This window comes from Deltaproteobacteria bacterium (genome assembly GCA_016709225.1).
Classification (GTDB): domain Bacteria; phylum Myxococcota_A; class Polyangia; order Nannocystales; family Nannocystaceae; genus Xiheibacterium; species Xiheibacterium phototrophicum.
The window spans coordinates 3,169,726-3,227,396 of record JADJEE010000001.1 but is presented as its reverse complement, the minus strand read 5'-3'; the positions used below and the strand labels follow the sequence as shown (position 1 = coordinate 3,227,396).

At 70.1% G+C, this 57,671-nt stretch carries 49 protein-coding genes (2 of these 49 only partly in view); 21 read left to right on the top strand and 28 right to left on the bottom strand.

Annotated elements, in window-relative coordinates; translation table 11 throughout:
- Nucleotides 1-134, bottom strand: partial view of a serine/threonine protein kinase gene (locus tag IPH07_13200; GenBank protein ID MBK6918346.1) — the 5' end (the start) only. 814 nt of this gene lie to the left of the window's left edge; the window shows 134 of its 948 coding nt (coding positions 1-134); the start codon lies at nt 132-134; its stop codon lies beyond the left edge, outside the window.
- Between the two features lie 81 nt (nt 135-215).
- On the opposite strand from IPH07_13200, the gene IPH07_13195 reads away from it, so the two are divergent.
- Genes IPH07_13195 through IPH07_13185 form a run of 3 tightly spaced genes read left to right on the top strand, consistent with a single transcriptional unit; the run spans nt 216 to nt 3,189 of the window.
- Nucleotides 216-1,559, top strand: coding sequence for an FAD-dependent oxidoreductase (locus IPH07_13195; GenBank protein MBK6918345.1), 1,344 nt, complete (start codon nt 216-218; stop codon nt 1,557-1,559).
- Nucleotides 1,556-2,299: a glycosyltransferase family 2 protein gene (locus IPH07_13190; protein MBK6918344.1), complete on the top strand. Its 744-nt coding sequence runs from the start codon at nt 1,556-1,558 to the stop codon at nt 2,297-2,299. Before IPH07_13195 ends, IPH07_13190 begins: the two co-directional genes overlap by 4 nt.
- Nucleotides 2,296-3,189: a polysaccharide deacetylase family protein gene (locus tag IPH07_13185; GenBank protein MBK6918343.1), complete on the top strand. Its 894-nt coding sequence runs from the start codon at nt 2,296-2,298 to the stop codon at nt 3,187-3,189. Before IPH07_13190 ends, IPH07_13185 begins: the two co-directional genes overlap by 4 nt.
- Before the next feature lie 11 nt (nt 3,190-3,200).
- Here IPH07_13185 and IPH07_13180 read toward each other — a convergent pair whose 3' ends face one another.
- Nucleotides 3,201-3,920, bottom strand: a complete 720-nt coding sequence (locus IPH07_13180; protein MBK6918342.1) for a ribonuclease HI — start codon at nt 3,918-3,920, stop codon at nt 3,201-3,203.
- Nucleotides 3,921-4,228: 308 nt separating this feature from the next.
- On the opposite strand from IPH07_13180, the gene IPH07_13175 reads away from it, so the two are divergent.
- From IPH07_13175 to IPH07_13160, 4 genes are all read left to right on the top strand, one after another.
- Nucleotides 4,229-5,125 (top strand): hypothetical protein, encoded by an 897-nt coding sequence (locus IPH07_13175; protein MBK6918341.1) that lies wholly within the window; start codon nt 4,229-4,231, stop codon nt 5,123-5,125.
- A 341-nt stretch (nt 5,126-5,466) separates the two neighbouring features.
- Nucleotides 5,467-5,877, top strand: coding sequence for a hypothetical protein (locus IPH07_13170; protein ID MBK6918340.1), 411 nt, complete (start codon nt 5,467-5,469; stop codon nt 5,875-5,877).
- 238 nt (nt 5,878-6,115) lie between these two features.
- Nucleotides 6,116-8,776: a lamin tail domain-containing protein gene (locus IPH07_13165; protein MBK6918339.1), complete on the top strand. Its 2,661-nt coding sequence runs from the start codon at nt 6,116-6,118 to the stop codon at nt 8,774-8,776.
- Nucleotides 8,777-8,907: 131 nt separating this feature from the next.
- Complete coding sequence (locus tag IPH07_13160; GenBank protein ID MBK6918338.1) at nt 8,908-10,659, top strand: hypothetical protein; 1,752 nt, start codon at nt 8,908-8,910, stop codon at nt 10,657-10,659.
- Nucleotides 10,660-10,723: 64 nt separating this feature from the next.
- On the opposite strand, the gene IPH07_13155 is transcribed toward IPH07_13160, so the two are convergent.
- Genes IPH07_13155 through IPH07_13145 form a run of 3 tightly spaced genes read right to left on the bottom strand, consistent with a single transcriptional unit; the run spans nt 10,724 to nt 15,355 of the window.
- The gene (locus IPH07_13155) at nt 10,724-12,955 is read right to left on the bottom strand and encodes a hypothetical protein (GenBank protein MBK6918337.1); all 2,232 of its coding nucleotides are present in this window, start codon (nt 12,953-12,955) and stop codon (nt 10,724-10,726) included.
- Nucleotides 12,952-14,859: a hypothetical protein gene (locus IPH07_13150; protein MBK6918336.1), complete on the bottom strand. Its 1,908-nt coding sequence runs from the start codon at nt 14,857-14,859 to the stop codon at nt 12,952-12,954. Before IPH07_13150 ends, IPH07_13155 begins: the two co-directional genes overlap by 4 nt.
- The gene (locus tag IPH07_13145; GenBank protein MBK6918335.1) at nt 14,846-15,355 is read right to left on the bottom strand and encodes a thioredoxin family protein; all 510 of its coding nucleotides are present in this window, start codon (nt 15,353-15,355) and stop codon (nt 14,846-14,848) included. Before IPH07_13145 ends, IPH07_13150 begins: the two co-directional genes overlap by 14 nt.
- A gap of 207 nt (nt 15,356-15,562) precedes the next feature.
- Here IPH07_13145 and IPH07_13140 point away from each other — a divergent pair, with 207 nt between their 5' ends.
- Nucleotides 15,563-16,387, top strand: coding sequence for a DNA/RNA nuclease SfsA (locus IPH07_13140; GenBank protein ID MBK6918334.1), 825 nt, complete (start codon nt 15,563-15,565; stop codon nt 16,385-16,387).
- Nucleotides 16,388-16,399: 12 nt separating this feature from the next.
- On the opposite strand, the gene IPH07_13135 is transcribed toward IPH07_13140, so the two are convergent.
- Entirely contained in the window at nt 16,400-17,023 is a 624-nt protein-coding gene (locus tag IPH07_13135; GenBank protein MBK6918333.1) for a hypothetical protein, read from the bottom strand.
- Between IPH07_13135 and IPH07_13130 the strand changes: the two genes are divergently transcribed.
- Entirely contained in the window at nt 17,022-18,074 is a 1,053-nt protein-coding gene (locus IPH07_13130; protein ID MBK6918332.1) for an RluA family pseudouridine synthase, read from the top strand. The genes IPH07_13135 and IPH07_13130 overlap by 2 nt on opposite strands.
- On the opposite strand, the gene IPH07_13125 is transcribed toward IPH07_13130, so the two are convergent.
- The 4 genes from IPH07_13125 to IPH07_13110 form a co-directional block, all read right to left on the bottom strand.
- A complete protein-coding gene (locus IPH07_13125) occupies nt 17,980-18,588 on the bottom strand; it encodes a hypothetical protein (protein ID MBK6918331.1) in 609 nt (202 codons plus the stop codon). The two genes, IPH07_13130 and IPH07_13125, sit on opposite strands and share 95 nt — an antisense overlap.
- 4 nt (nt 18,589-18,592) lie before the next feature.
- Nucleotides 18,593-19,894 carry a response regulator gene (locus tag IPH07_13120; protein ID MBK6918330.1) on the bottom strand — a complete coding sequence of 434 codons (1,302 nt, stop codon included), beginning with the start codon at nt 19,892-19,894 and terminating at the stop codon, nt 18,593-18,595.
- Between the two features lie 124 nt (nt 19,895-20,018).
- A complete protein-coding gene (locus tag IPH07_13115; GenBank protein ID MBK6918329.1) occupies nt 20,019-21,494 on the bottom strand; it encodes an FAD-dependent monooxygenase in 1,476 nt (491 codons plus the stop codon).
- A complete protein-coding gene (locus IPH07_13110) occupies nt 21,491-23,428 on the bottom strand; it encodes a hypothetical protein (GenBank protein ID MBK6918328.1) in 1,938 nt (645 codons plus the stop codon). Before IPH07_13110 ends, IPH07_13115 begins: the two co-directional genes overlap by 4 nt.
- Nucleotides 23,429-23,711: 283 nt before the next feature.
- Here IPH07_13110 and IPH07_13105 point away from each other — a divergent pair, with 283 nt between their 5' ends.
- Together IPH07_13105 and IPH07_13100 are read left to right on the top strand one after the other, a co-directional pair.
- Nucleotides 23,712-24,317 carry a hypothetical protein gene (locus IPH07_13105; GenBank protein ID MBK6918327.1) on the top strand — a complete coding sequence of 202 codons (606 nt, stop codon included), beginning with the start codon at nt 23,712-23,714 and terminating at the stop codon, nt 24,315-24,317.
- A gap of 10 nt (nt 24,318-24,327) precedes the next feature.
- On the top strand, nt 24,328-24,987 hold the full coding sequence (locus IPH07_13100) for a hypothetical protein (protein MBK6918326.1): 660 nt from the start codon (nt 24,328-24,330) through the stop codon (nt 24,985-24,987).
- 27 nt (nt 24,988-25,014) lie between these two features.
- Here IPH07_13100 and IPH07_13095 read toward each other — a convergent pair whose 3' ends face one another.
- Nucleotides 25,015-25,839, bottom strand: a complete 825-nt coding sequence (locus IPH07_13095) for a hypothetical protein (GenBank protein MBK6918325.1) — start codon at nt 25,837-25,839, stop codon at nt 25,015-25,017.
- A 248-nt stretch (nt 25,840-26,087) separates the two neighbouring features.
- On the opposite strand from IPH07_13095, the gene IPH07_13090 reads away from it, so the two are divergent.
- From IPH07_13090 to IPH07_13060, 7 genes are all read left to right on the top strand, one after another.
- Nucleotides 26,088-27,413 carry a hypothetical protein gene (locus IPH07_13090; GenBank protein MBK6918324.1) on the top strand — a complete coding sequence of 442 codons (1,326 nt, stop codon included), beginning with the start codon at nt 26,088-26,090 and terminating at the stop codon, nt 27,411-27,413.
- Between the two features lie 219 nt (nt 27,414-27,632).
- The gene (locus IPH07_13085; protein MBK6918323.1) at nt 27,633-30,032 is read left to right on the top strand and encodes an endonuclease/exonuclease/phosphatase family protein; all 2,400 of its coding nucleotides are present in this window, start codon (nt 27,633-27,635) and stop codon (nt 30,030-30,032) included.
- A gap of 92 nt (nt 30,033-30,124) precedes the next feature.
- Nucleotides 30,125-30,706 (top strand): HutD family protein, encoded by a 582-nt coding sequence (locus IPH07_13080; GenBank protein ID MBK6918322.1) that lies wholly within the window; start codon nt 30,125-30,127, stop codon nt 30,704-30,706.
- Between the two features lie 241 nt (nt 30,707-30,947).
- Complete coding sequence (locus tag IPH07_13075; protein MBK6918321.1) at nt 30,948-32,384, top strand: cytochrome P450; 1,437 nt, start codon at nt 30,948-30,950, stop codon at nt 32,382-32,384.
- Nucleotides 32,385-32,675: 291 nt separating this feature from the next.
- The gene (locus tag IPH07_13070) at nt 32,676-33,818 is read left to right on the top strand and encodes an efflux RND transporter periplasmic adaptor subunit (protein MBK6918320.1); all 1,143 of its coding nucleotides are present in this window, start codon (nt 32,676-32,678) and stop codon (nt 33,816-33,818) included.
- A gap of 52 nt (nt 33,819-33,870) precedes the next feature.
- On the top strand, nt 33,871-37,515 hold the full coding sequence (locus tag IPH07_13065; protein ID MBK6918319.1) for an efflux RND transporter permease subunit: 3,645 nt from the start codon (nt 33,871-33,873) through the stop codon (nt 37,513-37,515).
- Between the two features lie 53 nt (nt 37,516-37,568).
- Nucleotides 37,569-38,636: a universal stress protein gene (locus IPH07_13060; GenBank protein ID MBK6918318.1), complete on the top strand. Its 1,068-nt coding sequence runs from the start codon at nt 37,569-37,571 to the stop codon at nt 38,634-38,636.
- Nucleotides 38,637-38,735: 99 nt separating this feature from the next.
- Here IPH07_13060 and IPH07_13055 read toward each other — a convergent pair whose 3' ends face one another.
- Entirely contained in the window at nt 38,736-39,611 is an 876-nt protein-coding gene (locus IPH07_13055) for a UbiA family prenyltransferase (GenBank protein ID MBK6918317.1), read from the bottom strand.
- Nucleotides 39,612-39,944: 333 nt separating this feature from the next.
- Between IPH07_13055 and IPH07_13050 the strand changes: the two genes are divergently transcribed.
- Complete coding sequence (locus IPH07_13050; protein ID MBK6918316.1) at nt 39,945-40,277, top strand: hypothetical protein; 333 nt, start codon at nt 39,945-39,947, stop codon at nt 40,275-40,277.
- Nucleotides 40,278-40,559: 282 nt separating this feature from the next.
- Nucleotides 40,560-41,882 (top strand): lamin tail domain-containing protein, encoded by a 1,323-nt coding sequence (locus IPH07_13045; GenBank protein ID MBK6918315.1) that lies wholly within the window; start codon nt 40,560-40,562, stop codon nt 41,880-41,882.
- A 3-nt stretch (nt 41,883-41,885) separates the two neighbouring features.
- On the opposite strand, the gene IPH07_13040 is transcribed toward IPH07_13045, so the two are convergent.
- From IPH07_13040 to IPH07_12970, 15 genes are all read right to left on the bottom strand, one after another.
- Entirely contained in the window at nt 41,886-43,394 is a 1,509-nt protein-coding gene (locus tag IPH07_13040; GenBank protein MBK6918314.1) for a ferritin-like domain-containing protein, read from the bottom strand.
- Between the two features lie 107 nt (nt 43,395-43,501).
- Nucleotides 43,502-44,536, bottom strand: a complete 1,035-nt coding sequence (locus tag IPH07_13035; protein MBK6918313.1) for a hypothetical protein — start codon at nt 44,534-44,536, stop codon at nt 43,502-43,504.
- A 35-nt stretch (nt 44,537-44,571) separates the two neighbouring features.
- Nucleotides 44,572-45,726, bottom strand: a complete 1,155-nt coding sequence (locus IPH07_13030; protein MBK6918312.1) for a hypothetical protein — start codon at nt 45,724-45,726, stop codon at nt 44,572-44,574.
- A gap of 265 nt (nt 45,727-45,991) precedes the next feature.
- Complete coding sequence (locus IPH07_13025; GenBank protein MBK6918311.1) at nt 45,992-46,873, bottom strand: leucine-rich repeat domain-containing protein; 882 nt, start codon at nt 46,871-46,873, stop codon at nt 45,992-45,994.
- A gap of 19 nt (nt 46,874-46,892) precedes the next feature.
- Nucleotides 46,893-47,363, bottom strand: a complete 471-nt coding sequence (locus tag IPH07_13020; protein ID MBK6918310.1) for a DUF4265 domain-containing protein — start codon at nt 47,361-47,363, stop codon at nt 46,893-46,895.
- 39 nt (nt 47,364-47,402) lie between these two features.
- Nucleotides 47,403-47,759, bottom strand: a complete 357-nt coding sequence (locus IPH07_13015) for a hypothetical protein (GenBank protein ID MBK6918309.1) — start codon at nt 47,757-47,759, stop codon at nt 47,403-47,405.
- Between the two features lie 17 nt (nt 47,760-47,776).
- A complete protein-coding gene (locus IPH07_13010) occupies nt 47,777-48,181 on the bottom strand; it encodes a hypothetical protein (protein MBK6918308.1) in 405 nt (134 codons plus the stop codon).
- Between the two features lie 149 nt (nt 48,182-48,330).
- Nucleotides 48,331-48,600: a hypothetical protein gene (locus IPH07_13005; GenBank protein MBK6918307.1), complete on the bottom strand. Its 270-nt coding sequence runs from the start codon at nt 48,598-48,600 to the stop codon at nt 48,331-48,333.
- Nucleotides 48,601-48,766: 166 nt separating this feature from the next.
- Nucleotides 48,767-49,204 carry a hypothetical protein gene (locus IPH07_13000; protein MBK6918306.1) on the bottom strand — a complete coding sequence of 146 codons (438 nt, stop codon included), beginning with the start codon at nt 49,202-49,204 and terminating at the stop codon, nt 48,767-48,769.
- A gap of 36 nt (nt 49,205-49,240) precedes the next feature.
- Nucleotides 49,241-49,705: a hypothetical protein gene (locus IPH07_12995; protein MBK6918305.1), complete on the bottom strand. Its 465-nt coding sequence runs from the start codon at nt 49,703-49,705 to the stop codon at nt 49,241-49,243.
- A complete protein-coding gene (greA, locus tag IPH07_12990) occupies nt 49,702-50,190 on the bottom strand; it encodes a transcription elongation factor GreA (protein ID MBK6918304.1) in 489 nt (162 codons plus the stop codon). Before greA ends, IPH07_12995 begins: the two co-directional genes overlap by 4 nt.
- Nucleotides 50,191-50,262: 72 nt before the next feature.
- Nucleotides 50,263-53,529: a carbamoyl-phosphate synthase large subunit gene (gene carB, locus IPH07_12985; GenBank protein MBK6918303.1), complete on the bottom strand. Its 3,267-nt coding sequence runs from the start codon at nt 53,527-53,529 to the stop codon at nt 50,263-50,265.
- A gap of 162 nt (nt 53,530-53,691) precedes the next feature.
- Nucleotides 53,692-54,420, bottom strand: coding sequence for a HEAT repeat domain-containing protein (locus IPH07_12980; protein MBK6918302.1), 729 nt, complete (start codon nt 54,418-54,420; stop codon nt 53,692-53,694).
- A 160-nt stretch (nt 54,421-54,580) separates the two neighbouring features.
- Entirely contained in the window at nt 54,581-55,075 is a 495-nt protein-coding gene (locus IPH07_12975; protein MBK6918301.1) for a hypothetical protein, read from the bottom strand.
- Nucleotides 55,075-55,716: a hypothetical protein gene (locus IPH07_12970; GenBank protein MBK6918300.1), complete on the bottom strand. Its 642-nt coding sequence runs from the start codon at nt 55,714-55,716 to the stop codon at nt 55,075-55,077. Before IPH07_12970 ends, IPH07_12975 begins: the two co-directional genes overlap by 1 nt.
- A 243-nt stretch (nt 55,717-55,959) precedes the next feature.
- Here IPH07_12970 and IPH07_12965 point away from each other — a divergent pair, with 243 nt between their 5' ends.
- Nucleotides 55,960-57,168: a bifunctional 3,4-dihydroxy-2-butanone-4-phosphate synthase/GTP cyclohydrolase II gene (locus tag IPH07_12965; GenBank protein MBK6918299.1), complete on the top strand. Its 1,209-nt coding sequence runs from the start codon at nt 55,960-55,962 to the stop codon at nt 57,166-57,168.
- Between the two features lie 281 nt (nt 57,169-57,449).
- On the opposite strand, the gene IPH07_12960 is transcribed toward IPH07_12965, so the two are convergent.
- Nucleotides 57,450-57,671, bottom strand: partial view of a VCBS repeat-containing protein gene (locus IPH07_12960; protein ID MBK6918298.1) — the 3' portion only. The gene runs 1,203 nt beyond the window's last position; only the last 222 of its 1,425 coding nucleotides appear in the window; the start codon falls outside the window, past its right edge — the gene reads right to left on this strand; its stop codon occupies nt 57,450-57,452.

The window sequence follows — 57,671 nt, the reverse complement described above, 5'->3', positions numbered from 1 at the left end:
AGCAGCTTCACGAGATACGTGGCCTCGGCGGTCGCTGGCTCGTCCTCGTGGTACGCGAGGAAGACCTGGTTGCCGCGCTGCTCCACTCCCAGCGGCGCGACGAGGCGGTACCTGCCGAGGTGTTGCAGCTGCATGCGTGTACGGAGTGTGCAATGGGCGGCCGTCGGCTGTCCATCGCGTCCGGTCGACGCGCGAACTGGGGTAGGGTGGAGCCAGTGGACGATCGCGACCCGGTGGGTGGCCCGGCGCATGGCACTGCGGCAGCAGCGACGGTGACGCCGCTGGTGGTGCTCGGTGCGGGCCTCACCGGGCTCTCGACCGCCTATCACTCCCGACACCCGAGCTTCGTGCTCGAGTCGGCGTCGCGCAGCGGCGGCAAGGCCAGCAGCGATCGCCGCGACGGCTTCACGTTCGACATCACCGGGCACTGGCTGCACCTGCGTGATCCGAGGGCACGCGCGCTGGTCGAGCAGCTGTTCCCCCTGGGAGATCTCGTCGAGATCGAACGACGCACCGGCGTGCACAGCCACGGCGTGATGCTGCCGTACCCGTTCCAGGCCAACCTCTACGGCCTGCCGCTCGAGATCGTGCACGAGTGCCTGGTGGGGCTGTTCGAAGCCCATCGCGACCGCGAGCCGTTGCCACCCGGGGCCACGCTGCAGCGCTTTGCGGAGCATCGCTTCGGGGCCGGCATCGCGCGCCACTTCTTCGTGCCGTACAACACCAAGCTGTGGGGCGTGGCGCCCGATCGGCTCGATAGCGGCTGGGTCACGCGCTACATCCCCGTGCCGGAGCCCGCGCAGATCATCGCCGGTGCGATCGGGCTCGCGCAGGAGGGGCTCGGCTACAACGCGCGCTTCCTCTATCCCCGTGCCGGTGGCATCGACGCGCTGCCCTCCGCACTGCACGCCCGGCTCGAGCAGCGCGCACCGGGCTGCGTCCGCGTCGGTGCGAAGGTCGGCGCGATCGATCCGGTGCGTCGCGTGGTCGAGTGCGATGGTCGCTCGCTCGCGTACGGCAAGCTGGTCTCGACCATGCCGCTGCCGGACTTGATCGATCGCATCGACGGCGTGCCCAGCGAGGTCCGCGAGGCCCGCAGCGCGCTGCGCTCGATCGCGTGGCGCTACCTCAACGTCGCGACCCGCACGCCGACGCCGCGGCCGGAGCACTGGATCTACGTGCCTGCGCCGGAGCTGCCGTTCTTCCGCGTGGGCTCGTTCAGCAACGCGTTGGCGGCGATGGCACCGCCGGGCTGCGGATCGCTCTACGTCGAGCTGACCGATCGCCGCGCGGCGCCCGACTTGCCCGCGGTCATGCAGGCGCTGGTCGGTGTCGGCGCGCTCTCTGATCCCAGCGATGTGGTCTTCGCCGAGCAGCGCGACGTCGAGCACGCCTACGTGGTGTTCGACGACGCGCACGCCAGCGCGACTGCGACCATCCACGCTTGGCTCGCGCGCTATGACATCCGCAGCTGCGGTCGCTACGGCGCGTGGGTCTACAGCTCGATGGAAGATGCCCTGCTCGACGGCATGGAGGCGGCTGCGTGGGCGAACACGTGAACGACCAACCCGAGGTCTCGATCGTCATCCCGGTCTACAACGAGGAGAGCATCCTCGAAGCGAGCGTCGTGGGTCTGCACCGCGAGCTCCGCGAGGCTGGCGTCGTGTTCGAGATCATTCTCGCCGAGAACGGCAGCCGCGACCGCACGGTCGCGCTCGGGGCCGAGCTGCACGCCCGGCTGCCCGAGGTGTCGATGTTCAGCCACCCCGAGCCCAACTACGGCGGCGCGCTTCGACAGGCGATCTTCCGCGCGCGTGGGCGCTTCGTGATCTGCGAGGAGATCGATCTCTGCGACGTCGATTTCCACACCCGTGCGCTGGCGCTGCTGCGCGCCGGCGAGGCCGACATGGTCGTCGGCAGCAAGGCCATGCGCGGCGCCCACGACCACCGGCCGTGGCGTCGCCGCGTCGCCACCCGCGTGTACAACGGCATGCTGCGGCTGACGGTCGGCTTCCGCGGCACCGACACCCACGGACTCAAGGCGTTCGTGCGCGAGGTCGTGACACCCGTCGCGGCGTCGTGCGTGGTCGAGCACGATGTGTTCGCCAGCGAGCTGGTCGTGCGAGCCCATCGCGTGGGCCTGCGCGTGCTCGAGGTGCCGGTGCACGTCGAAGAGAAGCGCGCGCCATCGATCCGGCTGCTGCATCGCGTACCGAAGGTGCTGCGACACGTCGGCCGCTTGATGGTCGCGATCCACGGCCCCGCCGGTCGCGGTGACGACGGGGGCGGACGGCGGTGAGCCGCCGTCGCACGCTGGTGAGCGTCGACCTCGACGGCATCGGCTGCTACCACGCGATCCATGGCCTGCCGCCGCCATCGCCGGGTGAGGCCGGCATGGTGCTCGAGCGGTGCCTGCCGCGGTTCCTCGCGCTGTTCGACGAGCTCGACGTCCGTGCGACGTTCTTCGTGATCGGTCACGAGCTCGAGGCGTCGCCGCAGGGGGCCGCGGTGCTGCGGGCCGCGCTCGCGGCTGGCCACGAGCTCGGCAACCACAGCCACGCGCACGCCTACGACCTCTCGCGTTGGTCGGCGCACGCGCAGCTCGAGGATCTCGCGCGTTGCGACGCGGCCCTGCGCGCGATCGGGGCCGATCCGATCGGCTTCCGCGCGCCGGGCTACAGCCACGACGCGCGGCTGCTCGCGAGCGTCGATGCGCTGGGCTATCGCTACGACACCTCCGCGCTGCCGTCGCCCACGTACTACCTCGCCAAGCTCGGCGCGATGGCGCTGCACGCCCTCGCGGGGCGGCGCTCCCACTCGCTGGCCCGCGGTGCGGGGTCGTTCCTGGGCCCGCGCGAGGATCATGACATCGCCGGCACCGCGCTGCGCGAGCTACCGATCAGCGCAATGGGTCCGCTGCGGCTGCCGCTGGTGGGGACCTTCCTCCTCGCCGGTCCGCGGTGGCCGCGACAGGCGCTGCGCGAGGCGTCGCTGGCGAGCGCGCGCGTGCACCTGGAGCTGCACGGTCTCGACCTCGCCGACGAGCGCGACGACGCACTCTCGCCGACGCTACGGCGCGTGCAGCCGGAGCTACGGACGCCGCTGGCGATCCGGCGCGAGCGGCTGGCGAGCTGGTTGCGGGCCCGCGGTGGCGCGGTGGCGCTGCGCGATGCGATCGAGCGGGTGTGATCCGCCCGCGTTCACTCGACGTCCCCCTGGGCCTCGGCGACGCGGTTGCGCTTGCGCGTCCGCGTCATCGAGCTCTCGCGGCGCACCGCCATGGTCGCGAGGCGGTCGGCGTCCTCGTTGCCGGCGAGCCCGGCGTGGCCCTTGATCTTCAGCATCTCGAGACGGGGGAACTTGCCCAGGACCTCTTTGATCTCCGCGATGAGCTCGAGGTTGGTCTTGGCCTTCCAGCCCTGCACGAGCACGCCGAGGCTCCAACCGCTGTCGGTGTAGAGATGGATCTGGCGATCGGCCTCGTCGTCGCGCAGGTGCTGCAGGCCGCGGAGGATCGCCGTCAGCTCTGCGATGTTGTTGGTGCCGCTGCCGATGAACTCCGACAGCTCGAGCACCTCGTCGGGCCGTTGCAGCAACACGCCGACGCCTGCAGGGCCCGGGTTTCCCGAGCACGCGCCGTCGGTGTAGATGATGATCGCGTCGTCCTCGGGCGGGGCAGCGGGGGTTTCGCGGAGCACGGCGTTGGCTCCAGTGGTTTCCCGCGCGTTGCCACCCATCTCTTCGTCGGACACGATCTCGCCGCCGGCCTCGACGAGGTTCTCCGGACTCGCGCGGTAGGACTTCGCGGTCCCGAGGCGGTAACGCAGCTCGACGCGTCCGCGGTGGACGATCGGCTTGCCGCTCGCGAGCACGCGGACGTACACCGCCTGTCCCTTGAAGTCGTACTTCTTCCACGGCATGGCGGAGTCAGGCTACCAAGGCTGGCGCGCCCACGGTGCAGGGAGGCCGCGATCGGGAACACCGTTTCGCACGCGGGCGGGTCGGCCGCGAACCGAGGTCCCTCGCGCGGATGCGCCAACAGGGGTCGAAAACGTCCGCCGGAGCGCATTTCGAGCGTCGGCGCACGAACCTACGGTGGACCGCCCGAGACGGTCTTTGATCACGCCGGTTGCAGCCTTCTCGGGTGCCGGCGGATCGAGGAAACGCGCGCCGGGGGCCCACGCTTTCCAGTTGCACGGCCCAACCCCCTCGATTAGAACGGTCCCCCATGAAGCGGACGTTCGTCACCACCACCTTCACGCTGGCCCTCCTGGGCGTCGCTGCCTGCAAGGGCGGCGGTGCCGACTCGGCCAAGCTCATCCCCGACGCCGCGACCATGGTCGGCGGCATCGATGTCAAGGCACTCGTGGGCTCCAAGGCCTACGCGGACAACAAGGAAAAGATCGAGACCGGCGAGTTCAAGGAGATGGTCGACGCGGCCACCGCTTGCAACCTCGGCACCGACAAGTGGAAGAGCATCGCCTTTGGTGCGGATCCCACCAAGAAGCAGTTCGCCGTGATCATCTCGGCCGACGGCATCGGCAAGGACGAGAACCTCACCTGCATCCAAGGCAAGATCAAGGAGAAGCAGGGCAAGGATCCTTGGACGGTCGAGGAGAAGGACGGCAAGAAGACCCTCACGATGGACGACGGCGTCGGCTACATCGTGAACGAGGGCTCGCTCGTCGTCGCCAGCAAGGACTGGGCGGGCGCCGTGAAGGACCTGATCGACGGCAAGGGCAAGTCCGTGTTCGACGGCTCGCTCAAGGAGACCATCGGTCGCGCCAACACCGGCAAGCACATCTGGTTCGCCGGCACCCTGCCCGCGGACATGATCAAGGGCAGCCCCGCCGACGGTGCGAAGGACGTCGCCGGTAGCCTCGACCTGTCGGGTGGCATCGCCATCGACGCGTCGGTCGGCTTCGCCAGCGCCGACGAGGCCACCAAGAAGAAGGATGAGCTGCAGAAGCAGTTCGAGGGCGTCAAGGGCATGGCCGGCACCGTGGGCGTGCCGCAGTCGGTCGTCGACAGCGTCAAGATCGACGCCAGCGGCAACGCGGTCACCGTCTCGGCCAAGGCCAGCGACGACGACCTGAAGAAGATCAGCGAGACGGTCGGCAAGTAGTCCGCGTCTGCTCGCACGCTCGCTGGCCCCGCTTCCGGCAGGGTGCGCGGGCAGAACGCCGGGGGTAGCGCCCCCGGACCCACGAAGGGCCCCCGCAACGGGGCCCTTTCGTCGTTTCTCGCGTCGGGGATTCCGCGGGTGCGTGGCGCGCTAGGGCGACCTCCGCCGCCGATCCACGGGGCTTCCCAAGCGCGCCGGGGTGGGCCACACTCCGCGCCCGGCCGAACGGTTCGGCCGAACTTCGAACCAACCCCACGCGGCGTCGCGCGAGCGACCCCGCACCTTCCTCGTAGCTGCGGGCTCCAGCGTGGGCCCGATGGCGGCGACGACCGAGGTCGACCATGCGAAAGTCTCCCCAACAGATCGTGAACGAGCGCTACGGCGACAAGGCCAAGCTCATCGACGCCGTCATCGGCCTGATCGAGGCCCGCGGTGGTGAAGAGGCCGACGCGCACAAGCGCCGCCTTCGCAACGTGTCCAACGCCAAGCTGCTGCACCTCGTCGCGCTCGGTGAGCGCGTGAAGGAACTCGGCGGGCGCGACGCCATCGTGAAGAAGATCGTCGAGCTCAAGGGCCAGCCGAAGGACCACGAGTACGCCGACAAGCTGCGCCGCCTCTCGCTCGGGCGCATCGTCGACATGCTCGGCAGCCTGCAGCGTGCGGCGAAGCGCGACGGCGCCAAGGCTGCGCCGCCGGCGAAGAAGCCGGCCGCCAAGAAGGCGGCCGCCAAGGCGCAGGCCAAGGGCGCCTGAAGCCGTCGCAGGGGGCGCACGCATCGACGCGTGCGCCGCCGTCGACGGAGGACATCGGCGTCACGACGCGTCGCACGCTGCGTGACACCTGGGCGTGCTCGCCGTGTGAAGACGCAGCCTCGCGAGCGTGTGGCGCCGTCGCGTCGACACACCACGGAGACGTCGTGGTTGATAGGCTGCGCCGCGGACCCGCAAGGGTGGCACTACCCCGCATCGCGGGTCCGCGAAGGACTTTGCCATGACCCGACTCGTCTCGATCCGATTGCATTGGCTGGCCCTCCTGGCGCTGTCGACCGCCTGCGGCGACGACGACGCGAGCGCGAGCTCGAACTCCGGCACCGACTCCGAGAGCGAGACGGACGCGAGCTCGAGCGGCGAGCCCACCACCATCACCACCGCCGACTCGTCCGGCGGTGCGTCGAGCGACTCCACCGGGTCCCAGTGTGGAAACGGTGTGATCGATGACGGTGAGGCCTGCGACGGCAGCGAGTTCGGCGGCAACACCTGCGAGAACCAGGGCTTCCTCGGCGGCGCGTTGATGTGCTCGCCCGATTGCCTCGGGTTCATGACCGATGGCTGCCAGGGTGCCATCTGTGGCAACGGCACCATCGAGCTCGACGAGCTGTGCGACGGCGACGACGTCGGCGACGGCACCTGCGAGGCCGAGGGCTTCGTGGGCGGCACGCTCGGCTGCAACGCGACCTGCGACGGCTACGACACCGCCAACTGCTCGAGCTGTGGCGACAGCGTCGTGGACGACGGCGAGGACTGCGATGGCACCGAGCTCGGCGACGCCACCTGCGTGTCGCTCGGCTACGACGAGGGCACGCTGGCGTGCGCGACGACGTGCGCCTACGACGAGAGCGGCTGCATCGCGTACAGCTGTGGCGACGGCGACATCAACGGCGAGACCGAGGAGTGCGACGGGGCCGACCTCGGCAAGGCCAACTGCGTGGGCGCGGGCTTCGGCGACGGCGAGGTGACGTGCACCGACCGCTGCCTGCTCGACTTCACCGCGTGCTGCGGCGACGGCACGCAGGGTGGCGCCGAGGTCTGCGACGGCAGCGACTTCGGCGGGCTGACCTGCGCGGATCAGGGCGCCTTCGACGGCGGCACCCTCGGCTGCGCCGAGACCTGCGACGGGATCGACATCTCGGGCTGCACGCTGTGCGGCGACGACTCCGCCCAGGGCACCGAGGCCTGCGACGGCGCGGACCTGGCCGGCAACGACTGCACCACCGTGCCGGGTGGCTTCGTCGGCGGCACGCTGACGTGCGCCAACGACTGCGGCTTCGACACCAGTGGCTGCAACTTCTGTGGCAACGACGTGCTCGATGCCGGCGAGGAGTGCGACGGTGCGGCCGCGGCCAACACCGATTGCATCGGCTTGGGTCACACCGGCGGCGTGCTGACCTGCACCGACGCCTGCACCACCGACGACTCGACCTGCACCGACTTCCCGGTGCCCAGCGCCGGCGATGTCGTGATCACCGAGATCATGCGGGACCCGACCGCGGTCGCCGATCCCAGCGGCGAGTGGTTCGAGCTGCACAACCCCAGCGCCACCGAGAGCTACCAGCTCGTCAACTGCCAGGTCTCGGACGACGGCAGCGACTCGTTCGTGATCGATCTCGACCTGGTGATCGGACCGGGCCAGTACTTCAGCTTCGCGCGCTCGCTCGGCCCGGGTTTCTCGCCCGACTTCGTCTACGACAACATGTCGCTCGGCAACGGCGACGACGAGCTGGAGCTGTTCTGCGGCGGCGTTTCGGTCGACCGGGTCGCGTGGACCGACGCAGAGTTTCCCGACGTCGCCGGGGCCTCGATGCAGGTCGACCCGAGCAGCACCGCAGCCGTCGCCAATGACGATGGCGCGAACTGGTGCGCCGGGACCTCGCAGTACTTCATGGGTGACCTCGGGACCCCGGGCCTCCCCAACGACACTTGCACGCCGCCGACCTACACCGTCGACTTCTGCAACCTGCAGTTCCCGGTCGCGATCACCGACCTCGAGGGCGCGCAGGTCGATGTCTATGGCCGCCTCTACGTCGCCGGGCTGACGGATCAGAGCAGCGTGAACGACCCCGCGGTCAACGTGATCGGCTACGTCGGCTATGGTCCTGACGGCAGCGATCCCGCGACCGACGCCACCTGGGTCTGGACGGCCGCCACGCCGAACGCCGGCTGGGTCGGGGTCGGCGACCCCGACGTGAACAACGACGAGTACGTCGCGACCATGTCGCTGCCACTGCCCGGCAGCTACGACTACGCGTTCCGCTTCACCGGTGACGGTGGCACCACGTTCACGTACTGCGACGGCGGTGCGGGCAGCTCGAACGGCTACGCGGCGGTCGACGCCGGTCAGATGACCACCACGCCGGCCGGCGACGCCGACGTGCTGTTCTTCAGCGAGTACTACGAGGGCACCAGCAACAACAAGGCGGTGGAGATCTACAACCCCAGCGCGCAGTCGGTGAACCTGGCGGCGTGCTCCGTGCTGCTGTACGCCAACGGTGGGGCCGTGCCCACCACGCTGCCGCTCTCGGGTCTGGTGCTGCCGGGCGACGCGTTCGTGGTCTGTCACGGCAGCTTCGTGCAGCAGGCGCTGTGCGACACCACCGCGAGCCTCAACTACAACGGCAATGACGCGCTCGCGCTGTCGTGCGACGGCACCACCCTCGACGTCATCGGGCAGGTCGGGTTCAACCCCGGCGCTGAGTGGGCCGGCGGCGGCACCGGCACCCTCGACGAGGACCTGCGACGCAACTGCAACGTCACCGCCGGCGACCCCAACGGCGCCGACGCCTTCGACCCCTCGGTGGAGTGGACCGGGTTGCCGATCCTGGCGGCGAACATGCAGCCCGAGAACGTCGACGATCTCGGCGTGCACTGCGACTGACGCCGTCTCGTCGAGGAACCCCGCCGCGCGCTCGCTCGCGCGCGGCGGTGCAGAGCGCCCGCCGTTGGCCGTCACCCGGCCTCGCGCGGGCGCAGTTGTCTCGCCGCCGCCAAAGCTGGTAGTTCCGAGGGATGTTGCGACGTCCGCCCCTCGTCCGCGCGCGTACTCGACCATGGCCACTGGCCACACTGGTGCTGGCGTGGGCCTGCGGCGACGACGGCGGGGTCGTGCAGGACAGCGGCGGCTCGTCGAGCACGGGCGGCGGCGAGGGCACGAGCACGGCGACGACAGCGACGACCACGACCGTGAGCGGGGCCGACTCGAGCGAGGGTGGCTCGACGTCGTCGACGACCACGACGGATGGCAGCTCGAGCGGCGAGGTCGGTTCGACGGGCAGCGGTTCCAGCAGCTCCGAGGGTGGCAGCAGCTCGAGCGGCGCGGATACGTGCGGGAACCAGGCGATCGACACCGGCGAAGACTGCGACGGCCCCGCGCTCGGTGGGCAGGACTGCGTGACCCAAGGGCAGGGCGGCGGCACGCTCGCATGCGCGGCCGACTGCACCTTCGACCTCGGTGCGTGCACCGAGGGGCCGGTGTGCGGCGACGGCCTGCTGGGCGGCGACGAGACCTGCGACGGCGCGGCGGTCGGCGATGCCACCTGCGTGTCGCTGGGCCATGGCGGCGGCGTGCTGGGCTGCAGCGACGACTGTGCGGCGTTCGACGAGAGTGGCTGCGCGCCGCCGGAGTCGTGCGCCAACCTCGTCGACGATGATCTCGACGGCGCGGTCGACTGTGCCGATGCGGACTGCTTGGCCGACGAAGCCTGCGCGCCGATCGAGTCGGTGATCGACTGCGACCCGGTGCTGTGCACCTTCACGACCGGCGGTGGTCCGCACGGGGGGGACCTCTGCAGCTGCTTGATCCCCGGTGGGCGCCATCCGACCGGCAACGATGTCGCCGACGCCAGCTGCTTCGGCGGCAGCCCAGGTCGCGATCTCGAGTGGGTCTACGACACCACGGGCTACCTCGCGTACGCGGTCAGCACCTGCGAGGCGCATACCGATGACAGCTCGATCGCCAGCTACGATGGCGATCCGGGGCTCGGTGCCACCGAGCTGGCCTGTGGCGAAGATGCGCCGAACGAGGCCGACTACTGCAGCGAAATTCTCGACAGCGGCGACGCCGGGCCCGCCCAGCTCACGTCCACGCCCGCCGGCGACGCGCTGTACCTCGTGATCGACGAGTGGAATAGCGGCAGCTACTGGGACAACCTCCACCAACGCACGATCGATCTCGAGCTGTTGCCGTTGCTGGACGCCGAGGTCTGCGACAACGGGTTCGACGACGACGGCGACGCGGCGGTCGACTGTGACGACGACGAGTGCGATGTCCCGCTGTGCTCGCCGACCGAGACGTTGATCGACTGCGATCCGACCTTCTGCACGCTGACGGCCGGCTCAGGCCCCAACGGCGGCGATCTATGCCACTGCGTGCTGCTCGGGCCCGCGCACCCGCAGCTCGACGACTTCGAGATCGGCAGCTGCTTCGGTGGGCAGCCCGGCCGCGAGCTGCTTTGGACGGTCGATCTCGGCAGCTACTCCGCGTTCACCGTCACGACCTGCAACGTCAACACGCAGGACAGCTCGATCGCGGTGTTCGACGCCGATCCGCAGGGCGCAGGGGTCGAGCTGGCGTGCAGCGAGGACGCCTCGGGCGAGGCGAACTATTGCTCCGAGATCACCAGCAGCGGCGACGGCGGTGATCCGCTGCCGACCGACGCGCCGGAGTCGGGTGAGCTGTGGCTGGTGGTCGACGAGTGGAACCCGGGAAGCTACTGGGATGGCGTGTCCCCGCGGACGATCGACCTCGAGCTGATCCCGTGAGCGGGGCGGGCCCGGACACGGAGCAGGGTGTCCGGAAGAACGCTTCGCGTTCTTCCGCACCCTGCTAGCGCTCGACCACGATCGCCGTCGTGCTGGTGTTGCCGGCGCCGTCGCGGACCTTGAGCACCACGCGGTGTGAGCCCTTGCGGAGGTCGTCCGGGAGCACGATCTGGAAGGCCTCGCTGCCGCTGTCGAAGAGGCCGTCGTCGGGGCTGGCCTGCCGCATGGCGCCGCCGTCGATCGAGAAGCTCACGTCGTGCACCCAACCGCTGGCGTCGGTGGCGATGGCCTTGATGCGGTTGCCCGCGACCGAGGGTGTGGTGACGGCCGGACGCTGGCGATCGACCAGGAATGGCGCGCTGCGCAGCTCGTCGGTGCGCGCGCGGGTGGTGCCGTTCGAGGGCTCATCGCTGGCGACCACCGCGATCTCGTAGACGCCGTCCGGCACGCTCGAGGTGTCCCACTTGAGCTCGCGCTTGGTGACCAGCTCACCCTCGGGGTTGAGTCCGATCCACGCGTCGTTGCCGGCGCCCTCGGGCCGCACCCGCACGTCGTAGACGAGGTCGTCCTCGTCGCGCGCGTCGACCTTCCACGAGATCGTCACCTTGGGCTCGGTGTCGGCGTCGTCGAGGTCCGGTCGCGCGACCTCGACCTGCGAGAGCTTCGGCGCGAGGTTCTCGGGGGCGTAGAAGGTCTCGACCGCACGCAGCTCGGCGTCGGCGGCTGCGAGCACGACCTCGAGCTGGAGGTGACGACGGTGGGGCAGGGCCGAGAGGTTGCCGCGCAGCGTGCCGGACTCGCGCGTCAGCGGGATCGATCGCCACGCGCTCCAGCGCTTGTCCGGCTCCTCGGAGGGGCCGCTGCGCGCACGCAGCTGCAGCGAGCCGCCGCCGCGCAGGCGCACGGTGCCGAAGCTCGCCGGCTGCGAGGTGTCGAGCACCTCGCTGACCCAACGGGCCTGCTTGGCCTTGGCCGCCCCGAGCTCGTACACGGCGGCGCCGTGGGCCGCGGTCGCGATGACCTCACCCTTGCCGCCGCGGCACAGCGCCGTGGCCTGGCGCTCCTCGAGGTCGGCCACCGTGGCGACGTCGCGGACGCCGCGCACGCGATAGATCTTCGCGTCGTCGGATGACGACACCAACACGGTGCCGACGTCGTCGAGCGCGAGCGCGGCGGTGAAGTACTGGTGGTCGCGCTCGAGCCAGGTCTCCCAGGTGGCCTCGATCGCGCGCGAGAGGTCCCGCTTGGCGCCGAGCTCCACGTGATGGACCTTGGCCGAGGCCTGGATCGATCGCTCGCCGTCGAGCGACCCCGCGGGCGGCTGACCGACCAGGCTGGTGCGATCGAGGTTCTTGGTCAGGGCGTCGAGGCTCGACAGCTTGCGGTCGGTGAAGGTGTTGACGACCGCGACCATGCCGGTGCGCGTGAGCGCGAGCGCCCGCACCTCGTCACCGGGGAAGTCGTAGAGCAGCTCGCCGCCGAGGTCGGCGCCGACGCGGTAGAGCTTGGCCTGCGGTGCGACGCCGACGACCACGTCCTTGCCCAGCACCGCGAGGCTCAGCAGGTCCTTCTCTTCGACGTCGAGCACGACCTTGGGGTCCTTGCCGGCGGTGGTCATCGACCACAGCTCGCCCTTGGGTCCGGTCGCGGCCAGCAGCTTGCCGTCGTGCAGCGCGAGCGCCCAGATCTGCTCGACCTCGAGGGTCGCGAACGGCGAGACCTTGCCCTTGCGATCGACCCGCACGAGCTTGCCGCCGGGCAGGGTCGCCGCGACGACGTCGCCGCCGGGCAGCTCGACCATCGCGGTCACGACCACGCCGTCGAGCTTCGCGAGCGACTCGATCACCAGGCCGGCGGTCGCCGACTTCGCGGCGTGCTTGTCCTTGTCTTTGTCCTTCGCCGCGGATGCGTCGTCGCCGTCGTCCTTGTCCTTCGCGGCGCGCTCGGGCTTGCGACCGGGCTTGGCGCGCTTGCCGGGGACGATGCGCTGGATCGAGGCCGCGTCGGCGGTGCCGACCAACACGCCCTGCTTGGTCGCCAGGCACGAGAACGCCGCGGTGCCGGGCAGCTCGCCGCGCGCGGGCTGGTAGCCGACGGTGACGCGGCCCGAGCTCTCGATGGCGGCGCCGTCGGTCTCGCCCTTGTCGAAGTCGGCGTGCTCGGTGACGTCCCACGTGCGCGTGCCGCCGGCGTGGGCGAGCGCGGGCAGTGCCGCGAGCGCGAGGGCTGCGACGCAGGCGGGTGCCGGGCGCAGGCGTGAGGGGGAGCGGAGGTCGTGGCGCATGGTCGGGGTCATCGGGTGGATTCGGGCGCCAGCACGTCGACGCGGAGGGTGTGGATGCCTTCGATGATGTGCTTGGTCGGGATGACCCGTCGCGCCAGCTGCTTGAAGCGCACGGCGTCGCGGGTCGAGCTCTGATCGGCGAGGGTCTCGAGCACGCTGTCGGGCAGCTCGTGCAGCAGCCCGTGCTTGGTCGAGAGACCCTCGTGCTCGCGGTAGATCGATGCCACCAGCGCACGCGAGGGGTAGCTCGACGCGATGGTCGTCACGAGGTCATCGAGGTCGCCGGGCAGCGGGCGATAGGGGCGGACGTAGTCGCCGCCGGCGATCTCGATCTGGATCTGCTCGCCGGCGGCGTCGTCGGGCACGCGCAGCGGCAGCACCTGGGTGCGCTCCTCGCCCTTGTACGAGCGCATGGTCAGCTCGAGCTCGATGACGTCGCCGGCGCGCACCTGGGCGTCGCGCAGGCGCAGGCTCTCGATCGACTCGAGCGGCGCACCGTAGTCGAGCGTGACCTCGTGCGAGACCTTGCGGATCGCACCGACCTCGAAGGGGTTGTCGAGCACCGCGGCCAGCAGTGCGATGCTGCGGCTGCTGGCGAGCGTGCGGCCGATGACGCCCTGCGGGAAGAACACCTCTTCGTCGAGCTGGACGTCGCGCGGGCCCGTCGAGGTCTCGATCGACAGCTGGCTCTTCACCTTGACGACCACCTCGGTGGCGTCGCGTGCGGCCTCGTCGACGCCCTCGGCCAGTACGACCGCCACCAGGTTGGGCGTCAGGTTCACGCCCACGGCGACCTGGTTGTCGTAGCGACGTGGCGGGAGGTCGCGATCGGGGCCCTGGATCAGCGCCGAGATCGGGATCATCGGCGCGCGCAGATCGGTACGCAGGGCGATCGCGGCCTGTCGGTCCTGGTACATCAGCCCCTGGATCGTCTTGGGCGACGAGAGCTTCACCGAGCGCTCGACGCTGTTGAGGATCGTGTGCACGCGCGCGTCGGCGATGGGCACGTTGGTGGGGCCGTCGTTGAACATCGAGTGACCGAACGCCAGCAGGCGGTCGCCCTTGGGGCCGACCCAGGTCACGGTGCCGTTGCCGGCGACCGAGCTGTCGCCGCGCACGAGCACCACCGAGACCGAGTCGCCGGGCTTCCACGTCTTGGGTGTCGCCGCCTTGGCGGTGTCCTCGGCGCGGCCGCCCGCACCACCGCCGCGCACCGGCTGCAGACCGAAGCTGTCGACCAGCATGCGCGTGGCGCCGTTGCCGAGCCCCGACACCGACAGCGGCACCGTCAGCGGAACCAGGCCCTCGGCGGGGTCGAGCTCCTGCGGGCGCCGTCGCGGCGGCAGCGGATCGGTGCGCAGGCCCAGCATCGCGTCCGCCCACGCGGCCGCGCCCTTGCGGGCCCCGCCGGCGGCCGGGTGCGGCAGCACGTCGGGTCGATACGGCAGCGCGCCGACCTCGAGCATGTTCGAGATCGGCGTGAGCGCGCCGACTGGATCCTTGTTGAAGCGCCAGCCGTACGACAGCGCGCCGACCAGCTTGCCCTCGATGTAGATCGGGCTGCCCGACATGCCGCCGACGATGCCGCTGTGCTCGAGCCGCGGATCGTTGGCACGGAACAGCACCGCGTCCTGGTGCGGCAGGTAGTTGTCGATGGTGTCGATGACCTCGATCTCGAAGCGATCGGTGCCGGTGCCCGAGAACACCGTCACGGCGTAGCCCTTCATGCCGGGCTTGATCGAAGACACCGGCAGCGCATCGCCGGCATCGTCCGCGGCACGCTTGCCCTTGGCGGGCTTGGCCACCGCCTCGCCGTCGCCGGTCTGGAGCGCGAGCGCCGACGCCAGCGACAGCGCGAGCGCGAGCCGCAGCGGCCAGCGCGGCGTCGCACGATTCGAACCATCAGGTCTTGCCATAGCGGGACAGCGCCTTCTTCATCGTGCCCACCAGATCGTCCTGCGGGCTGTAGTAGTAGACCGTGCGACTGCGACGCTCGTTGACGAGCTCCGCATCGGGGCGACCGTCGTCGGGCTTCACCACCAGCACCCGCGGCACGTAGGTGCCATCGGGCCCGAAGCCGTTGGCGGCGGGGACCTCGTCCTGATCGACATTCACCATCACGAAGCGCTCGCTCAGGTCGACCAGCTCCTGCTCGGAGAACTTGGGCTTGAGCTCCTTGCACTTCGGGCACCAGCTCGCGTGCACGACCAGCAGCATCGGTAGGCCCTGGGCCTTCGACTCCGCGAGGCCCTCGTCGAAGCCGCGCCATGCGATCGCGTCGCCGAAGCCGTTCGAGGGCGCGGTGGCCTGGCGCTTGGGCGTCGCGGCCGGCGGCGCATCTTCGTCGCGCGGGCGCTCGCGGCTTGCGTGCGGAGGATCGACGCAGCCCGCGACGACGGTCGCGAGGGCCAAGAGGGTGCCCGCGCAAAGCGGCACCGTGCGGGCGACGAATCGGTGCAATCGGCGAAATCTGGCCATCACGGCGAGGGCGTTCACGATATCACTTGCGGGCCGCCCATGCCCGCCCGCCGCCGCGGTCCCGAGCCACCCACCCGAGCACCGCGCCCGTCGCTGCAGGCCGCGCGAGCGGTCGCACGGGGGGGCGTGCCGCCTGCCGCCGTGGGCGTGTGCGGTCGCGGCGTGCTCGGCGTGCTGCAGGCGCGCCGCAAGCGGTTCTTCGCCGACGTCGCGACAGCCGAAGGTGCGCACGTGGTCGCCCACTGCCCGAATACGGGACGCCTGGCCGGGCTGCTGCAGCCGGGCGCGACGGTGGTGCTGCAGGACCGCGCCGCGCCGCGCCGGGCGTTGCGCTACACCTGGGTGCTGGTGCAGTCGCGGCCGGACCCGCAAGCCGAGCCCGCCTGGGTGGCGATCGAGAGTGGCATCGCACCGACGCTGGTGGAGCAGGCGATCGTCGCCGGCGTGCTGCCGGGCCTCGCCGGCTTCGCGTACCAGCATCGCGAGCTCGCCTACGGTCCGCCCAGCTGGGGCCGCGATCCGCGGGCCAGTCGCAGCCGCATCGATCTCGTCGGGAGTGACGACGATCGCGGATGCACCGCGGGGCTGCTGCACACAGGGGGCGGCGACGCGCGCTCGGTGTGGACCGAGGTGAAGGCCACCACGTTGCGGGTCGATCGCGCGGGGGTCCGCGTGGGCGCCTTCCCGGACGCGCCGACCGTCCGCGGACAGCGACAGCTCGAGGACCTCGAGGGCGTCGTGGATCGAGGACAGCGCGCCGCGGTGGTGTTCGCGGTGATGCGGGAGGACGTCGATGCCTTCGCGCCGGCCGACGACGTCGATCCGGCCTATGGGCGGGCGCTGCGGCGCGCCCAAGCCCGCGGTGTCGAGCTCCACGCCGTCGCCGCCCGCATCACCACGACGGCCGAACGAGGCGGGCTCGCGTTCGCGATCGCGTTGACGCGTCCGCTGCCGCTATGGCTGTGACGCGCAGCGGCGTCAGGCGCCGCGCAGCTCGGCGAGCTTGCGCTCGAGCGCCAGCACGTCGGCCTGTGCCTTGGCGTAGTTCTCCTCGACGATCTTCTTGCGGCCCTCGAAGGTCTGCAGGTTGCGCGCGGGATCGGGGCCCTTCTCGATGCGCTCGCGCATCCCCGGCAGGCGGTCGTAGAAGGTCTTGCGATCCTCGAGGGCCTTCTCGGCCTGCTCGAGCTTCTTCTCGTACCAGGCGATTTCCTCGGCGGTCGACTTGAAGGTCGGCGGGCCCTCGTCGCGCGGCGTGGTGTCGGGCGCCATACCCAGGCTCGGCAGGCGCACCGCCGGGTTGATCCGCCCCGAGCGCGACGGCGGTGTGGCCTCGTCGTAGGCTCGCGGCGCGACCCCGCCGGCAGGGCCCTTGGCGGCTGCGACCGTGCCCTTGTCGTCGTCGGCGCGGCTGGCCGCGTTGCCCTTGCGCTTGGCCCCCGTCTGGCTGTCATCCGAGCGCGGCCAGGCGATGATCGCGACGACGATTGCAATCACCACCGCGGCACCGGCGATGATGGGCCCCGTGCGGCGGCTCGACTCGTTGGCCGCAGGGCCCGCAGACGACACCGACTTCGACGATTCCAACCCGTTCGAATCCATGACCCAGGCAGTATACCGCAGCGAGCAAGCCGACGCGCCGCCGGCCTTCATCGACATCCCGCTGGTGGTCGATGCGAACTGCGATGGCTTCCGGCTCGATCGGTTTCTCACCGCGCGGATCCGGCGGCTCTCGCGTACACGCATTGCGTCGATCATTGCCGCCGGTGCGGTGTCGTCGCCCGATCGCCCCGGGACCAGTCTGCGGGCTGGGACACGGGTGCGCCTCGGTCAGTTGGTGGTGTTACGTCGGCCTGCGCCGGTGGAACCACCGGCGCCGATGCACGCCGACGTGCTGCACCGCGACGACGATCTGCTGGTGCTCGACAAGCCCGCGGGCCTCACGGTGCACCCCAGCGCGCGCTACCACCGACACACGCTGACCGCGGTGCTGCGCGCGGCGCTCGGCCCCGACCACGGCTGGGAGATGGCCCATCGCCTCGATCGCGAGACCTCGGGCGTGATCGTGTTCGGTCGCCACGGTCGCAGCGCGAGCGCGCTCAAGCGCGCGTTCCAGGGCCGGCAGGTCGACAAGCAGTACCTCGCACTCGTGCGCGGCGAACTCACCGCAGCGGCGCGCATCGACGTGCCGCTCGGCCCCGCGATCGACTCGCGCGTGCGCATCAAGATGGGTCCGCGCGCGCTGGCCCAGGGCGGCATGATCGCGCGGACCGACGTCGAACCGATCGCGGCCGGTCGCTTCCGCGACGAGCCCATCACACTGGTGCGCGCACGGCCACGCACCGGACGCCAGCACCAGATCCGCGTGCATCTGGCGGAGCTCGGCCACCCCGTGCTCGGCGACAAGCTCTACGGCATCGACGAGCAGGCCTTCCTCGATGTCGTCGATCACGGACGACTGATGGACGACCTCGCCGGCGATCTCGGGCTCGCGCGCCAGGCCCTGCACGCGTGGTCGCTGGCGCTGCCGCACCCCGAGCACGGCGGCACGGTGAGCTTCACGGCGCCGTGGCCGTCGGAGCTGGCGGCGATCCTGCCGCTGCCTCCTCGGGCAGCGGCGGCAGCTGAACCACCTCGCCCACCAACACCTTGAGCGCGACGGTGGCTCCGTCCTTCACCTCGAGCTTGACCTGCGCGATGTCGTGGCCGGGCGCGAGCACGAGTCGACGATCGGGCAGCACGATCTCCTCCACGCCGGGCTCCTGCCGCGACAGGCCCAGCCGCGCCGGCCCCTCGGACCACACCAGTCGCCGTGCGCGGGCGCTGGGATCGACCTCGGGCAACAACGTGTAGCTCGGCATCGTGGGCGCGGCGTCGACGGCGTCGCGCTGCTTGCGATCGTCGACGAGCCACCACGCGGTCGCGAGCACGCCGGTCACGATGACGCTGATCATGCCCAGGCGCAGCCAGCGGCCCGCGCGGTAACCATCGAGCCCTCCCGGGGGCGCGCCGGGTGGGGGCGCGTCGAGCAGCTCGTCGAGCCCGCCGGTCGTCGGTGGCTTGCGGGCCGGGGCCGCGCGTAGCTGGTCGTCGTCGGGTGCGGCGGGTGCAGCGTCGAGCTGGTCGATCGCGCGTCGCGTGGCGTCGCTGTCGTCGGGCGCGGGCATCGGTCTAGAACGCGCCGCCGCGGTTGGCCTCGTCGATCAGACGCGCGCCTTCCATCAGCAGGTGGGTGGTGGTGGCCTGCACGGTGTCTTCCATGTCGACCTCCATCGCATTGAAGGAGAACGCGCCGGCGCGCCACGTCAGCATCGTGTAGACCGACGCGCGTCCATCGAGCTCACCGCGCGCGTCGACCCGCGCGCTCACGACCTGGCCGGTACGCAGGAAGATGCGACCGATCTCGCCGGACTCGAGCTCCTTGAGGGTGATGACGCCGTCCTTGCGCTCCATCTCCATCATCACGAGCAGGCTCGACAGACCCAGCTGCTCGAGCCGACCACTCATCGCGGTGGTGCGACGCTGCGCGGGGAACGAGCCCGAGGGCGTGAGATGGCCGGGCTGCTCGATCGCCGGTGGCCCGAGGCGTGGACCCGCCGGCGCAATGCCGGGCTGTGGCCCGGTCGGCGCGGCCTGGGTCTGCGCGTGACTGCCGGGGTGTTGCGGCACGGGGGTGGCACGCGGTTGGGGGGCCACAGGTGGTGGCGCCGCGGCGGGTGCCTGCGGTTGCGGAGGCGCAGCGGCGGGCGCAGGCGCCTGCGGCGGGTAGTACGGCGGCACGGGCGGGGGATAGCCGGGGGCCGCCTGCGGCGGGGGATAGCCCGGCGGCGGTGCGGGGTAGCCCGGCGGATACGGGTACCCGGCGCCCTGCGGGAATCCGGGGTAGGGCGGATACGGCTGCGGCGGATAGCCCGGCGGTGGCTGTGGTGCGGGATAGCCCTGCGGCGGCGGATACGGATACGGCGGGTAGGGGGCCGCGCCCTCGCGTGGTGGCGCGCCGCCGACCGGCGCGTGGGGCTGCGGCGTCAGCTCGTGGCCGCCGTTGGTGGGCGGCACGCTGGGGTAGGTGCCGCTGCCGGTCGCCGGGTAGCTGCCGTTGCCTTGATGGTTGGCGAGCGCCGAAGCGACGCGCTTCTCGAGATCGGAGAAGCGAAACGGCTTCGCGAGGTAGTCGTCGGGTGAGAGCCCGAGCTCGCGCAGACGCGCCTCGTCCTTGCCGAGCGCGGTCAAGAAGATCACGGGCACGGTCGCGAGCGCGGGGATCGTGCGCAGCTGCTGCACGAAGGTCCAACCGTCCATCACCGGCATCATCACGTCGGAGATGATCACGTCGGGTCGAACCGCGCGGGCGCGCTCGAGCGCCTGTCGACCCTCGCGCGCCGTGTCGACGACGTAGCTCTTCTTCTCCAGGGTGGCGCTGACCATCCGGAGGATCCACGGATCGTCATCGACGACCAGCACGCGCGCGCCCACAGTTGGGCAAGCCTAGCAGTCCCGCTCGCCGCTGACCAAGGGGGCGTCGGGGCGGGCGCTGGCGGGGGCCGGCGCGGCCTGGGCGCGTCGGCGACGGCCCTTCGTCGCCCGCGGTCGCGGGGCGCTACGGCCCGCTGCGCACGACCTCGCGGATCCAGCCGCGCTGGTACCAGCCGGGGCGAACCTGTGCCCACACGACGTTGGCGACCAGGCCGAGCTTGTCGCGCGCGAGCAGGGCCGCGCCGCGGGCCTGTCGCAGGCGATCCGCGACCGGATAGTGCGAGGCGTGCTTGGGCGAGAGGCTCACACCGAGCGCATGGCCGGCGGCGCGCAGGTACTCGGAGAGGAACACCGACGGCCGTCGCTCGGCGCACGACAGCAGCGCCATCGAACGTCGACGCGCGGTCTCGCCGGAGTGCCAGTAGTCGAACAGCGCCAGACGGATCGCGCGTGCGCCCGCGGTCTCGCCGCGAAACGCCTCGTAGATCGCGTTGGCCAGGGCCTGCCGCGTGGGCACGTAGCGATCGTGCTCGCTGCGGTAGCGTCGCAGCGCAGCGTCGTCGAGCCAGGCCTCGCCGAGCGGTGCGTGCTCGCGCCGCTTGGCCTGCTCGCCGAGCGTCTCGGCGTCACGCAGGCACATCGTCATGCCGCTGGCGGTGATCGGGTGCGAGCAACCGGCGGCGTCACCGACCAGGGCGAGTCCCGGCATGACCGCGCGCGGGGCCGGCAGATCGACGGTCGGCGCCATCTCGAGCGGGCCCTTGCGCGCGAGGATCGCCTGCGCGACCTGGCCCGACAGCGGCGCGGGGATGAACGGCACGAACGCGCGCAGCAGGTACTGCTTGATGGCCTCGCCCTTGACCGGCAGCTCGCGCGGCAGGTCGAAGGTCAACCGCGTCACCACGGTGCCGTCGGCCTCGCGGAGGATCGGATAGGCCAGCACCGGTCCCCACGCGCCGAGCATCACGTGCGCGTAGTTGGGCGCGGGGAGCTTGGCGCCGCGCACCTCGACACCGGCGGTGAAGCCGATGGTCTCGCGCGCATCGGCGATGCCGGCGAGCTTGCGCGTGGAGCTGCCCTTGCCGTCGGCGGCGACGACGAGGTCGCACGCGACCTCGCAGGTCTGCCCGCCGTTGTCCTCGAACACCACGCCACAGATGCGGCCTTCGCCGTCGCGCCGCAGCTCGCACGCAGTCAGGCCCTCGATGAACTCGATGGGGTCCTTCGCGATCTCCTTGCGGAGCGTCCGCACCAGCACCTTGTGGTGCACCGAGAGGCCCTGCGGGCGCTCGTGGGTGACGTTGGCGTAGGCGAGATCGACGTAGCTGGCGTCGGCGTGCTCGAACACCGCGAAGCCGTCGACCTCGATCGCGCCGGCCGCGACCAGCGGCGCGTGCAGGCCGAGATCGTCGAGCACCTGCGCGCCGCGGGGATGGATCCACTCGCCGGAGAAGCGCGGGTGCACGCCCGGGTAGCGATCGACCAGGAGGATGCGGCGACGATGGGCACCGTCGGCGCGCACGAGTGCACGGGCGGTGGCACAGCCGGCGAGGCCGGCACCGATGATCACGACGTCGTAGTGGGCACAGGCGGGTTTCATGCGCGGAGCTCCGTGACCTGGGATTGCAGCGCTGCGAAGCGACGCAGCGCGGCGAGGGATTCCCGCGCCGGGGCGCTGGGATCGATGGTGTGGGGCGACAGCCCGAAGCCGCCGCCGTCGCCGTGGATGGTGGCCGCGCTGCCCTGCGCGAGCTCGGGGTGCTCGGCCTCGATCGCGGCGATGAGGTAGCGGGCGGCGCGTTGCGCTTGCACGCACACGTGGCCGAGCTCGAGCAACGCCCGCAGCGCCAACGCGGTGTCGAGCAGCGAGCCGAACGAGCCGTCCTCGCGCTGACGATTGCGGATGCGACGCTCGGTCTCGTGGCGCAGCGGATCGTCCTCGGGCAGCAGCGCCGCCGCGGCGCGGGCGATGGCGCAGCTGGTCGCCAGCGGCGGGGGGTCGCGCCACGACAGCGACTGCCGCAGGAACGCGATGCCGCGGGCGATGCGGTCGTCGCTGGCGCCGAAGCCGGTCGCGGCCAGGCGCACCAACGCGTCGGCGGAGAGATGCACGTGCACGCCGTCGCCGGCACGGCCGTACGCCAGCAGATCGCCGTCGGTCCACGGCAGCTGCTGCATGAGCACCTCGGTCTCGCCGCGTTCGAAGCGAGCGAAGCCGCCGTTGCCCTCCTGCATCGCGAGCACGATCGCGGTCGCTCGACGGGCTGCCGACCACGCCGCGGGCGCGCCGGGATCCTCGGGCCGCACCGCCGAGAGTGTGTCGAGCACCGCCAGCGTCGCGCCGAGATCGAGGTGCGCACGGGCGCCGGGCTCCATCGGCCAGCCGCCCGCGGGTGCGTCGGCGCGGGCCTTCCACGGGCCGTCGTCCTGCAGCTGCTCGCGCACCAGCCACGCGAGATCGGCGGGCTCGAGCTTGGTGCCGAGCACCGACGCCGCCACGCCCATCGGCGCGGCGAGCAGACCCTGTGCGAGCCCGACCTCGCCGCCGGCGATCGTCACCTGTCCACGGGCGCGGCGCAGGTAGGCGAGGCCGCGGGCGATGCGGGGATCATCGGAGCGTGCACCCATCACCCGCAGTGCGATCAACGACAGCAGCGTCGGGCGGGTCGAGAACCACCCGCCGTGCTCCTGCTGCGCGGCGTCGATCCACGCCTGTGCGCGGTGCTGGGCCCACTTGGGCAGCGGTCCGCGTGGCAGCTTGCGCGAGAGCTTCACGGTGCGATCGAAGGCCTGCAGGAGATCGCCGGCGAAGCCCGGTCGGGTCAGACGCGGTGCCACGAGTGCCTCGCCGGCGCGTCGCAGCAGCAGCTCCGAGGCATCGGCGAGGTGCAGCCGCGCGGGCGCCCGCGCGATCAAGAGGTAGGGCGTGAGCACGCCGCGGGCCCACGGCGAGAAGCGGGCCGGCGACAGCGGCACGCCTGGCGGCAGCAAGAACAGCTCGCTGGGGATCGCCGGCAGCCAGCTCCACTCGATCTGCCCGGCCATCGCCAGCCACAGCCGCACCTCGAAGTTGGCCCGCTGCGCGCCACCCAGGGCCTGCACCACGCGCACGGCCTTGACCATCGCGTCGGTGTTGCGGTCGTCACCCGCGTCGGCGAGCGCCCAGTAAGCCAGCGCGGTCAACGAGAGATCGGGGCGGCCGTGCACGTCGAGCCATGCGCCCGAGTCGTGTTGGCTGGCGCGGATCCATCGCGTGAGTCCGTCGCGCTCCCCGGCGGTGAGTCCGTGCAGCAGCCGGTCGGCCAGCAGCACCTCGCAGCTGGGGCCGACGTCCGGCACCTGCAGGGCCCAGCGTGGCTCGGGTCCGCCGTCGTCACCTCGCGTGATCGCCCGACGCACGCGGGCGCGCCATGGCGCGAGCCAGGCGTCGAGCTGCGCGAGCGCCTCGGCGAGTGCGGGTCCCCGCAGATCGACGGCGGAGCTCTTCACGGCGGGGGACGGCGGCGTGGCGGCGGGCGGAACGGCGGTGAGCATGGTGGCAGGCGTCAGGGGTCGACGGTGCCGCGCGGCAGCCGCGGCGCGGCAAGCTATCACGTGGTCTAGCGGCGGTCGGCGCAACGTCGGCGGCGATTGTGATCCCCGTCACAGCATCGCGAAAGCCACCGCAGCATGCGAATCGCCGCCGGCCGCGAAGGCCGGCAACCCCGCCCCGGCCGGACCTGCGATCCACGCACCGGCACTGCGCAAGGCCCTGCGCACGATCGGGCGGTGAAAGTGGAGGGGCGTTCCCGCATCTGCGATGCTGTGCTCACCGAAGATGACTGCCCTCCGCCTTGCCCTGTCCGTCGTCGCGCTGTCCCTCTTCGCCGGGTGCGCCGAGGACGAACGCATCTTCACCAACGGGTACGTGAAGCTCCGCTTCGTCCGCGGTGAGTCGCAGACCACAAACCCGTATGTCTCGACGACGCGCGTGACGGTGTCGATGGACTACCAGACGTGCCTGCAGGACTACTACGACGCCGATCCCGACCAGCGGCAGGACGGTCGCGATGGCGAGCTGGTGTTCGGCCCCGCGGATCTCGGCGGCGAGGGCTGGCAGGATCGGCTGTGCGAAGACCTCGAGTCGTCGCAGGCCGCGTGCTCGATCAACAAGATCACGCAGGAGCTCGAGATGGGCATCCCGCACATCACCGTCGAGTACGACCTGACCGCGCCGGAGCTCGAGGGACGCGTGCTGCTGTTCGGCCCCCTGCCGACCTCCGAGACCGCCGACTGCGCCGACCCCGAGGTGCGGGTCTCGTCGTCGCTGCCGAGCGGCTACAACGGCCCCGGCGATCAGATCTGGATCGCGGAGAACATCTCGCCGACCAAGGCCTACACGAACCAGGGCGGCGACATCGTGATCAAGTCGAAGGTCAACTAATCGTGTGCCCGTGACCCGGTACGCGTGGTGGCTGCTCGGGCTGGTGATGGCGTGCGAGAAGCCGCCGGAGCCGGTCGCCAGCACGCCGCCACCGGTGGTGCCGGTGCTGCCGCAGCCGCAGTGTGACGGCTCGATTGCGCCGGCCGCCGCGGTGGCCGAGTGGCGTGCCGCCGATGGCTGCCCGATGTGGCTGTCGGCGCAGGGGGAGCGGCTCCATCTGGCCGGCAGCTCGCGGACGCCGGTGCCGGTGGTCGAGGGCGAACCGCCGCTGTGTCGCGTGGCGGCGTGCCGCTATGAAGGGGTTCAGACCGCGCTCGGGCCGATGATCGTCGCGACCGAGCCGGGCGCGCAGAGCGAGGTGCCGGTCGCGGTGCACGTGGGCTTCGTGCTCGGGATGCGAACGCTGGTGTTCGTCGATCTCTGGGCGGCGGCCGGCGACAGCGTGGTCGAAGACATGACGATGTTGGGGCCCGCGCACGCGCTGTCGCCGATGCGGTGCGGCGCGAAGCTGGGCTTGTTCGCGCGCGCGCGCCTGCCCGACGGTGAGCGGATCGAGCCGCCGCCAGAGCTGCTCGCACGCCAAGGCGTGGTCGACCTCGGCAAGCCCGCGCTCGCGCTCGAGCCCGGCAGCCCGGCCGGCTGCGAGGCCATCGCGCTGCCGCTGCCGTGATCGCCTCGCCGCGGGCGAAGGGCGGGCTCAGCTGGGCACGAAGCACGCGCCGATGAACTCGGAGCCCGGCGCGGGCGCCTCGAACAGCGTGTTGCAGGTCGCCGGCGCCACGCAGCTGTCGGCGTCGAGATCGCAGACCGACGTGCAGCAGTTGTCGGCCACGCACTCCGGCACCAGCGCGCCCGGCAGGCACACGTAGCCCTGTCCGCAGCCGGCGTCGCCCTTGCTCGTGCACGGCTCGGCCTGGCCACCGACGTCGTCGGCGTGGGGGAAGCTGCACGCGAAGCGATCCTCGGTGCGTCGGCACGACAGCGGCGGGATGCAGTCGCCGTTGAACGGCGAGCACTCCTGGGCGCAGTACTGGATCGCGTGCTGGTCCTCGGCCAGGCACACGCCCGATGGGCAGTCGCTCGACTTCAGGCACAGCGGCGTGCAGATGCCGTCGCCGTCCTCCGGCGACAGGCACGCGTAGCCGGCGGGACAGCCGTCGACGCCGGTGCCGAGCGCGGGCGTGCAGCTGCCGAAGGGATCGAGGTCCTCGTCGTCGATCACACAGGTGTATGTGGGGTCCCCGGCCTGCAGCACGACGGTGCACTTCTGATCTTCGCTGCATCCGCTCTGCAGCACGGGATCGCAGTCGAGCTCCGTCATGCCGCCGTCGCCGCTGGTGTCGGCATCGGACGCGGACGCGGACGCGTCGCTGTCGGTGTTCGGACCGGTCTCGCCGCCGCTGCTGCTGGCGTCGCCGGCGGTCACGCTGACGCTACCCTCGCCGCCCTCGACATCGAGGCGCTGGCAGGCCGTGGCCGCGATCATGCCGAGCGAGAGTGCGAGGCGTGCGGGGAGTTGCATCGATGAAGCCATGAATGCGGGGCAGGCTAGCGCGTGCGGCCCTGACGGGCCACCCACGCAGGTAGCAGTCAATGCTCGAGCCCGGCCCCGGCTTACACCCGCCGAGCCGGGCGCGCTGGAGCGCGACCAGAGGCGGAGGGGGCGACCCCCCGCCACGCCGTCGCCTGTGGCCCCCGACCTCGCGTCGCGCCGCTCTGCGATTCCGTAGCGCGTTGCGGCGGCCGCAGGCTTGCACGATGGTGCAGCGCATGTGGTTCTCGCGTCCCATCCCGCTCGTCTTCGTCCTCGTTGCGTGCGCCGGTGAGCCCGGCGATGGCGATGACCCGACCGGGGCCGCGGATGCGTCGGGCCCGTCGACGGCGACGTCCACCGCCGCCGACGCGAGTGCGAGCGCGAGTGCGACCGCCGCTGCGAGCACCAGCGCGGGCGCCACCACCGACGGCGGTAGCAGTGGGCCCGGCACCGACGACGCCAGCGGTGGCACCGGAGGTCCGTTCGAGCCCAACCCACTGTTCGCCGATCTCGCCGACGAGACCGTCATCGATCTGGGGCCCTTCGCCTGCGAGCCAGTGCCCGGCGAAGAACCCACGCTGTGCATCCGCACCACCGACTACAGCGGGATGGTCTACGACCCGCATCGCCATCAGATGCTCGCGTTCGGCGGCGGCCACTCCACCACGATGACCGATGCGATCCACGCCTTCGATCTCGCGACCGCGACGTGGAGCGACCTGTATCCGCCGACGGCGTGTGACGCGATGACGGCGGCGAACCTCGACGCCGACGCGGGCGCGTGGACGATGGGGCGTGGGCCCTACCCGCGGCCGGTGTCGACGCACACCTACGACATGCTGGCCGTGTCGCCGATGATCGACGAGTTCCTCGTCATCAGCCGCAACTTCTCCGGCGGCTACTGCAATGCGGTCGGCAACGACATCGGCGGCAAGATCGCTCACTTCGATCGCGCCGGCGGCAGCTGGTCGTTCTCACCGATGGCGCAGGGCGCCAGCTACGATCTCGGGGTCAACCTGCCCGGTTCGGAGCCCGACCCCGTGTCGGGCCGCATCGTGTTGTTCGGTGGCGGTGGCCTCGCCAGCTACGATCCCGCGACGCGGGTCTACACCCAGCACGTCGACACCTACGCCGGCGACAACGGCAATCTCGGCAGCCTCGACGGCATCGGTTACGCCAACCACCTGGTGTACTTCCCGCCCGACGATCGCTTCTATTTGTTCGCCCACGGCAGCCAGTCCGTGTGGGCGCTCGCCTACGATCGTGACGCACCTGCGCAGTCGGTCGCAGAGCGACTCGATACCAGCGGCCCGAGCCCCGGAGACGAGCTCGGCTTCGACTACGACGCCCGCAACCATGTCATCGGCGGCGGTGTGCGGGACGGAGTCTTCTACGCGTTCGACCCCTTCGACGCGACCTGGAGTTCGCATGTGATCCAGGGCGGCAACCCCGGCACGCTCGCCTTCCACGCGCTCGCCTACGACGCGGTCGACAACGTCTACGTGTTCATCGGCTCGCCGGACTCGGGCGCGCACACGTGGGCGTTTCGCCTCGCGAACTGACGCCCGAGTGGTTCGGTGCGCTCCTCGGTGATCTCGAACGCCGCCACCGCGATCGGATGCGTTCGGATGGACTGATGGCGCACTGCGTCCCGCTGTCGCCGGTACGCCGTTCGAAAAAATCGCCCGGCATCGACACCGCCCGGGTCACATTCGACCGTCTCGGGGACTCGGTCGGCATGCGTGACGACATCATCCCGTCCTCGAAGGCTGCTTGCGCTCTTGGTGATCGGCAGCTGTCATGCGACGGCGCAAGGCGACGACCTCGCCCCGGCGGGCGACGCGTCGAGCGGCGAAGATGCGGTCACCGACGCCGGGCTCGTCGCGGGCGGATCGACGCCGGCGACCTCGGCCAACATCGGTGCGGGCATCCGCATGGCCACGTTCAACGCGCAGTTCCTGCCGTCGAAGTTCGCCGCCGGCACGCTCGAGGAGAATGGGGATCACCTGGTCGAGCGGATCATCGCGGCGGACTACGACTTCATCGTGCTCAACGAGGTCTTCGACGCCGACCTCCAGGAGATCCTCACCGACGGGCTCGCGGAGCGATACCCGTACTACGTCGAGTACCTCGATGCGGGTGACCTCGAGGACAGCGGACTGGCGTTGTACTCGAAGTTCGCGTTCGATCCGCTGCCGGAGCCGGTGTTCGCGATCGACCCGCGGGACTGCGAGGCGAGCGGCGCGACGATCCACGTGGTGCCCGCGGACCCGAACACGGTGCCGTACGACTACGACCAGGACTGCGAGAGCGTCGGATTCATCGAGTTCGACGCGTGCAACGACGACGACTGCTTTGCCAGCAAGGGTGTGGGTCTGGTGCGGCTGCACCACCCCGTGACGGGCGAGAGCATCAACGTGCTGTTCACCCACACGCAGGCCAGCTACATCCCGGCCGGACATCCGCACGAGCAGGCGGAGATCGCAGACGCCAAGGACTGGTTCTCGACCCGCGACGCGCAGCTCGACGACGCCGAGCGGCTGCTACGCGGCTCGATCGGTGATTCTGCGGTCGACCGCGAGCTAGTGTTCATGCTCGGGGACCTCAACATCGACGGTGACCTCGTCGATCCCGACTACGGCGACAACTACACGGTCTACAACATCGAGAACCTGCACGAGTGGGTGTACCAGTTCGCCAACGCCGGTTCGTTCTTCACGGACGTGCTGCACGACGCGTGGGCGTTCGAGAACGCACCGGTGGATCCGAGCGGTCACTTCGACCGTGGCATCACCAATGTCACGGCGTGGGGCGGCCAGTCCGACGGCGCACGCCTCGACTACATCCTCACCAAGCCCTCGGCCGGGTGCGCCCAGCACATGACGCTCGCGCGCAACCTCGACTGGGGCGCGCCCTACATCGAGACCGGCATGGGCCCGGCCGGCATCGGCAGCGGTGGAACCGACGAGATCTCCGATCACGTCGGCGTGAACCTCGACTGGAACGTGCGCACCACCGCATGCAGCCCCGCGACTGCGGTCCTGCTCGATCCGGCCCCGGGTCAGCTCCACCAGGTCACCCGCACGCTCGACCAACCGGGGACGATGAAGTGGTTCCGATTCGACGAGCCCGGCACGTACTCGTTCGAGCTGCAGACCTCGTCGGGGGCCGAATTCCGCGTCTACGAGGCGATCGATCTCACGACCCCGGTCGTGAACTACAAAGCAGAGACGACCGAGCTCCACTTCCGGCGCGACGACTTCGTCGGCAAGGAATTCCGCATCTCGAGCGCGCCATTCTACGTGCGGGTGTTCCATCCCGATCGCACGCAGACCAACGTCGAGTTCACCCTGCGCACCGTGCAGCACGACTGCCTCACGATCGACACCGCGTGTGCTCTGCGGCCCGGTGACGCGCTCGCACACGACCTCCCCGCGAACCCGACCGGCGGGCTCGGCAACGAGGCGTGGTTCGAACTCTACACCGAAGCCACGCCGCAGGATCTCACGCAGGACCTGACCTTCTTCGTCCACGGCATCCCCGACACGGCGACCGATGGCGGGTTCCAGCTCGAGCTGGTGGACGCGGACGGGGTCGCGATCGACAGCGACGAGATTCTCGAGCCGGCGTCGGGTGGCGTCGGGCTCGCGATCCGCAAGTACGAGCGCCATGAGATCAAGCAATACTTGAGGCTGACGCGCAGCCCGCCGATGAGCGCGCCCTATCCGTCGCGGTACAATCACTTCGCGATCGGGTGGACCACCGACCTCTCGATCTTCTTCGGGTCCGCGCAAGGTGGCCAGAGCCTTCAGCTGCGGTGCCTCGAGGAGAACGACGGCGTCGACCTCGACTACGACGACGAGATGTGGCTCGCCTTCGTGAAGCTCGGGGCGAGCGAGATCGTGAGCGCGACCTTCATCGGTGACTTCGACGCCGGCAACAAGGCGCCGATGGACGCGATGCTCGGCGGGCCGATCTACTTCACGGATGCCGATCCGCTCGTGCTCCACTTCTACGAAGACGACGACTTCCTCAACGGCGACAACGACGAGTACGAGCGCAGCATCGCGACGCTCGATCGTGCGACTGCGGGTCCGGTGGCCGAGACCTTCGTGTTCGAGCCCGGCGGTTCGGGGCTCTACCAGTTCCGCTACAACCTGACGCACGGCTTCGACGAGTAGCCACGCGCTGGGGCGCCGCTGCCCGAGGTGCCCCGGTCTCGAGCCCGCGGGGCGCTGGACAGGCGGGACCGAGCTGATCGACGATCGCGGGCATGCAGCTGCTGCGCGCGCACGAAGCCACGCAGGTGCCGTGGAAGAACGGCCTCGGTGTCACCACCGAGCTCGCGGTGTGGCCGCGCGGCAGCAGCTTCGACCGCGACGACTTCCGCTGGCGGCTGTCCGCCGCGGCCGTGGAGGCTGACGGCCCTTTCTCGCGCTTCGACGGCTGCGATCGCGTGCTGGTCGTGACCGCGGGTGCCGGGCTCGTGCTGGACCACGGGGGCGCCGCGCCGGCCGCCACGATCGGTCGGCTGCAACCGCACGCGTTCGCCGGTGAGTGGACCACCACCGCGCAGCTGGTCGACGGTGCCGTGGTCGACTTCAATCTCATCCATCGGCGTGATGTGCCCGCCGAGCTCGCCGTGTTCGCCGGTGACGATCGCCCCGTTGAGGAGGACCTCGCGCATGCGCACGTGTTCGTGCACCTGCTGCGGGGCAGCGTCGGGCTCTCGCTCGCCGGTGCCACGGCGCAGCTCGACGCCGGTGACAGCGCGTGGATGCAGGGCGCGCGGGGGTCGCAGCGCCTGCGGCTGTGCCCGCGCGACGCGGAGTGGTTGATCGTGCGCATCGGCTGAGGCCCACGCGTCCACCCGCAACCGCACGTGCCGTCCCCGTGAGCGCGCGGGGTGCCGCCCACGAACCCGCGGCGGCCGGCCGCGAGCTCCTGCAACGGATTGCGCCGGAACCTCGCGCACAGTCTGCCGTCGCGTGGCGGAGCCGCCATGCATCCGCCTTCGCCCGACGCTCGCTATCATCCGTACTGCGGCGGGGCGGCGATCGTTCGTCGGTCGACGGCAGCCGCTGCGAGGGGGCGAGATGGGACGCATCGAAGATCTACCGCGGGTGGCGAACGCGAGCTGGCTCGGGAGCTTCGGCCGCACGACCGCCGAGCGCCTCGCGATGCAGCGCGAGGTCGCAGCCGCGAGCTCACCGCTGGTGCGCGGCCGCATCCTGCACCTGCCGCTGGTGCTGCCGGCACAGCCCGAGGCCTGCCACCAGGTGCTCGTCACCAAGGCGAAGAGCTTCGAGAAGTCGCCGGGCCTGCGGGTGCTGCTGCACGATCTCGCCGGGCAGGGGTTGTTCACCAGCGAGGGTGAGCTGTGGCGTCGGCAGCGACGGTTGATGGCGCCGATCTTCACCCCCGGCGCGCTCGGACAGTACGCCGAGGCCATGCGCGCCACCGCGGCGCGGGCGGCCGACGCGATGCGGCCGGGGGCGTCGATCGACCTGGCGCGCGAGACCACGCGCATCGCGATGACGGTCGTGGGTGCCGCGTTGTTCGGCGTCGACACCTTCGACGAGACCGAAGGGTTGGGGGCGGCGCTGACCACCGCGTTGGGTTGGGTCAACGGCGTGCTCGCCTCACCGGCGATCGTGCCTCACGTGATCGCGCTCGATCTCACCCGTGGGCTTGCCGCGCGCAGTCGCGGCGGGGTACGACGCTGGGCCGAGCGCATGCACGCGCGCTTCGAGTCGCCGTTCTTGATCGGCGGCTCGCGCAGCGCCGAGCTGCGCGGGGCGGTCGCCGTGGTCGACCACCGAATCCAAGAAATGATCGGCGAGCGTCGTCGCGAGGGCCTGGGTCGCGCGGACCTGCTGACGCGGCTGCTGGCTGCGCGCGACGCCGACGAGGGCGGCACGATGACCGACACGCAGGTGCGCGACGAGGTCGTGACCCTGTTCGTGGCCGGCCACGAGACCACCGCGACCAGCCTCGCGTGGGCGCTGTACCTGCTCGCACGTCACCCCGACGTGCTCGCGCGGGTGGTCGCCGAGGCCGACGCGTTCGGCGAGGGCCCGATCGATCACTTCGAGCCCGAGCGACTCGACCTCACCACCCGAGTGTTCCGCGAGACCCTGCGGCTGTACCCACCGCTGATGATGTTCCCTCGGCGCTCGCTCGAAGCGGTCGAGATCGCCGGCACGACGCTGCCGCCGCGGACGCTGGTGTTCGTCAGCGCGTACGCGCAGCACCGCCGCGCCGACGTGTGGCCCGAGCCCGACCGCTTCGATCCCGATCGCTTCCTTCCCGAGGTCGAGGCGCTGCGGCCCAAGGGCTCGTACCTGCCGTTCAGCGCGGGGCCGCGGTTCTGCATCGGCATGCACTTCGCGATGATGGAGGGGCCGATCGTGCTCGCGACGTTGCTGCGGCGGCTACGCTTCGAGATCGATCCTGCGCTCGACATTGCGGAGGACGACTTCGCGACCCTGCGGCCGCGCGGCGGAGTGCCAGCCATCGTGCGAACGCGGTGACCCCCGCCCACGTCGACGTGGCGGGGTGGGAGCGCGCCCACGGTCGCGCCCCGGCGCTCGACCGGTCGCGTCGCGGTGGCCGGCCCGGACGCGAGCAACGCGCGAAGCCGGTCGTCGCGACCCACGGCGGGCCGCCGCGGGCCTTCGACCACACGTCGACACCCACGTGTCGTTTCGGCCCAGCGCGCCGCCCGCCACCCGAGGGATTCCGATTGGGTTAACACGACACGCACCTCGGCGACGGCGGTTGCCACGGTGGGAGGGGGCGTGGCACAGAAGGCATCGACCGCCATGCGATTCCCTCGGACATTCGCCGTGCTCGGGCTCTCGCTCCTGCTGCCCATCGCCTGCACGACGCTCAAGGCCGACGAAGAGCACGAGGAGGCGAGCGAGCACGAAGGCGGGCATCCCATCGTGCTGACGAGCCCGCTGATCAAGGACGTCGTCACCACGCAGGAGTACGTCTGCCAGATCCACTCGCAGCGGCACGTCGAGATTCGAGCACTCGAGGAGGGCTACCTCGAGGAGATCCCCGTGAAAGAAGGGCAGAGGGTCAAGGAGGGCCAGCTGCTCTTCAAGGTCGTCGCGGTGCTGTACAAGGCGCGGCTCGACGCGGACAAGGCCGAGCTCGAGCTGGCGGAAATCGAGCTGCGAAACACTCGCAAGCTCTTCGAGAAGAAGATCGTCTCCGACCAGGAGGTCGCGCTCGCCAAGGCCACCCGCGAGAAGGCCAAGGCCAAGGTCGATCTGGCCAGCGCCGAGCTGGGCTTCACGCGGGTGAAGGCGCCCTTCGACGGCATCATCGATCGGCAGTACCAGCAGCTGGGCAGCCTCGTCGAGGAGGGCGACATCCTCACGACGATGTCGGACAACAGCTTGATGTGGGTCTACTTCAACGTGCCCGAGGCCAACTACCTCGAGTACGAGATGCAAGAGGGCGCGGTCGATCCCAACAGCCCTCAGCAGCTGAAGCTACCCGAGGCCAACATCGAGCTCCGCCTCGCCAACGGCAAGCTCTTCGATCAGACCGCCGGTGACACCGTCACGGTCGAGTCGAACTTCGACAACGAGACCGGCAACATCCAGTTCCGCGCCGACTTCCCCAACCCCAAGGGGCTGCTGCGCCACGGTCAGACCGGCACGCTGCTGATTCATCAGAAGCGCAAGGATGCGGTCGTCATCCCGCAGCGTTCGACCTTCGAGATCCTCGACAAGCAGTACGTCTACGTGGTCGGCGAGGACGACATCGTCCACCAGAAGGCCATCACGGTCGCGCACGAGCAGGACGACATCTTCGTGGTCGACACTGGGCTCGCGGCCAACGATCGCATCGTCATCGAAGGTGTTCGCCAGCTGCACGACGGCGATCACATCAAGTACGAGTACAAGAAGCCGGAAGAGGTGCTCTCGCACCTCAAGCACCACGCCGAGTAGTGCTCGCGCGGCGACCGGCCAAAGCCCGCCCCGACTCCCGCACGTCTGTCACATGTTCACGAAGATCCTCTACCGTCCGGCGCTCGCGCTCGTGACGGCGATCATCATCCTGTTCCTCGGTGGCTTGGGCATCGTCCGGCTGCCGATCGCACAGTTCCCCGATGTCGCGCCACCGACGGTCTACGTGAGCATCGCGTACCCCGGCGCGAGCGCGAACGTGCTGGTCGACTCGGTGCTCATCCCGCTCGAGCAGTCGATCAACGGCGTGCAGAACATGCGCTACATGGCGTCGAGCGCCACCAGTGCGGGCGAGGCGACCATCGCGATCTACTTCGAGCCCGGCACCGATCCCGACATCAACGTCGTGAACGTGCAGAACCGCGTCAACATCATGCTGAGCCGCCTGCCGCCCTTGGTGGTACGCGAGGGCATCCTGGTCAGCCAGGTCGTGCCCAGCATGCTGATGTACCTGAACATCTACAGCACGGATCCGAACACCGATCAGAAGGACCTCTTCAATTACGCGAACGTCTACGTGATGCCGGTGCTCAAGCGCATCCAGGGCATGGGCATCCCGCGCAACCTCGGCAACCGCAACTTCGCGATGCGCATCTGGCTGAACCCCGATCGCATGCGTGCCTACAACGTCTCGGTCGAGGACGTGATGAAGGCGTTGGCCGAGCAGAGCATCATCGGCTCGCCCGGTCGACTCGGTCAGGCCACCGGCATGACCTCGCAGTCCAAGGAGTACGTGCTCACGTACATCGGCCGCTACAACAAGGCGCAGCAGTACGGCGACATCATCCTCAAGGCCAAGTCGAACGGCGAGATCTTGCGGCTCAAGGATGTCTGCGTGCCCCCCGACGAGGCCGAGCACGGTGGCGAGATCGACGCGACCGGTCCGCCCGCGGAGCCCGGCGCGCCCGCGGCCCATCCGACGCCGAAGAAAAAGCGTCAGGGCATCGAGCTCGGCTCCGAGTTCTTCGACATCTACTCCGACGTCGACGGCCACCCCGCGGCCTCGATCGTGCTCAAGCAGGCGCCCGGATCCAACGCCGCCGAGGTCATCGAGGAGGTCAAGAAGACCCTCGACGAGCTCGAGAAGTCGTTCCCGCCGGGCATGAAGTACGAGATCGCCTACGACGTCTCGAAGTTCGTCGACGCGTCGATCGAGAAGGTGCTCCACACCTTGCTCGAGGCGTTCATCCTGGTCTCGCTCGTCGTCTTCATGTTCCTCGGCGACGTGCGCTCGACGTTGATTCCCACGCTGGCGGTGCCGGTGTCGCTGATCGGCACCTTCGTCGGCCTGCAGCTGCTGGGCTTCTCGATCAACCTCATCACGCTGTTCGCGATGGTGCTGGCGATCGGCGTGGTCGTCGACGACGCCATCGTCGTGGTCGAGGCCGTGCACGAGAAGATGGCCGACAAGCACCTCTCGCCCTATCGCGCGAGCATGGAGGTGCTCCACGAGATCAGCGGTGCGATCGTCGCAATCACGCTGGTGATGACCTCGGTGTTCGTGCCGATCACCTTCGTGCCCGGCCCGGTCGGCGTGTTCTATCGCCAGTTCGGCGTGACGATGGCGACCTCGATCGTGCTCTCGGGCCTGATCGCGCTGACGCTGACGCCGGTGCTGTGCGCGATGATCCTCAAGCCCCACGCCCACGGCGAGGCCGGCCACGCCGGCGGCGGCAAGAAGAAGCGCCGGGGCCTCAAGGTCGTGCTGACGTACATCTTCGTCGGCCTGCCGCTGCTCGCCGGCCTGACGTACCTCGCCTACGAGCTGTGGGGACCGATCGGCTTCCTGCTGATCGTGGTGCCGTTCGTGCAGCGGCCCTTCAGTCGCGGCGTCGACACCGTCACCAACATCTACACCGGCATGCTGCGGCCGATCGTGACCCGCCGCCTGCTGACACTGCTCATCATCGGTGGGTTCTCGTTCGGCATCGTCGCCGCCAACGCGCGCATGTCGAGTGGGTTCATCCCCGGTGAGGACCAGGGCATCATCTACGCGGTGCTGCAGACCCCGCCGGGGTCCACACTCGAGTACACCAACGCCAAGTCGCAGGAGCTCGAGGCCATCGCCAAGGAGATCGATGGTGTGGTCTCGGTGACCTCGGTGGCGGGCTACGAGGTGCTGACCGAGGGCCGCGGCTCCAACGCGGGCACCGCGATCATCAACCTCCGCGAGTGGTCGACACGCGAGCTGACCGCGCGCCAGATCATCGAAGAGCTCGAGGAACGCACCGAGGAGATCACCAACGTCAAGCTCGAGTTCTTCGAGCCGCCGGCGATCCCGGGCTTCGGCGCCGCCGGTGGTGTGTCGCTACGCGTGCTCGATCAGACCCAGTCGAGCATCACGGACTACGAGAAGCTGGGCAAGGTCAACGACGCGTTCATGGCGGGGTTGGCGGAGCGCCCGGAGGTGAAGAACATGTTCACCTTCTACGCCTCCGACTATCCCCAGTACGAGCTGGTGATCGACAACGATGTGCTGATGCAGAAGGGCGTCTCGATCGACAAGGCGCTCGACAACCTCAACATCCTCATCGGCAGCACCTACGAGCAGGGCTTCGTCCTGTTCAACCAGTTCTACAAGGTCTACGTGCAGGCGTGGCCCGAGTTCCGACGCATGCCCGAGGACCTCGACGAGCTGTTCGTGAAGAACGAGGCCGGCAACATGGTGCCGTACTCGTCGTTCATGACGCTGCGCAAGCAGCAGGGCTTGAACGAGATCACCCGCTACAACCTCTATCCTTCGGCAGCGATCCAGCTGGTGCCGGCGCCGGGCTACTCGACCGGGCAGGCCATCCAGGCCATCCACGAGGTCGCCGAGGCGACGTTGCCCAAGGGCTACGGCATCGGCTGGGAGGGCCTGTCGTGGGACGAGTCGAAGAAGGGCAACGCGGCCATCTACATCTTCGTGGTCGTGGTGGTGTTCGTGTACCTGGTGCTGGTCGCCCAGTACGAGAGCTTCTTGATCCCGCTCGCGGTGGTGCTCTCGCTGCCGATCGGCATCTTTGGATCGTTCTACTTCCTGCAGGCCGCGGGCCTCGCCAACGATGTGTGGGCGCAGCTCGGCCTCATCATGTTGGTCGGCTTGCTCGGCAAGAACGCGATCCTCATCGTCGAGTTCGCGGTGCAGCGTCGCCGTGAGGGCGTCTCGCTCAAGGACGCCGCCATCGAGGGCGCCAAGCTGCGCTTCCGGCCGATCCAGATGACCTCGTTCGCGTTCATCGCCGGCCTCGTCCCGTTGGTCATCGCGACCGGGGCGGGCGCGATCGGCAACCGCACCATCGGCACCACCGGCGTCGGCGGCATGTTGCTCGGCACGGTCGTCGGCGTGATGGTGATCCCGGGCCTCTACTACTTGTTCGGCAAGCTGTCCGATGGTCGCGAGCTGCTCCGCGACGAGACCGCGCAGCCGCTGGGGGAGCGCTTCGAGCACGCGCCGTTCGTGCCCGTCGATCACGAGCCGGGGGCCGAGCACGGCCAACGTGGCCCCACCGCCGGTGCCCCCGCGTCACGTACCGAGGTGCCGACCGCGACCGCCAGCGCACGGACCGAGGTCGCGCCGATGCCGACGCCGTCGCGGACCGAGGTCGCGCCGGCGCCCGCCGAGGCCTCGCCGCCCGCCGACGACGCGACTTCGTCGACGGACTCGAACGATCCGAACCCCCACGAGCCGCAAAGCTAGCGGGTCCACCGCGGCCACGCGCGCGCATCCTGAACCGGAGCTGACCATCCGCCATGGCGAACGAACGTCCCATCCTCGTGGCGCTGCCTCTCGACGAGCAGACCGCCGACATCGTCGCGATTGCGGCCGAACTCGGCCGCCGCCTCGCGGCGCCGATCGTCGTGCTGCACGCGATTCCCCGGCGGCGCCTCGAGAGTGAGCGGGGCATCGACCTGCGCATCGCCGAGGCTCGTCACGAGCTCGAGCCGCACATCGCATCGTTGCGCGCGAACGGCCTCGTGCTGCAAGACGTGATGATCGAGCTCGGGCACCCCGCCGAGGAGGTCATCGAGGCGGCGCCGCGACTGTGTGCGCAGATGATCGTCACCGGCGGTGGTCAGCCGGCCACGGTGCGGCGTTGGGTGGTCGGTTCGGTGGCGGAGACCATCGTGCGTCAGGCCTCGATCCCGGTGTGGGTCGCGCGTGGGGTCTCGCCGGTGGGCCGTACGCTGCTGTGCCCGATCGACCTCACCGCCGAGTCGCGCGTGGGCCTCGAGACCGCGATCGACATGGCGAAGCGGTTCCAGATGTCGCTGTCGGTCATCACCGTCCTGCACGACGAGGGCTCCAATCCCCACCTCGCAAAGGACGAGGGGGCGATCCACGCCCAGCTGAAGGCGTTGCTGGCCACCTACGACACCCAGGGCCTGCAGGTTTCCATGACGGTGACGGCGGGCGACCCGGCCGAGGAGATCGTGAACGCTGCGCAGGACGCCGGGCTGTTGGTGGTGGCGACCCGTGGCTACGATCCGCTCGTGCGCGACTGGCTGGGGCCGGTCAGCTCCCGTGCGCTCAGCCACAGCACCTGCAGCGCGCTGACGATTCGCCACCTCGAGCGCGGGCATCACGAGCGCGAGCGCGTCATCTCGCGGCTCGCCGAGCTGCACGAGCGCGCCAAGTTGCTGCTCGCCGACGGCCGCGGCGCCGAGGCGCTGCCGATGCTGGCCCACGTCGCCGAGCAGGCCGCGACCAACGCCTCGGTGCAGGAGACGTATGCGCGCGCGCTCGAGCAGGCCGGGCGCGCGGTCGAGGCCACCAGTCGTCACGAGCTCGCGGCGCTGATCCGCAGCCGGCTCGACTGACGTCCGCGCGCTGGCGCAGCTGCCGGTCGCCGATCGGCTCGGTGTGGTGCGCGTCGCCGGCACGCGGCTGCGGCAGCGCGTGGGCGCGAACGAGGCGGCCTACGCCGTCGTCATGGCCGCGGCGATCGCCCACGACGGCGCGTACAGGATCAGCTCGAGGTCGTACAGGTCGGTGAAGAAGGCCTGGCGATCGGGTCGACGCACGTAGGCGCGGAAGATCGCGTAGGCGACCGCGGTCGGTACGATCAGGCCGAGCATCGCCGGTGGGGCAAAGCCCGCGGCCAGGGCGAGCACGAGCCCGGCGACGCTCGCCCAGTGCACGAACTCGAGCAGGCGCAGGGTGGCGCTGCGGCCGAGCCACTGCGGCAACGAGCGAATGCCGGCGGCGGCGTCGTCCTCGACGTCACGCACGTCGCCGAGGTTCGCCGAGATGAAGAGTCGGGGGTAGAGGAACGCCGCGAACGTCGCGATCGCGGGGGTCGCATCCAGGCCGGCGTGGCTCAGAGAGACCGCGAGCAGCTCGGTCCAGCAGGCGCAGACGTAGAACGGCTTCAGATACGGCACGTCCTTCAGGCGATAGACGCGACCCGATGCCCGCAGCGGCAACACGTACAACATACCGAGCAGCGGGAACGCGATCGTCCACGCGAATGCTGCCAGCGATACGCTGGCTCCGAGCGCGAGCGCCAGCGCAGCGGAGGTCGCGACGCACACCCGCAGCACCGAGCCCCATCGCTGCGTGAGCGCGCGCCGCTGCGGCGTGCTGCGCCCCTCGGCGGGCGACGTGTCCGCGAGCCGGTCGAAGTTGTAGACCGCGAAGACCGATGCGAACACGGCGATCACGCCGGATGGCGCCGGGCTTCCGCCGGCGGCGAAGGCCGCGGCGACGGCAACGCTGGCGCCCCCGAGCGAGAGCAGCACGCTGAGCTGCATCGTCGCTTGGGCGACCGTGAGGAGCGGCGTCGTGGAGCGCACGGGCTGCAGAGCCCACCGGCACGCGATGTGACGCGCACTTCGGCGGCTCGTCGACATGGCGGCCCTGGTCGTGCGTGGGGTCCGAGCGGCGGCGCACCCAGCAGATGCAGCGCACCGCGGAGGATCGGGGCAGCGCGCCGTGACCGTGGCAGGACGTCGCCCACCACGGCCGTGCGACGGGGATGGGCCGGGGGCCCACGCGGACTTCGGGCCCATGCCCGACCATGGCAAGCTGAGAAGCGCACCGCGAAGGACCTCACCAAAGGTGCGTTGCGGCCGGGCGCCGGGCCTTCCCAGCTGCGTCGCGTAGCGCTAGCGTGGGACGACTCGAACATGACGCCGTCGCTCGCCCTCGATCTGGACCTGCTCCACCTGCTCGCCACGGCCGGCACCGACGCGTTGCCGCGCGAGCGCATGCAGCTGTTGCTCGGGCGCGAGCTCGCGCGCTTCGCCGCGGCGATGGAGGGCCACTTCGCCCACGAGGAGCAGGTCGCTGGCGATGCGAACACGGCCCTGGCCGACGAGCACGAGCAGCTGAGCGCGCGGCTGGGTGCGGTGCGCGACGCGGTCGCCCGCGCGTCGCTCGACGAGGCCCGTGTCGCGCTGGTCGAGTTCCTCGACGCGATCAGCGAGCACGAGCGCAGCGAAGCCGTCACCGACGGCTGAAGCGTCTGTTGCCGGTGCGCGCGCAGGGCCGGTGCGCGCGCAGGGCCGGTGCGCGCGCAGGGCCGGTGCGCGCGCAGGTGCCCCGCTCGCGCCCCTGGGGTGTTTCACGCCGACCCGTCATCCTCGGACGGTCGCACGACAATGGGGAGATGGGACTCGGAGTGAACGGGGCCCGAGGTATTGGACATGCTGGGATTCGAAGGTCGTCGCGCGATTGGCTTTGCGACGTTGCTGGGATGTGGGTTGTGGAGTGGATGCGCCGCGGACGGACTCGCGGTGATCATGGACGATGGCAGTTCGTCGGGCACGGACGCTGGCGCCACGCAGGCGGGTGATCCCACACCGTCGCCGACGGCGACCGACGGCGATGCAGCGTCCAGCAGCGGCGGCGAGTCGACCGGCGAGGACCCGGCCGCTCGCTGTGGCGACGGTGTCGTCGAGGGCGACGAGCAGTGCGACGGCTTCGATCTGAACGGCAGCAGCTGCGCTGCGATGGGGGCGGTCGGGACCCTGGCGTGCACGGCGGCGTGCACCTTCGACACCTGCGGCTGCATCTGGGAGGGCGAGGCGCCGTGCGGTCCGCCGGTGTGTGGCAATGGTTGGGTCGAGGCGGGCGAGGCCTGCGACGGCAGCATCGAAGGGGTCGATGGGTGGACGCCCACCTGCACCGATCTGCTGCGGACCCCGCATGCCGGCGAGCCGACCTGCGCGGGCGACTGCACCTACGACACCTCGGGTTGCACGCTGTGTGGCAACGGCATGCTCGACGAGGGCGAGCCGTGCGACGGGGACGCTGTGACGTGTGCCGAGCTCGGCCTCGGTCTCGGGGCCGCATCGTGCACGGACGAATGTGAGCTCGACGTGTCCGCGTGCACGCTGTGTGGCAACGGTGTGGTCGACGCGGGCGAGGACTGCGACGGCGATGCGGTGCCCTCGAGCTGCGCCGCACAGGGATTTGCGCTCGGCGACGTTGCCTGCGATGCCGCGTGCCACCTCGACGTGTCCGGCTGCAGCACCTGCGGCGATGGCATCGTCAGCGGCGCGGAGCCGTGCGATCCGACGGCGCCCGGGCTGTGTGCCTGCAGCGAGAGCTGCATCGAGGACGCGCAGAGCTGCGTCTCCGTGGCGATCTCCGAGATCCTGTATGCGCCTGCGGCGGATCCGGATGCCAAGCCCGGGCAGTGGATCGAGCTGCACAATCCCGGCGCGACCGCCTGGGATCTCCAGGGCTGCGTGGTCACGGGGGACCTCGCCATCGACACGTTCGACGTCGACGTATCGCTGGTGATCGAAGCCGGTGGCTACGCGACGTTGGGCTCCGGCACGCAGGCCGAGCTCGGCTTCACGCCGGACTTCCCGATGCCGATCGGCGTCGGCCTCTTCAACGACGGCGACATCGTCACGCTCACCTGCGACGGGGTCGTGATCGACACCGTGTCGTACGATGACATTGCGCCGTGGCCAGTGGTGGCGCCGGGCACGAGCATCGCGCTCGCAGTGCTCGACGCCAGCGCCAACGACGATGGCGCCGCGTGGTGCAGCGGAGCGACCGCCTACGGGCCGGGGCATCTGGGCACCCCGGGGGCACCGAACGACTGCCCGTAGTACTCAACGCCCCCGCACTTGGGCGGCGAGCAGCGCCTCGGTGCACGGCACGACCACCTCGGCGAGCACGCGACGACGCACCGCCGCTGCGGTGTGCGACGCGAGCAGGCCGGTGGTCTCGTCGCGGAGGTCGGTGGCGGTGTCGACCACCCGTGCGAGCTCTGCCCGCACGGCGTCGAGCTCGGTCGCGATCCGTGCGTGTAGCTCCGTGCCGCCGCTGCGCAGCGCCCAGGCCAGGATCCGGTACGAGAGCTCGGCGTGGCGCCCCTCGTCGTCGGCGATGCGCGCGAGCGTGTCGCGGATCGCCGGTGAAGCGACCCGACGCGAGGCCTCCGCGACGCACAGCGCAGCGACGGTCTCGTTGACGCAGCCGTCGCGGAAGCACTCGACGGCGAGCGCGGTGAGGCTCGCGGCAGGCGTGAGGGTGGCCAGCGGCAGCGGTCCTGGGCCCATCGGCGCGTCGGCGAACGCCGAGGCGATGCCGTAGCACTCCTGCGCATGACGAACCTCGTCGCGCGCGGCTGCGTGGGCATCGTCGACGAGATCCGCGGGGGCGCCGTGGACCATGAGGTCGATGGCGAGCCGGGCGAACGCTGCGACCGAGGCGTGCTCGAATGCGGCCTCGCGGGCCCAGCCGACGGCCGCCTGCGCGCGCGTCGACGGCGACCACGACGGCGCACGGCCGAGCGCGATCGATCGCGACCAACCATCACGCGCACGCGTGGCGGCGGTGACGACCTCGCCGGCCTCGCGCAGCGGACGTCCGCCGGGGCTCGGCTCTTCGCATCCGCCGTTCTTGGTCTCGAACGTGTTCGGCGGACAGCGGTGGGCCGTGGCCACCATGTAGCAGCATTGGTCGTCGAGGGCGCGCTCGAAGGGGGCATCGTCGAGGGGATCGGGGGCGCCGTAGGGGTAGAAGTGACGGGTGCGAAGCGCGACCGGGCACTGCTTCGCGCCCGGCGCGGGGAACTTGGTGGAGACCGGTCCGGGCACACACAGCTCGTACGCCTTCATGCCGTCGGGCACGCGCGCACGCGGCTGCGCGCGACTCTCGATCGGGTTGCAGCGCTCGTAGCAACAACGCGGCGCTTCGGGCTGATAGCTGCCCGAATACGCGTAGCTCGTGGTGGCCTCGCGATCGAAGGTGAACGACGCCAGCACGGCGTCGTGGGAGCCGACCCGCCAGCCGTCGATCATGTGTTCGGTCTCGAGGTTCCACAGCGAGAGCGCGTTGCGGGTGCACATCTCGTGGGGCGCGGCGACGGTTCCACCGGCGCCCTCGTACGCGAGGTCGACCAGGCCGCAGACGCGCTCGTGGATCTGATCGGGCTTGCATGCCCGCCGAGCTGCGCGCGCGGCCGCCGGGCGCGTGGGTGGGGGCGTGGCCGAGTTCGTCGGGGCGGTGGTCGTGGGGACCGTGGTCGGCTCGGGCTCGGGCGCGGGCTTGCAGGCGGGGATGGCCGGTAGACCAAGGGCAACCGCGAGGCGCAGGCGGAGCGAGGAGGGCGTCATCACGATCAGTCTATGGCGTCGCGTCGAGCTCTGCCCGCGGCTCGCGACCAACGCGACCGAACGCGTCCGCCGGTCGCGTCACCAGCCTGCTCGGGCGCCGCTGTGCGCTACCGCAGGGCGCCACCGGTCGAGAGCAGGCGCGCGGGGCCGGTGCCGTCGGTGAGTCCGAACGCGACCGCGGCGGGCCCCGTCGGCCCCGCGCGCACCAGCGTGGGCACCGGATCGTCGCTGACGCACCATAGCGACGCGTCGGCCGCGATCGCGTAGCTGACACATGCGGTTCGCGCCGCGGGGTCCTCGTCGTAGCTGCCCGCGCGCGTGATGCCGCTGGGGTGCAGCCACACGCGCTCGAGCGTGACGAGGTCGCCGTGGTGCATTCGCACCGCGGCGAGCAGGCCCTCGGGGCCCGGACGCGCGGCGACGTGGGCGATGCGATCGACGCCGGCCGGCGGGGACAACTCGACGCGCTCGCCGTCGACGACCGCCGCATACGACCCGGGTGCTCCCGGCGAATTGCCATCAGTGTGCACGAGCACGGCACCGTCGACGACGCCGATGAAGCGCCCGGTCGCGAAGCTGCTGCGGGCGCCGCCGCCTGGCGCGGCGACGGTGCGTTCGCAGGCGGTGTAGAAGCCGTCGGACCACGCGAGGCTGACCTCGCCGCGCGCGAATGCAGTCGCGGGGCAGTCGCCGTCGTCGCCCACCACGATGCCGAGCACGTCATCGGGCGTGGGCATCGCGGCGATCCACGCCGTGGCCTCGTCGCCCGAGGGCGCCAGCCAATCGTGCTGCAGGCGCAGTACTGCGGGTCGACGCGCTTCGCGACCGGACTGCAGCACGACGAGGCTGCCGTCGGCGGGATCGATGCGGCCGGGCAGCTCCCAGACGACGTCCTCGGGGTCCGCATAGGCGCAGACGCGATCGCGATCCTCTGCGTCGGTGACGACGTGCACGCCTGGGATCGTGCTCGCCCGCACGACGTAGATGCGGTTCGGGTCGAGCGGACCGCAGCGCTCGTCCGGTGCACCCGAGGAGGGACCGTCACCGCTCGCGCCGGACGCGTCGGTGTCCGCCTGTTCGGGGTCGACGACGGTGCCACACGCGGGCGTGCACGCGAGGGCAAGCGCCGCGGCGGTGATCACGACACACCCCGTGTCCGGTCGTGAGCCCGCCGAGGTCACTGCAATACCTCGACGCGCCCGACCGAGGCGCTGAGGAGCCGCAACCGCGGGTAGGTCTCGTCGGTGAGTTCCTCGCGCAGCTCGTAGACCACCTCCGCCGGTCCCGCGGGCGGCAGCCGTGCGACCACTTCGCCCGCGCTCTGCGAGCTCGACCCACCGAGGCGCCACAGTGCGCCGTCGCCGTCGAGGGCGTACTCGATGCCGTAAGGGATGAGCGTCTCGAAGTCGTCCTCGTAGGCGCCGAGCAGCTCGATCCCCTGGGCGGTGACGCGCGCGCGCTCGAGCGTGGGGACGTTGCTGCGGATCACCTCGACCGCCGCCGCGACTCCACCTTGATCCGAGCGCGCGGCCAGGTGCCGCACGCTCTCGACGCCGGGTGGCAGGGGCAGGGGCGTGAGGTCGTCGCCGCCGATCGCATACCCGCTGGGCACACTGTCGGTCGCGAAGATCGCGATGTCGTCGAAGATGCCGACCGGCTGCGGGATCACGTCGTAGTAGGCGCCGAGGTAGTCCGCAATTCGGTAGAGCGTGCCATCCGTCCCGCTCGTCACACCGAGGCACTCCCCGTACCACGCACCGTCGCTCCACACGAGCACGGGCGCGAAGTCCGGGTTGGCCGAACACGGCACGATGCGATCGAGCATGACATCGTTGAACGGTCGAAACAGCTCGCCGAAAAGCTCGGCACTGCCGACCGGTCGCCACTTGTCGCCCTTGCGTTCTTGATAGACGTAGAGCAGCCGGAACAGGCTGCCCGTTGTCGCCAGCCAGACGAGCGAACCGTCACCACCGTCGAGCCTCGGATGGACCACGTCGCCCGCGTATGCGGCCAGCGCGGTGACGCAGAGCTTCTCGGGGGCCTCCGGGTCGATGATCTCGCTCGTGTTGAACTGCGTGATGAGATAGACCCGCGCGGGGTCGAACGGCTCGCAGAACTCGTCCGGCGCGCCTGGCTCGGGGGCGGTTTCGCCGAAGACGTACTCGTGGTCGGTGGTGGAGCTGTCGGCGGACTCGCCTTGGTGCGAGGGGGACGCGCAGGCGAGCTGCGCGAGCAGGGCGAGCGCGCAGGCGAGCGGGAGACGTCGGGCGGCTCGCTGCGGGGCGTACGGATGGCGGTCTGCGAGGATGCCTGCGGGCGCTACACCAAACACCTCTGGAGTCCGTGCATCTGGGCGGGAAAACAGGGGAAGAGGGGGGCGAGGTTGCTTTGTGGTGGGCATTGCTGTTGAATCCTGACAGTGGTGTTGGTGCACCTCGGTGTGACCGGGATCGGCAAGGCTGCGAGGTCAGAACCATCGCGTAGCGGCGAGTACGTAGAGCCAGATGCACGTGATCGCGTGAGACCATCGTGCATTCGGAGCCGGTTGTCGGTCGTCACAGTCAACGGTGCGTGGCGCATGCTGGGGGCCTCCGCGCTTACGGCCCGTTGCCGGCCTTCGCGGCAATCTCGCGCTCGACCTCCTGCCATGTGTGAGAGAATCCTCGTTTGTTCGTGAAGGCAATCTCTTGCAGACGAAACAACGGTCGCATGTCGCCGTCGCGGACGTCGGTGTCCACAAAGCGGAGCTCAGTCAATTCAGGGAGTGACGAGATGAACTGCAGCGAGGGAATCGTGCCGCAGGAGTTGAGTCGGAGTGAGCGGAGTGTCTTGACGTTCGCAAGTGCGTCGTAGCTCACGAGTGCCCGGCAGTTGGAACACTCGAGCATCTGCAGACGCGGCCACGCCGACGCCGCAAGTGTCGTGAGCGACCGACAGTATGCCAGCTCCAGGCGTTCGAGAGCGCGCAGCTGCGCGAGACCGCGAATGGAGTTGATGCTCGACTGGATGAGACCAAGCTCGCGAACGCAAGGGAGCGCAGGGAAGTCGGAGAGGTCGCGGCTCTTCGGTCTGAAGTGCCTGAGGCGCAGTGAACGAATCGAGCGGCTCCGCTCGGAGATGTGGAACTTGGGGCCGCAGTCGCCGCGGTACTCCTCCAAGTCCGGGAACACATCAAGATCGAGCGCGAAGTCGGTCTCGCCGAGTGAAAGAAATCGGAGCTTTCGGAGTCCTAGAATCGCCGACGCGTCCAGCGGTCGGCCACCAGGTACGGTGACCACGCCTTCGACCTCGGGGATGCGCTCCAAGAATGACACATCGCTCGCGGTGTATCCGCGGACCGCATTGATGCCCACTCCGTCGACTGCATTCTCCTTCATGAATTCCAGGTGCGCGTCGATGTTCTCGGAGTCAATCCAGATGATTGTGTAGTCGCCCCAGCGCTCGATCGGTGGGGGGCATGCTCCTTTGGTCTTCGTCATTCCGGTGTCCACCCTCGGGTCAGCACGACTCGCACGCTTCGTGGCGCAGCGACGGGAAGGCGACTGCGACGGCATTGCTTTCAAGCCGTGCGAGTACGTCGTCGACGGAGTTCAACTGGACCGACGCTGGGATGTCGACTGCGTAAACCCCCAATGCGTCGGAACTTTCCGTGCTGCAGCCCAGGCGGCGGAGGTCGTCCAACACGGGCGCGAGTGTCAGCGATGGTCCCACGCGGAGGAGCCAGAGTGTGGAATGTTGCGACCTCGAGATGTGCTCCCAAGACACGACCCGGTTCCCCGTCGGCTCGAGTCTCGCACGGATGATGTCGCCGACCGAGAGGTCTTTGACGAATAGCGGTGCTGTCACTGCGGTGTAGCCCCCTGGAGCGAGCAGGAAAGGGAGGCACTCGACTGCGACGGGTGGCCAGCCGTCCTCGATCTCCAGAATGAACTCGAGGAATGCGGTGGTGCTTGCAGTCTCATTCTTCATCTGAGTTCACCCGTGTCACCCGTGGCGAGTCCATGCGTCTCAGGCGGAGCGGGGCCGCGTCGGGGGCGGGGGACGCCGTGCCTCCAGGCCAAATGCGGTTCGGATGATCTGGGTCACTCCGTACTCCTGGAACCCTACTTGGCCGGCGTCGACCTCATCGAGGCCGTAGATCTCGAGTGCCGTCCACGGAGGCGAGTGTGCATGTTCTCCGTGGTGCTCGTCTACGGCTTCGAGCACGAGTGCCAGCGTCTCGTCGCGGGAACTCCCCTGTGCCTCGAAGGTCGTGATGCCGCGGTCCGTTGGATCCGCTGGAGGGAGTACATCCATGTCCAGAAACAAGCTCGCCTCGTCGGCTTCACCCTTGCAGTATGCCGCACCCAAGTCGGCGACTCTCACGGCGCCCGCAGGCGGTCTCATGGCTGCGGTGCTACGATGACGAGCCGCATGTATCGGCCGTGCACACGAATATACGCGCAGTGTTCGAGTCGCAAGAAGAAATGATCCGCGGCACTGGCTTGCTGTTCGGTCATTAGCCACTCGTCGTCCAGATCGCCCGGACTCTTGTAGCCCATCTCGTCCACCTCTCGGACATCTTTGCAGCCGAACTGCGAGCTCAGCTCGAAGTAGTCGACGTCTCGGCACTCGAGTTTGAGGCGTGGAAAATCCATCGTGTTGGGCTCGCACGGAACGAACGAGATCACAATGAATCGATCTGGTCCGATATTCAACCCGCCGAAGCGGTAGAAATTGTGAATCTCATGCACCCTGCCGTCCATCAACAGTTCGTTGCTTTGTCCAACCACGAAGTTCTTGATCATCACGAGCGCCCTTTTTCGCGCGAGGGAGGATGTTGCGCCGTTGACCATTGACGGGTTCCGCTCCTACAGTCGGGCAGAGGCCGATGGTCCGGCGCAGTCGGGGTGTACCGTGCGGAGCGCGTGGTGGCGCTCGTCGTCGAGCGGCCGCGTCACCGTGGCTCACGTGCCCAGCTGCCGCCGGCGCAGTCACGGAAGGCGACCCACCCGAGTGGGAGGTCCGCAACCTCGCAGACGGTGGAGTCCAACGCGATGATGGCGGCGAGGTGCACGATCCTCCCGTGGGCAGGGTCGTTGGTCTCTCCGCACAGGAACTGCCAGCCGCCGTCATCATCGTCGTGGGACACCATCAAGATCGGCGCGCCTTCGAGCACATTCGATGTGGTGAGCACGCCGAGCTCTGGAGTTTCCGCGAACGTCATGCACCGTTCCTTCGAGAGCCTCGCCCATGCGCGGCAAGCACAGCGACGCGAGGGAGGCGGGGAGCGCGTTGGTCGAGTCTGCCTGCCTGCGTGGGACCTCGGGTATCTTACGACGGGCGCGCCGACTCGCACGCACGGCGGCCGCATCGGCCGCATATGGGCGCATTCAGGGCGTGCGCACGAAGTCCGCGCACGCGGTCACCAAGGCGTCGGTCGCATCCATCAACCGCCGCAGATCCGCATGCCGCTGAGCCCCGAGCCCGATCACCTCCGGCGCGGCCATCGGGGTCTCGAGCAGCACCTTCGCGAGCGGGGCGACCTGCACCGGTAGCGGTCCGGTTTCACCCATCGCGAGCCACCGCAGATGCTCGACATACGATCGCCCCCACACGCTCGCGATCGCGTCGGCGCGCTCGGGCTCGCGCTGCGCCCACGCGCACAACACCGCGTTGCAGGCCATGCCACCGGCGCGGCGGGCATGGGCCACACAGGCGCGACGCGACTCGAGCTGCTCTTGCGCCGCCGCGAGCTCGCGCCGGGCCGCCGCGAGCCAGGCGGCGGCGTCCAATCGCCACAGCCAGTGCTCCGTTGCGTCGTCGGTCATCGTCGGTCGCCCTCGGTTGCCCGACGCGCGACCGCGTCAGCCCCCGCTGCCGGAGCTGCCCGAGCCGCCGCTGCTCGAGCTGCCGCCGCTCGAGCCCGAGCCGCCGCTCGACGACCCACTGCCGCCAGCGCTGGTGCCCGAGCCCGAGCCCGAGCCGGCACTGCCGGAGTCCTCGGCGGTCGCGCTGGTGGTCATGCCAGGCTCGAAGTCCCGCTTGCTGCCGACGTCGAGGTACACCGGCGGATCGCCCAGCGAGGTGCCGCCGCCGTGCATGACGTCGCCGGCGATGCAGCGCCCGGGCGCGACGTTGATGTCACCGGTCACGCACTCGGTCTGGATCGGCGAGCCGTTCTGCGCGCACACCAGCCCGGGCCGGCAGTCGCTCTGGCACACGCAGGCGTCGCCCTCGCCCGAGCGACAGCCCCATGACAGGCCGACGCCCGCCGCGAACATCCACGCGGTGCGCCAGCTCCAACGCTTGATGCTGCCCGGCGTGCTCATGTCAGGGCTTTGTACTCGACCCGCACGACCTCGAGCTCGCGGGCGCCCTTGGGCAGGTGAAGGGTCACCGCGTCGCCGGCGACCTTGCCGATGAGCGCCCGCACGATCGGCGAGCGGATCGACAGCCGCCCCTTGTCGGCGTCGGCCTCGTCCTCGCCGACGATCGCGTAGACGATCTCCTCGTCGGTGTCGAGGTCGAGCACGGTCACGGTCGCGCCGAACGCGACCTTCTCGCTCTTGATGGTCGCGGGGTCGATGATCTCGGCGTGGCCGATGCGGTGCTCGAGGAAGCGCATGCGGCCCTCGAGGGCACCCTGGCGCTCCTTGGCGGCGTGGTACTCCGCGTTCTCGCGCAGATCGCCGTGCTCCCGCGCGACCTCGATGTCGCGCACGTTCTCCGGCCGATCGACCTCCTTGATGTGCTTGAGCTCGGCGCGCAGGCGCTCGAGACCAGCAGGAGTGATGGGAAAGGACTCGTCGGCCATGGGCCGCCGACGATAACAGGCCGGGCGAGCCGCGCAAACCCGGCCGGGGACGGCCCACAGGCGCGCGCCGATTCAGCGATAGCCGTCGCGGTCGACTGGCGCCGTCTCCGGCGTGAACGCCGGCCGGCGGTGCAGCTCCTGCAGCGACATCACCGGCGGTCGGCGGTCGTGCTTGATCTTCGCGATCGCCTCGCCGGCCGCGAGTGCGCCCGAGATGGTCGTGAAGTACGGCACCCGCTGCACCAGCGCGGTGCGGCGGATCGTGAAGCTGGCCGCACGATCGGCCGCGGTCGACGAGGTGTTCACGACCAGTGCGATCTCGCCGTTGAGCAGCGCGTCGACGATGTGCGGCCGCCCTTCGGTGGTCTTGTTCATGCGTGCGCAGGGCATGCCCGCGGCCTCGAGCTTGTCGGCGGTGCCGCGGGTCGCAACCAGCTGCAGGCCGAGCTCGAAGAACTTGCGCGCGGCCGCGACGACGATGTCCTTGTCCTCGTCGGTCACGCTGATGAACACGCGGCCCTCGGTCGGCAACGGCGTGCCCTCGGCGATCCACGCCGAGGCGAACGCGCTGCCGAAGTCGGCGCCGATGCCCATGACCTCGCCGGTGCTGCGCATCTCGGGGCCGAGGATCACGTCGACCCCAGCGAACTTGCGGAACGGGAACACTGGGATCTTCACCGACACGTGGTCGGGCACCAGCTCGCGGGCGCCGAGCGCCTGCAAGGTCTCGCCGGCGGCGACCCGCGCGGCGATCTTCGCGAACGGGATGCCGGTGGCCTTGCACACGAACGGCACCGTCCGCGAGCCGCGAGGGTTGACCTCGAGCACGTACACGCGGTTGCCCCGCAGCGCGTACTGGACGTTCATCAGGCCGATGACGCCGAGCTCGCGGCCGAGCGTGCGGGTGATGTCGCGCAGATCGTCGAGCACGGCCTTGGCGACGTTGACCGGCGGCAGCGAGCAGCTCGAGTCGCCCGAGTGCACGCCGGCCTCCTCGATGTGTTCCATGATGCCGGCGATCACGACGTCGGTGCCGTCGCCCACGGCGTCGACATCGAACTCGGTGGCGTGGGGCAAGAACTCGTCGATCAGCACCGGGTGATCCGGCGAGGCCCGGACCGCGTGGCGCATGTAGTGATCGAGCGCGGCCGCCGAGCCGACGATCTCCATCGCGCGGCCACCGAGCACGTAGCTGGGGCGCACCAGCACCGGGTAGCCGATGCGCTCGGCGACCGCGAAGGCCTCGTCGGAGGAGCGCGCGACGCCCCAGCGCGGGCACGCGATGCCGAGCCGCGCGAGCAGCTGGCCAAAGCGCTCGCGATCCTCGGCGAGGTCGATCGCCTCGGCCGGCGTGCCGAGCAGGCGGTAGCCGGCGGCCTCGATCGACTTGGCGAGCTTGAGCGGGGTCTGGCCACCGAACTGCACCAACACGCCGGCGATGGTGCCGCTCTTGGACTCGGCGTCGAGGATCTCGAGCACGTGCTCGCGCGTGAGCGGCTCGAAGTACAAGCGGTCCGAGGTGTCGTAATCCGTCGACACGGTCTCGGGGTTGCAGTTGACCATCACGGTCTCGTAGCCGGCCTCGCGCAGCGCGAACGCGGCGTGGCAGCAGCAGTAGTCGAACTCGATGCCTTGACCGATGCGGTTGGGGCCACCGCCCAGGATCACGACCTTGCGGCGGCCGCTGACCTCAGCCTCGTCCTCGTCCTCGTAGCTCGAGTAGAGGTACGGCGTGCCCGAGTCGAACTCCGCCGCGCAGGTGTCGATGCGCTTGTAGACCGGCTGCAGCTTGAGCTGCAGCCGTCGCGTGCGCACGGCCTCCTCGGAGACCCCGACCAGCTTGGCGATGCGGCGATCGGTCAGCCCGTTGCGCTTGGCCTCGCGCAGCTGCGGCAGCGCCGGCACCTGGCCGCGGGCGCCGCCCTCGAGCGCCACCTCGAGCTCGACCATGCGCGCGATGTGGTGCAGGAACCAGGGATCGATCTGCGTGCGCTCGTGGACCACCGACAACGGCACGCCGCGGCGCAGCGCGGCACCGACGTGCCACAGCCGGCGCGGGTGCGGCCGACCCAGCATCGCGATCAGCTCCTCGTCGTCGCAGCCGGGGTCGATGTCGAAGCCGTAGGTATCCTGCTCCATCGAGCAGATGGCCTTGCCCAGCGACTCCCGCATGGTGCGGCCGATCGACATCACCTCGCCGACCGACTTCATCTGGATCGTCAGGGTGTCGTCGGCGCCGGGGAACTTCTCGAACGCGAAGCGCGGGATCTTGGTGACGACGTAGTCGATCGCCGGCTCGAAGCTCGCCGGGGTCACGCGCGTGATGTCGTTCTTGAGCTCGTCGAGCGTGTAGCCAACCGCGAGCTTGGCGGCGAACTTGGCGATCGGGAAGCCGGTCGCCTTCGAGGCCAGCGCGCTCGAGCGGCTGACCCGCGGATTCATCTCGATCACGATCTCGCGACCGGTGCGGGGGTCGACCGCGAACTGGATGTTGCAGCCACCGGTGGTGACGCCGATCTTGCGCACGACCATCGCGGCGTGGTCGCGCATGCGCTGGTACTCCTTGTCGGTCAGCGTCTGCGCGGGCGCGACGGTGATGCTGTCACCGGTGTGCACGCCCATCGGGTCGAGGTTCTCGATCGAGCAGATGACGACGAAGTTGTCGACCGCGTCGCGCATCACCTCGAGCTCGTACTCCTTCCAGCCGAGCACGGACTCCTCGAGCAAGACCTCGCCGTCCATGCTCTCGTCGAGCGCGAACTGCACCCGCGACTCGAACTCCTCGCGGTTGTAGGCCACCGCGGCACCCGAGCCGCCGAGCGTGAACGAGGGGCGGATGATGACCGGGAAGCCGAGGTCTTCGAGGCAGGCGCGGGCCTCGGCGAGCGAGCGGCAGTAGTGCGAGCGCGGCACGTCGAGGCCGATCTCGATCATCGCCTGCTTGAACTGCTCGCGATCCTCGGCGCGCGCGATGACCTCGGGCGTGGCGCCGATGAGCTCGACGCCGTGGCGCGCGAGGATGCCCTGGCGCGAGGCCGCGACCGCGAGGTTGAGCGCCGTCTGTCCGCCGACGGTCGGCAGGATCGCGTGGGGCTGCTCGCGCGCGAGCACCTGATCGAGCACGTCGGGCTGCAGCGGCGCGACGTAGGTGCGCAGCGCGATCTCCGGGTCGGTCATCACCGTCGCCGGATTCGAGTTCAGCAGGACCACCTCGTAGCCCTCCTGCACCAGCGCCTTCACGGCCTGCGTGCCGGAGTAGTCGAACTCGCAGGCCTGACCGATCACGATCGGGCCCGAACCGAGCACCAGGATGCGCTTCAGATCGTCGCGGCGGGGCACGAGCGGGCGCGAGCCTGCCTCAGATGCCGCGGCGTGGAAAGGGGCATCGCAAAACCCCGTGCGAGCGCGCCGCGGGCACCGCCGCCCGATTTCATGCAGTCATGCAGCGACGACCGCAGGTCGCGGGCGCGCGAGCGTCGACGCGAGGGGGGCCGTCCGCCACTAGCGGCGCACGATCTTGCCCTTGCTCATCGCGTGCTCGTTGCCGAGGTTCGCGAGCACCGCCTCCTGATGGGCGGAGAGATCCCAACCGAGCGACGCGAAGCCGTCGAGGATGCGACCGCGCAGGCGCACCGAGTCCTCGTCCTTGTGGGCCAGGCGCGCGACGAGGTTGGGCTTGGCGGTCTCGTCGCCGATGTCGATCAGCTGCTCGACGCAGTAGTAGCGCACGGACTCGTCGGGGTCGTCGAGGTAGCGCAGCAGGATCCCGACCACGCGATCGTCGTCGATCTCGGCCAGGTGCGTGAGCAGCTGCAGCTTGGTCTTGGAGTCGCGGGCGTACTCGGGCGGATGCTTCTCGAGCATCGCGTCGATGATGTCCCACTCCTGCGGGCCGTTGGCGACGTCCTCGAGGATGCGCAGCGCCCACGCGACGTTGTCGGACTCGATGCAGAACTGCTTGAGCGCGGGCAACACCTTCTCGCCCTTGGCGGCGAGCTCGCGGTAGGCCCAGCCCTTCTCTTCTTCGTCCTCGATGCTCTTGGTCGAGACCACGGTGAAGCGCTTCATCAGCCCCACCCATGCTTCGAGCGAGCCGTCGTCGAGCAGCTGTTGCATCGCGTGGTAGCGATCGGCGGACTGCGTGTACGGGTTGGTGATGACCTTGACGAACTTGTCGACGCGGCCCTTGCCGCCGCGTCCACCACCGGAGAAGAGGTCCTTGAGGCCCACGGGATCGGTTCCTTCGCGACTGCACGAGTATCGCGCGACGGGGGGCGCGCTCTGACAGGGCGCGCCTTGGACGGCGAGATCGCGGCCCCGCAGATAACATGCTTTGGCGAACCGCGTGAGCGCGCGGTGCGCAAAGGCCCCGCGCGCGGAGGTCTGCGCCTCAGATCGAGGTCGAGCCGCTGCTGCCGGCGGTGCCGGTGGAGCCGCCGCCGGAGCTCGAGCCGCCCGAGCTGCTGCCCGAGTCGGCGCCGCCGCTCGACGACGCGTCCGCGCCCGAGCTGCTCTCCGAGGCGCCGCCGGTGGAGCTGCTGCCGCTCGAACCACCGCCGGTCGAGCCGCTGCCGGTCGAGCCACTGCCGGTCGAGCCGTCGCTGCTACCGGCCGACGACGAGCTGCCCGCGGTCGCGGTTGCGGTGGCGCTGACATCGGTCGCGCCGCCGAGCATGCACTCGCCGGCGTGGGCGGCGACGTCGGAGCCATCGGCGTGGCAACAACCATCGGACTGGCAGGTGTACCCGGCCGGACAGGCCGGCTCGCTGGCGACGTCGCAGGTGAACATCACCGTGGCCGCAGGCGCATCGAAGCACGCGGCCACGAGGCCGAGCCAGGTGGCCGCGAGCGGACGTGCGAGCAGAGCGAAGGATCGTCGTCGCATCAGAACCTCACCTGCAATCCGCCGCTGCGCACGTCGATGTGCCGCGCACTCGCGCGGGTCTTGCCGGCCCGCTTGGCCCGCACGCGACCGACGGCGGTCACGGTGACGCCGGCGATGATCGTCGAGACCCCGAGGATCGCCAGCGCGAGCGCGGCGGCGGCCTGCGAGCGACCCTTGCGGATGGTGTCTTCGTACTCGTCCTGCACGTCCGCGTAGCGGGACTGCGCGCCGGTGGCGAGGTCGTAGCGCACCGACAGCCGCAGCGCGCGGTCCTCTTGGCGCTCGGCGAGGCCGGCGATCACACCGGCGAGCGTGCTGGTCGCGACGCCACCGAACAGCGTCCACCAGCCGGCGGCCTCCATGCGCGTCATCGTCGGCGGCGCGTCGTCCTCGGGCGCGACCTCGCCGTCGACCGGCTTGGCCGGTGGCGGTGCAGCGGTGGGCTTCGCAGCCGACTTCGACGTCGTCTCGGTGCTCGCCGCGGCGTCGGTGCTCGTGCTCGCGTCGGTGCTCGTGCTCGTTTCGGTGCTCGTGCTCGCGTCGGGCTCGGCCGTCGCGTCGGGCTCGGCCGTCGCGTCGGGTGCGGCCGTCGCGTCGAGCTCGGATGCGGCGGCGGTGGTCGGCGCGCGCTCGGGTTGCATCGCTGCAGCCTGCTGCGGCGTCGCAGCGAGTCCGAGCGCAACCGCACACGCGACCGCGGCTCGGCCGGCGCGCTGCGATCGCAGCGAAGAATTCGTGGACGGTGCCCAGTGCATGGCCGCCGCGGATTGTAGACGACATCCCGCGCCCACCAAAGTCGGCCGTGCGCGCGGGCCCGCGCCGCGTTGACAGGGGCGGCAAAGCGGCCATGCTCTGCCGCGAGTCCGAGGAGTTTGCCGCCGCACGTGGTCGCCGAAGGTCTATCCACCACCGCTGAGCTGATCGAGGCGTTCCGCGCCGGTCGGCCCGTGATCCTCGTCGACGACGAGCACCGTGAGAACGAGGGCGACATCATCATCGCCGCCGAGCACGTCACCGCGGAGAACATCGCGTTCACGATCCGCCACACCGGCGGGGTCATCTGCCTGGCGATGACCAACGAGCTGGCCGATCACCTCGAGCTGCCGCCGATGGTGCAGCACAACGCGGCCAAGCGCGGCACCGCGTACACCGTGTCGATCGAGGCCGCCCACGGCATCGACACCGGCATCTCGGCCAAGGATCGCGCGCTGACGATCCGCACGACCGTGAAGCCGGAGGTGACCGCGGCGGACCTCGTGCGCCCCGGCCACGTGTTCCCGCTGCGGGCCCGCGACGGCGGCGTGCTGCGCCGGGCAGGGCACACCGAGGCCGGCGTCGACCTGGCGCGCCTGGCCGGCTGCAAGCCGGTCGCGGCGGTCAGCGAGCTGATGCACGACGACGGCACCATGATGCGGCTGCCGGCGCTGATGGCCTTCGCCAAGACCCACGACATCCCGATCGGCACCATCGCCGACCTCATCGCGTACCGGCTCGCCCACGACCGCTTCGTGCACCACGTCGCGAGCGCGCAGCTGCCGACGGCCGAGGGGCTGTTCGAGCTGCACGGCTTCCGCGACGATCTCGCCAACACCGAGCACGTGGCGCTGACGATGGGCACCATCGACGACGGCGCGCCGGTGCTGGTGCGGATGCACAGCGAGTGCCTCACCGGCGACGCGCTGCACTCGCTGCGCTGCGACTGCGGAGCCCAGCGCGACGCGGCCTTGGCCGCGATCGCAGCCGAGGGCCGCGGCGTGCTGGTGTACCTGCGGCAGGAGGGCCGCGGCATCGGCCTGCTCAACAAGATCCGCGCGTACGCGCTGCAGGACCAGGGCGTGGACACGGTCGAGGCGAACCTGCGGCTGTCGTTCCCCGCCGACCTGCGCGACTACGGCGTGGGCGCACAGATGCTCCACCACCTCGGGGTCCGCCGGCTGAAGCTGCTGACCAACAACCCGCGCAAGATCGTGGGCCTGTCGGGCTTCGACATGGAGGTCGTGGAGCGGGTGCCGCTGCATGCGGGGAAGAACCCGCACAACGAGCGCTACCTCGCGACCAAGGTCGCGAAGCTCGGCCACCTCGCGGACGGGTGAGGGCGATTGCCGCGGGCGCGAGGGCGGGAGCCGTCGCGGGCTCACAGGCAGGCGATCGACTTGCGCACGGTGGTGGTGGCCCCGCGCGCGTCGCGGACGATCGCGGCAATGAGCATGTGCGTCTACAACCTTCCGGGCCGGAATCGCGCCTGCGGCAGATGATTGAAAATGGTGCTGGTCTTCGCGTTCTATTGCCGGCCTTGGCGTAGCTTGTCACCAGCGAGAGCGGACTCGCTACTGAGGACGGAAGTGACGGGTAGAAGAATACGCGCGCGGAAGGCCTACGCGGAGGACATCAGTGCGTAGGCGCCCTCGATGGCATCCCAGACGAGGAAGTCGAGCCGACCGTCCTCGTTTAGATCGTACGCCGATACGATCTGTCTGTTCTCCTGGTCCCAGTCGATGTCGAACATCTCGAGATACTGGGTGGCATGTGTGACCTGTACGACGGCGACCATAAATCTCTGGAATACGACATCGTCCGTGCCGTCGCCGTCGACGTC

Excerpts from the sequence above, each read along its gene's own strand:
- IPH07_13180 (MBK6918342.1), bottom strand. The coding sequence starts at position 3,920 with ATGCCGTGGAAGAAGTACGACTTCAAGGGACAGGCGGTGTACGTCCGC.
- IPH07_13175 (MBK6918341.1), top strand. The coding sequence starts at position 4,229 with ATGAAGCGGACGTTCGTCACCACCACCTTCACGCTGGCCCTCCTGGGC.
- IPH07_13170 (MBK6918340.1), top strand. The coding sequence starts at position 5,467 with ATGCGAAAGTCTCCCCAACAGATCGTGAACGAGCGCTACGGCGACAAG.
- IPH07_13165 (MBK6918339.1), top strand. The coding sequence starts at position 6,116 with ATGACCCGACTCGTCTCGATCCGATTGCATTGGCTGGCCCTCCTGGCG.
- IPH07_13160 (MBK6918338.1), top strand. The coding sequence starts at position 8,908 with ATGTTGCGACGTCCGCCCCTCGTCCGCGCGCGTACTCGACCATGGCCA.
- IPH07_13155 (MBK6918337.1), bottom strand. The coding sequence starts at position 12,955 with ATGACCCCGACCATGCGCCACGACCTCCGCTCCCCCTCACGCCTGCGC.
- IPH07_13150 (MBK6918336.1), bottom strand. The coding sequence starts at position 14,859 with ATGGCAAGACCTGATGGTTCGAATCGTGCGACGCCGCGCTGGCCGCTG.
- IPH07_13130 (MBK6918332.1), top strand. The coding sequence starts at position 17,022 with ATGACCCAGGCAGTATACCGCAGCGAGCAAGCCGACGCGCCGCCGGCC.
- IPH07_13135 (MBK6918333.1), bottom strand. The coding sequence starts at position 17,023 with ATGGATTCGAACGGGTTGGAATCGTCGAAGTCGGTGTCGTCTGCGGGC.
- IPH07_13125 (MBK6918331.1), bottom strand. The coding sequence starts at position 18,588 with ATGCCCGCGCCCGACGACAGCGACGCCACGCGACGCGCGATCGACCAG.
- IPH07_13115 (MBK6918329.1), bottom strand. The coding sequence starts at position 21,494 with ATGAAACCCGCCTGTGCCCACTACGACGTCGTGATCATCGGTGCCGGC.
- IPH07_13110 (MBK6918328.1), bottom strand. The coding sequence starts at position 23,428 with ATGCTCACCGCCGTTCCGCCCGCCGCCACGCCGCCGTCCCCCGCCGTG.
- IPH07_13105 (MBK6918327.1), top strand. The coding sequence starts at position 23,712 with ATGACTGCCCTCCGCCTTGCCCTGTCCGTCGTCGCGCTGTCCCTCTTC.
- IPH07_13095 (MBK6918325.1), bottom strand. The coding sequence starts at position 25,839 with ATGCAACTCCCCGCACGCCTCGCACTCTCGCTCGGCATGATCGCGGCC.
- IPH07_13090 (MBK6918324.1), top strand. The coding sequence starts at position 26,088 with ATGTGGTTCTCGCGTCCCATCCCGCTCGTCTTCGTCCTCGTTGCGTGC.
- IPH07_13080 (MBK6918322.1), top strand. The coding sequence starts at position 30,125 with ATGCAGCTGCTGCGCGCGCACGAAGCCACGCAGGTGCCGTGGAAGAAC.
- IPH07_13075 (MBK6918321.1), top strand. The coding sequence starts at position 30,948 with ATGGGACGCATCGAAGATCTACCGCGGGTGGCGAACGCGAGCTGGCTC.
- IPH07_13070 (MBK6918320.1), top strand. The coding sequence starts at position 32,676 with ATGCGATTCCCTCGGACATTCGCCGTGCTCGGGCTCTCGCTCCTGCTG.
- IPH07_13065 (MBK6918319.1), top strand. The coding sequence starts at position 33,871 with ATGTTCACGAAGATCCTCTACCGTCCGGCGCTCGCGCTCGTGACGGCG.
- IPH07_13060 (MBK6918318.1), top strand. The coding sequence starts at position 37,569 with ATGGCGAACGAACGTCCCATCCTCGTGGCGCTGCCTCTCGACGAGCAG.
- IPH07_13050 (MBK6918316.1), top strand. The coding sequence starts at position 39,945 with ATGACGCCGTCGCTCGCCCTCGATCTGGACCTGCTCCACCTGCTCGCC.
- IPH07_13045 (MBK6918315.1), top strand. The coding sequence starts at position 40,560 with ATGGACGATGGCAGTTCGTCGGGCACGGACGCTGGCGCCACGCAGGCG.
- IPH07_13040 (MBK6918314.1), bottom strand. The coding sequence starts at position 43,394 with ATGACGCCCTCCTCGCTCCGCCTGCGCCTCGCGGTTGCCCTTGGTCTA.
- IPH07_13025 (MBK6918311.1), bottom strand. The coding sequence starts at position 46,873 with ATGACGAAGACCAAAGGAGCATGCCCCCCACCGATCGAGCGCTGGGGC.
- IPH07_13020 (MBK6918310.1), bottom strand. The coding sequence starts at position 47,363 with ATGAAGAATGAGACTGCAAGCACCACCGCATTCCTCGAGTTCATTCTG.
- IPH07_13010 (MBK6918308.1), bottom strand. The coding sequence starts at position 48,181 with ATGATCAAGAACTTCGTGGTTGGACAAAGCAACGAACTGTTGATGGAC.
- IPH07_13005 (MBK6918307.1), bottom strand. The coding sequence starts at position 48,600 with ATGACGTTCGCGGAAACTCCAGAGCTCGGCGTGCTCACCACATCGAAT.
- IPH07_13000 (MBK6918306.1), bottom strand. The coding sequence starts at position 49,204 with ATGACCGACGACGCAACGGAGCACTGGCTGTGGCGATTGGACGCCGCC.
- IPH07_12995 (MBK6918305.1), bottom strand. The coding sequence starts at position 49,705 with ATGAGCACGCCGGGCAGCATCAAGCGTTGGAGCTGGCGCACCGCGTGG.
- greA (MBK6918304.1), bottom strand. The coding sequence starts at position 50,190 with ATGGCCGACGAGTCCTTTCCCATCACTCCTGCTGGTCTCGAGCGCCTG.
- IPH07_12975 (MBK6918301.1), bottom strand. The coding sequence starts at position 55,075 with ATGCGACGACGATCCTTCGCTCTGCTCGCACGTCCGCTCGCGGCCACC.
- IPH07_12970 (MBK6918300.1), bottom strand. The coding sequence starts at position 55,716 with ATGCAACCCGAGCGCGCGCCGACCACCGCCGCCGCATCCGAGCTCGAC.